Annotated in this window: 56 protein-coding genes and 1 pseudogene (1 of these 57 running past the window's edge); 34 read left to right on the forward strand and 23 right to left on the reverse strand. The window is 60.0% G+C overall.

The window, feature by feature from the left end; all coding sequences use genetic code 11:
* Positions 1 to 253 precede the first annotated feature (253 nt).
* Complete coding sequence (locus tag IB248_RS27025) at positions 254 to 547, forward strand: hypothetical protein (protein ID WP_018857182.1); 294 nt, start codon at positions 254 to 256, stop codon at positions 545 to 547.
* A gap of 55 nt (positions 548 to 602) precedes the next feature.
* On the opposite strand, the gene IB248_RS27030 is transcribed toward IB248_RS27025, so the two are convergent.
* The gene (locus IB248_RS27030; protein ID WP_018857183.1) at positions 603 to 1136 is read right to left on the reverse strand and encodes a dihydrofolate reductase family protein; all 534 of its coding nucleotides are present in this window, start codon (positions 1134 to 1136) and stop codon (positions 603 to 605) included.
* A 252-nt stretch (positions 1137 to 1388) separates the two neighbouring features.
* On the opposite strand from IB248_RS27030, the gene IB248_RS27035 reads away from it, so the two are divergent.
* A complete protein-coding gene (locus IB248_RS27035) occupies positions 1389 to 1709 on the forward strand; it encodes an antibiotic biosynthesis monooxygenase (RefSeq protein ID WP_192241935.1) in 321 nt (106 codons plus the stop codon).
* A gap of 13 nt (positions 1710 to 1722) precedes the next feature.
* On the opposite strand, the gene IB248_RS27040 is transcribed toward IB248_RS27035, so the two are convergent.
* The 3 genes from IB248_RS27040 to IB248_RS27050 all read right to left on the reverse strand — a co-directional run bounded on the left by IB248_RS27040 (position 1723) and on the right by IB248_RS27050 (position 5578).
* On the reverse strand, positions 1723 to 3126 hold the full coding sequence (locus IB248_RS27040) for an MATE family efflux transporter (protein ID WP_062372771.1): 1404 nt from the start codon (positions 3124 to 3126) through the stop codon (positions 1723 to 1725).
* 142 nt (positions 3127 to 3268) lie between these two features.
* Complete coding sequence (locus IB248_RS27045) at positions 3269 to 4516, reverse strand: tetracycline resistance MFS efflux pump (RefSeq protein ID WP_018857186.1); 1248 nt, start codon at positions 4514 to 4516, stop codon at positions 3269 to 3271.
* 156 nt (positions 4517 to 4672) lie between these two features.
* Positions 4673 to 5578 carry a LysR family transcriptional regulator gene (locus tag IB248_RS27050; RefSeq protein ID WP_018857187.1) on the reverse strand — a complete coding sequence of 302 codons (906 nt, stop codon included), beginning with the start codon at positions 5576 to 5578 and terminating at the stop codon, positions 4673 to 4675.
* 109 nt (positions 5579 to 5687) lie between these two features.
* Between IB248_RS27050 and IB248_RS27055 the strand changes: the two genes are divergently transcribed.
* Positions 5688 to 6683: an aldo/keto reductase gene (locus tag IB248_RS27055; protein WP_026371791.1), complete on the forward strand. Its 996-nt coding sequence runs from the start codon at positions 5688 to 5690 to the stop codon at positions 6681 to 6683.
* A gap of 40 nt (positions 6684 to 6723) precedes the next feature.
* Here IB248_RS27055 and IB248_RS27060 read toward each other — a convergent pair whose 3' ends face one another.
* Entirely contained in the window at positions 6724 to 7641 is a 918-nt protein-coding gene (locus IB248_RS27060; RefSeq protein WP_113163495.1) for a neutral zinc metallopeptidase, read from the reverse strand.
* A 159-nt stretch (positions 7642 to 7800) separates the two neighbouring features.
* Between IB248_RS27060 and IB248_RS27065 the strand changes: the two genes are divergently transcribed.
* Positions 7801 to 8829, forward strand: coding sequence for a zinc-dependent alcohol dehydrogenase family protein (locus IB248_RS27065; protein ID WP_169683858.1), 1029 nt, complete (start codon positions 7801 to 7803; stop codon positions 8827 to 8829).
* 171 nt (positions 8830 to 9000) lie between these two features.
* The gene (carB, locus tag IB248_RS27070; RefSeq protein ID WP_018857191.1) at positions 9001 to 12486 is read left to right on the forward strand and encodes a carbamoyl-phosphate synthase large subunit; all 3486 of its coding nucleotides are present in this window, start codon (positions 9001 to 9003) and stop codon (positions 12484 to 12486) included.
* A gap of 57 nt (positions 12487 to 12543) precedes the next feature.
* On the opposite strand, the gene IB248_RS31990 is transcribed toward carB, so the two are convergent.
* Positions 12544 to 12993, reverse strand: coding sequence for a hypothetical protein (locus IB248_RS31990; RefSeq protein WP_246733833.1), 450 nt, complete (start codon positions 12991 to 12993; stop codon positions 12544 to 12546).
* A 771-nt stretch (positions 12994 to 13764) separates the two neighbouring features.
* Between IB248_RS31990 and greA the strand changes: the two genes are divergently transcribed.
* Entirely contained in the window at positions 13765 to 14241 is a 477-nt protein-coding gene (greA, locus tag IB248_RS27080; protein ID WP_018857193.1) for a transcription elongation factor GreA, read from the forward strand.
* Between the two features lie 31 nt (positions 14242 to 14272).
* Entirely contained in the window at positions 14273 to 15322 is a 1050-nt protein-coding gene (locus tag IB248_RS27085; protein WP_162763450.1) for a glycosyltransferase family 4 protein, read from the forward strand.
* 9 nt (positions 15323 to 15331) lie between these two features.
* Here the strand turns inward: IB248_RS27085 and IB248_RS27090 are convergent, their stop codons facing one another.
* The 3 genes from IB248_RS27090 to IB248_RS27100 all read right to left on the reverse strand — a co-directional run bounded on the left by IB248_RS27090 (position 15332) and on the right by IB248_RS27100 (position 17754).
* Positions 15332 to 16357, reverse strand: coding sequence for a glycosyltransferase (locus IB248_RS27090; protein WP_018857195.1), 1026 nt, complete (start codon positions 16355 to 16357; stop codon positions 15332 to 15334).
* A gap of 17 nt (positions 16358 to 16374) precedes the next feature.
* The gene (locus IB248_RS27095; RefSeq protein ID WP_018857196.1) at positions 16375 to 17184 is read right to left on the reverse strand and encodes a glycosyltransferase family 2 protein; all 810 of its coding nucleotides are present in this window, start codon (positions 17182 to 17184) and stop codon (positions 16375 to 16377) included.
* Between the two features lie 102 nt (positions 17185 to 17286).
* Entirely contained in the window at positions 17287 to 17754 is a 468-nt protein-coding gene (locus IB248_RS27100; RefSeq protein ID WP_018857197.1) for an Lrp/AsnC family transcriptional regulator, read from the reverse strand.
* Positions 17755 to 17988: 234 nt separating this feature from the next.
* Here IB248_RS27100 and trxB point away from each other — a divergent pair, with 234 nt between their 5' ends.
* The 5 genes from trxB (at position 17989) to IB248_RS27125 (ending at position 22816) form a co-directional block, all read left to right on the forward strand.
* Positions 17989 to 18963, forward strand: coding sequence for a thioredoxin-disulfide reductase (trxB, locus tag IB248_RS27105; RefSeq protein WP_018857198.1), 975 nt, complete (start codon positions 17989 to 17991; stop codon positions 18961 to 18963).
* Between the two features lie 23 nt (positions 18964 to 18986).
* Positions 18987 to 19883: a LysR family transcriptional regulator VtlR gene (locus IB248_RS27110; protein WP_018857199.1), complete on the forward strand. Its 897-nt coding sequence runs from the start codon at positions 18987 to 18989 to the stop codon at positions 19881 to 19883.
* A gap of 541 nt (positions 19884 to 20424) precedes the next feature.
* Positions 20425 to 20718 carry a metalloregulator ArsR/SmtB family transcription factor gene (locus tag IB248_RS27115; protein ID WP_018857200.1) on the forward strand — a complete coding sequence of 98 codons (294 nt, stop codon included), beginning with the start codon at positions 20425 to 20427 and terminating at the stop codon, positions 20716 to 20718.
* Between the two features lie 97 nt (positions 20719 to 20815).
* Positions 20816 to 21940 (forward strand): alkene reductase, encoded by a 1125-nt coding sequence (locus tag IB248_RS27120; RefSeq protein WP_018857201.1) that lies wholly within the window; start codon positions 20816 to 20818, stop codon positions 21938 to 21940.
* A gap of 72 nt (positions 21941 to 22012) precedes the next feature.
* Entirely contained in the window at positions 22013 to 22816 is an 804-nt protein-coding gene (locus IB248_RS27125) for an aminoglycoside phosphotransferase family protein (RefSeq protein ID WP_169683857.1), read from the forward strand.
* A 40-nt stretch (positions 22817 to 22856) separates the two neighbouring features.
* On the opposite strand, the gene IB248_RS27130 is transcribed toward IB248_RS27125, so the two are convergent.
* Positions 22857 to 23867 (reverse strand): NAD(P)H-binding protein, encoded by a 1011-nt coding sequence (locus tag IB248_RS27130; RefSeq protein WP_062372892.1) that lies wholly within the window; start codon positions 23865 to 23867, stop codon positions 22857 to 22859.
* Between the two features lie 93 nt (positions 23868 to 23960).
* On the opposite strand from IB248_RS27130, the gene IB248_RS27135 reads away from it, so the two are divergent.
* Positions 23961 to 24872, forward strand: a complete 912-nt coding sequence (locus IB248_RS27135; protein ID WP_113471211.1) for a LysR family transcriptional regulator — start codon at positions 23961 to 23963, stop codon at positions 24870 to 24872.
* A gap of 27 nt (positions 24873 to 24899) precedes the next feature.
* On the opposite strand, the gene IB248_RS27140 is transcribed toward IB248_RS27135, so the two are convergent.
* Positions 24900 to 25181: a DUF2188 domain-containing protein gene (locus IB248_RS27140; RefSeq protein WP_007534149.1), complete on the reverse strand. Its 282-nt coding sequence runs from the start codon at positions 25179 to 25181 to the stop codon at positions 24900 to 24902.
* A gap of 230 nt (positions 25182 to 25411) precedes the next feature.
* Here IB248_RS27140 and IB248_RS27145 point away from each other — a divergent pair, with 230 nt between their 5' ends.
* Positions 25412 to 26506 carry a calcium:proton antiporter gene (locus tag IB248_RS27145; RefSeq protein ID WP_026371794.1) on the forward strand — a complete coding sequence of 365 codons (1095 nt, stop codon included), beginning with the start codon at positions 25412 to 25414 and terminating at the stop codon, positions 26504 to 26506.
* Positions 26507 to 26593: 87 nt separating this feature from the next.
* On the opposite strand, the gene IB248_RS27150 is transcribed toward IB248_RS27145, so the two are convergent.
* Positions 26594 to 27796 (reverse strand): pyridoxal phosphate-dependent aminotransferase, encoded by a 1203-nt coding sequence (locus IB248_RS27150; protein ID WP_025661730.1) that lies wholly within the window; start codon positions 27794 to 27796, stop codon positions 26594 to 26596.
* A gap of 126 nt (positions 27797 to 27922) precedes the next feature.
* Positions 27923 to 28153: a hypothetical protein gene (locus IB248_RS27155; protein ID WP_162763449.1), complete on the reverse strand. Its 231-nt coding sequence runs from the start codon at positions 28151 to 28153 to the stop codon at positions 27923 to 27925.
* Between IB248_RS27155 and IB248_RS27160 the strand changes: the two genes are divergently transcribed.
* The 3 genes and pseudogenes from IB248_RS27160 to IB248_RS27170 all read left to right on the forward strand — a co-directional run bounded on the left by IB248_RS27160 (position 28084) and on the right by IB248_RS27170 (position 30177).
* Positions 28084 to 28548, forward strand: a complete 465-nt coding sequence (locus IB248_RS27160) for a hypothetical protein (RefSeq protein WP_348648627.1) — start codon at positions 28084 to 28086, stop codon at positions 28546 to 28548. The genes IB248_RS27155 and IB248_RS27160 overlap by 70 nt on opposite strands.
* Positions 28545 to 28862: pseudogene (locus IB248_RS27165) on the forward strand (class GN sortase); the annotation flags it as partial. The gene IB248_RS27160 and the pseudogene IB248_RS27165, both read left to right, overlap by 4 nt.
* A 166-nt stretch (positions 28863 to 29028) precedes the next feature.
* On the forward strand, positions 29029 to 30177 hold the full coding sequence (locus tag IB248_RS27170) for a PQQ-dependent sugar dehydrogenase (RefSeq protein WP_018857208.1): 1149 nt from the start codon (positions 29029 to 29031) through the stop codon (positions 30175 to 30177).
* A gap of 8 nt (positions 30178 to 30185) precedes the next feature.
* Here the strand turns inward: IB248_RS27170 and IB248_RS27175 are convergent, their stop codons facing one another.
* Positions 30186 to 30671: a hypothetical protein gene (locus IB248_RS27175; protein ID WP_018857209.1), complete on the reverse strand. Its 486-nt coding sequence runs from the start codon at positions 30669 to 30671 to the stop codon at positions 30186 to 30188.
* Positions 30672 to 30773: 102 nt separating this feature from the next.
* Between IB248_RS27175 and IB248_RS27180 the strand changes: the two genes are divergently transcribed.
* The 3 genes from IB248_RS27180 (at position 30774) to IB248_RS27190 (ending at position 32921) form a co-directional block, all read left to right on the forward strand.
* Positions 30774 to 31688 (forward strand): DMT family transporter, encoded by a 915-nt coding sequence (locus IB248_RS27180; protein WP_018857210.1) that lies wholly within the window; start codon positions 30774 to 30776, stop codon positions 31686 to 31688.
* Between the two features lie 465 nt (positions 31689 to 32153).
* Positions 32154 to 32369, forward strand: a complete 216-nt coding sequence (locus IB248_RS27185; protein ID WP_007534130.1) for a cold-shock protein — start codon at positions 32154 to 32156, stop codon at positions 32367 to 32369.
* A 141-nt stretch (positions 32370 to 32510) separates the two neighbouring features.
* The gene (locus IB248_RS27190) at positions 32511 to 32921 is read left to right on the forward strand and encodes a BA14K family protein (RefSeq protein WP_018857211.1); all 411 of its coding nucleotides are present in this window, start codon (positions 32511 to 32513) and stop codon (positions 32919 to 32921) included.
* A gap of 62 nt (positions 32922 to 32983) precedes the next feature.
* Here IB248_RS27190 and IB248_RS27195 read toward each other — a convergent pair whose 3' ends face one another.
* Positions 32984 to 33631: an MBL fold metallo-hydrolase gene (locus IB248_RS27195; protein WP_018857212.1), complete on the reverse strand. Its 648-nt coding sequence runs from the start codon at positions 33629 to 33631 to the stop codon at positions 32984 to 32986.
* Between the two features lie 217 nt (positions 33632 to 33848).
* Between IB248_RS27195 and IB248_RS27200 the strand changes: the two genes are divergently transcribed.
* From IB248_RS27200 to IB248_RS27225, 6 genes are all read left to right on the forward strand, one after another.
* Positions 33849 to 34457 carry a DUF1236 domain-containing protein gene (locus IB248_RS27200; protein ID WP_018857213.1) on the forward strand — a complete coding sequence of 203 codons (609 nt, stop codon included), beginning with the start codon at positions 33849 to 33851 and terminating at the stop codon, positions 34455 to 34457.
* A 238-nt stretch (positions 34458 to 34695) separates the two neighbouring features.
* A complete protein-coding gene (locus tag IB248_RS27205) occupies positions 34696 to 34962 on the forward strand; it encodes a hypothetical protein (RefSeq protein WP_018857214.1) in 267 nt (88 codons plus the stop codon).
* 523 nt (positions 34963 to 35485) lie between these two features.
* Entirely contained in the window at positions 35486 to 35983 is a 498-nt protein-coding gene (locus IB248_RS27210; protein ID WP_018857215.1) for a MarR family transcriptional regulator, read from the forward strand.
* Entirely contained in the window at positions 35984 to 36685 is a 702-nt protein-coding gene (locus IB248_RS27215; protein ID WP_018857216.1) for a response regulator transcription factor, read from the forward strand.
* 28 nt (positions 36686 to 36713) lie between these two features.
* Positions 36714 to 38093, forward strand: a complete 1380-nt coding sequence (locus IB248_RS27220) for an ATP-binding protein (protein WP_018857217.1) — start codon at positions 36714 to 36716, stop codon at positions 38091 to 38093.
* Positions 38094 to 38100: 7 nt separating this feature from the next.
* A complete protein-coding gene (locus IB248_RS27225) occupies positions 38101 to 38682 on the forward strand; it encodes a DUF1349 domain-containing protein (protein WP_169683855.1) in 582 nt (193 codons plus the stop codon).
* Here IB248_RS27225 and IB248_RS27230 read toward each other — a convergent pair whose 3' ends face one another.
* The 4 genes from IB248_RS27230 to IB248_RS27245 form a co-directional block, all read right to left on the reverse strand.
* On the reverse strand, positions 38683 to 39024 hold the full coding sequence (locus tag IB248_RS27230) for a tRNA-binding protein (protein ID WP_018857219.1): 342 nt from the start codon (positions 39022 to 39024) through the stop codon (positions 38683 to 38685).
* Positions 39025 to 39035: 11 nt separating this feature from the next.
* Positions 39036 to 39854 carry a pyrroline-5-carboxylate reductase gene (gene proC / locus IB248_RS27235; protein ID WP_018857220.1) on the reverse strand — a complete coding sequence of 273 codons (819 nt, stop codon included), beginning with the start codon at positions 39852 to 39854 and terminating at the stop codon, positions 39036 to 39038.
* Positions 39855 to 40355, reverse strand: a complete 501-nt coding sequence (locus IB248_RS27240; protein WP_018857221.1) for a YbjN domain-containing protein — start codon at positions 40353 to 40355, stop codon at positions 39855 to 39857.
* Positions 40356 to 40747: 392 nt separating this feature from the next.
* Positions 40748 to 41008: an accessory factor UbiK family protein gene (locus tag IB248_RS27245; RefSeq protein ID WP_007534115.1), complete on the reverse strand. Its 261-nt coding sequence runs from the start codon at positions 41006 to 41008 to the stop codon at positions 40748 to 40750.
* A 280-nt stretch (positions 41009 to 41288) separates the two neighbouring features.
* Here IB248_RS27245 and lgt point away from each other — a divergent pair, with 280 nt between their 5' ends.
* From lgt to IB248_RS27280, 7 genes are all read left to right on the forward strand, one after another.
* A complete protein-coding gene (lgt, locus tag IB248_RS27250) occupies positions 41289 to 42170 on the forward strand; it encodes a prolipoprotein diacylglyceryl transferase (protein WP_192241936.1) in 882 nt (293 codons plus the stop codon).
* A gap of 25 nt (positions 42171 to 42195) precedes the next feature.
* Positions 42196 to 43296 carry a class I SAM-dependent methyltransferase gene (locus IB248_RS27255; RefSeq protein WP_018857224.1) on the forward strand — a complete coding sequence of 367 codons (1101 nt, stop codon included), beginning with the start codon at positions 42196 to 42198 and terminating at the stop codon, positions 43294 to 43296.
* Positions 43297 to 43391: 95 nt separating this feature from the next.
* Positions 43392 to 44186 (forward strand): peptidoglycan editing factor PgeF, encoded by a 795-nt coding sequence (gene pgeF, locus IB248_RS27260; RefSeq protein WP_018857225.1) that lies wholly within the window; start codon positions 43392 to 43394, stop codon positions 44184 to 44186.
* 5 nt (positions 44187 to 44191) lie between these two features.
* Positions 44192 to 45343, forward strand: coding sequence for a Xaa-Pro peptidase family protein (locus tag IB248_RS27265; RefSeq protein WP_113471216.1), 1152 nt, complete (start codon positions 44192 to 44194; stop codon positions 45341 to 45343).
* A gap of 82 nt (positions 45344 to 45425) precedes the next feature.
* Positions 45426 to 46256, forward strand: a complete 831-nt coding sequence (locus tag IB248_RS27270; protein ID WP_113471217.1) for a hypothetical protein — start codon at positions 45426 to 45428, stop codon at positions 46254 to 46256.
* Between the two features lie 106 nt (positions 46257 to 46362).
* Positions 46363 to 47295, forward strand: a complete 933-nt coding sequence (locus tag IB248_RS27275; protein ID WP_018857228.1) for a ribose-phosphate pyrophosphokinase — start codon at positions 46363 to 46365, stop codon at positions 47293 to 47295.
* Positions 47296 to 47393: 98 nt separating this feature from the next.
* Positions 47394 to 47993, forward strand: coding sequence for a Kazal-type serine protease inhibitor domain-containing protein (locus IB248_RS27280; protein WP_082728609.1), 600 nt, complete (start codon positions 47394 to 47396; stop codon positions 47991 to 47993).
* Positions 47994 to 48099: 106 nt separating this feature from the next.
* On the opposite strand, the gene IB248_RS27285 is transcribed toward IB248_RS27280, so the two are convergent.
* The 4 genes from IB248_RS27285 to IB248_RS27300 form a co-directional block, all read right to left on the reverse strand.
* Positions 48100 to 48777: a peroxiredoxin-like family protein gene (locus tag IB248_RS27285; RefSeq protein WP_018857229.1), complete on the reverse strand. Its 678-nt coding sequence runs from the start codon at positions 48775 to 48777 to the stop codon at positions 48100 to 48102.
* Between the two features lie 87 nt (positions 48778 to 48864).
* A complete protein-coding gene (locus tag IB248_RS27290) occupies positions 48865 to 52122 on the reverse strand; it encodes an adenylate/guanylate cyclase domain-containing protein (RefSeq protein ID WP_169683853.1) in 3258 nt (1085 codons plus the stop codon).
* Between the two features lie 122 nt (positions 52123 to 52244).
* Positions 52245 to 53696: a hypothetical protein gene (locus IB248_RS27295; protein WP_018857231.1), complete on the reverse strand. Its 1452-nt coding sequence runs from the start codon at positions 53694 to 53696 to the stop codon at positions 52245 to 52247.
* 83 nt (positions 53697 to 53779) lie between these two features.
* Positions 53780 to 55858, reverse strand: coding sequence for an EAL domain-containing protein (locus tag IB248_RS27300; RefSeq protein WP_169683852.1), 2079 nt, complete (start codon positions 55856 to 55858; stop codon positions 53780 to 53782).
* 337 nt (positions 55859 to 56195) lie between these two features.
* On the opposite strand from IB248_RS27300, the gene IB248_RS27305 reads away from it, so the two are divergent.
* Positions 56196 to 56693 carry the 5' portion of a 50S ribosomal protein L25/general stress protein Ctc gene (locus tag IB248_RS27305; RefSeq protein ID WP_018857233.1) on the forward strand. 117 nt of this gene lie beyond the right edge of the window, so only the first 498 of its 615 coding nucleotides appear in the window; it begins with the start codon at positions 56196 to 56198; its stop codon lies off the right edge, out of view.

The raw sequence follows: 56693 nt of genomic DNA on the forward strand, positions 1-56693 counted from the left end.
CCCAGACCAGCCATGGCATGAGGGCCAGAGGCCGCCAACTTCGCCCCGCCTCAGAACCCAACTAAAACAACCAACGTCCAAAAAACAAACCCGCCGAAAATATCGACGGGTTTGTCAGCAGTCTGAGCCCGCTTCCCAGCGGGCTTTTCTCGTTTTAGCTATTGCGCGCATCCGCGGCTGCCGCCACGCGATATCCGTTTGAATAGCGTCGAGAGTGCTGATTTACTGAGTTTCGGTCAGGAGGCCGCCAGCCATGAGATGCTTGGTTCTAGTCGTTGCGTGCTTGCTCCCGACGGTATCCTTTGCCGCCGGGCCTGTGAAGGTCGATGCGAAAGACTACAGCTGCGCACAGCTCGCGCAGATTATCCGCCAATCCAAGAAGGTCTATGTCCGCCTCGGCTTCGGAGGCCGCAACTTTCGCTATCCGCCAGCTCAATGCGGCCCAGGCGACAAGCTGAGCACCGCTAGCTTGCGTGACCGTACGGGCAAGCAGTGCCTCCTGGACTACGCCTGCATCAACGATCCAATGTCGATGTACAATTACTAGGTCGCAGATTATAAGCGCGCGGCCACCGCCGGACTGAGGCGGGTCGGTCGCGCGACTATGCCAGAACGTATGTCAACCTGATCACGTCCCCGCCAATTCGATCGCTCGCCACGAGGCGCAGCGGCGGCCGCGGGCCGGCGAAGAACGGCTTGCCGCGACCAAGCACGACGGGATGGAGATACATTCGATATTCATCGACCAGACCGAGGTCACCAAGACTTCGCGCCAGTTCAGGTCCGGAAACTTCAATCACTCCGTCCAGCTGAGCCTTCAACCCGCGGATGGTCGCTTCGATGTCGTCCGCGACAAGCGTGGCGTTCGGGCCGACTGATTGCAGCGAGCGCGACACGACCCATTTCGGTTGGCGCCGCCACGCCGCTGCGTAGTCGCACTCCGCCTCGTCCCATTCGGCATGGTCTTCGTCCCAATACCGCATCGCCTCGTACATGCGGCGACCGTATACGCTTCCGGCAAGGCCGCGCACGTCGTCGATGAAATGACGAAAGAGCACGGGATCGGGCGGCCCAAATTCTAAATGGTCGACATAACCATCCAGGGACTGGTTCAAAGCGAACACGAGCTTGGACATGCTGCAGGACCTCCTCCCAAGTTCCTCACAACGGTCTGACCGATGCTACGCAGAAATGAATTTGCTTACAATCTGACGTCGCTTGGTTGGTGCGACCAAATTAGAGCTCCCTTCCAACCTCTACGCACAAGGCAGACCGGCCCTAACCACCCACGGGTCACCTACAGTGGCCATTTGTGTCGACCTATTGACCTCAACTTAACTTGAGGAATTACACCCGCGCTTGTGACATCCAAAGCAAAGGAGACAGGGATGAACGGAGCGTTTTACCGGATCGACAAGTTTGCTGTTCCGGAGGCTGCGCGGGAGGAATTCCTCATGAACGTGCTGAAGACGCACGAGGTCTTGCAGGCGCGGGAGGGCTTCATCAGCCATCAGGTGCTGGAGCAGGTTTCAGGGCCTGGCGAGTTCAACTTCGTGACGATCGCGCAATGGGAAAGTGCCGAGGTGATCGACCGGGTCAAAGCGGTGGTGCAGGCAGCCCATCGCGCCAGAAACTTCGATCCGCAGGCGCTGTTCGAACGCCTAGGCATTCGCGCCGACATTGCCAACTACAAGCCGATCGCGGCTTGATCCGAATGGCCGGCTAGACGCCGGCCATGTTCTTTTCGCGGCGGACAAGCAGGTAGAAGCGTCCGCAAAGCATCACGGCTGCCGCCGCCAGCCCGACCAAGAAGCCGAACCAGATGCCGATTCCACCGAAGCCAAGCGGGAACGCAAAGGCCCAGGCGAGGAAGAAGCCAATCGGCCAATAGGCGATCAGCGCCAGGATCATCGGTACGCGCGCATCCTTCAAGCCGCGCAGCAGGCCATTGGCGATTGCCTGCAAGCCATCGACCAACTGGAAGAGCCCTGCCACAACGATCAGCGGCCCAGCATAGGCAAGCACCTGAGGTGCCTCCGGCAGGGTCGTATCAAGGAACCAGCTTCCCAGGAACTCGGGAACGGCAGCAAACAGAATGCTGCCGGCCGCCGCGATCAGGCAGGCGATGACGACGACAGCGATCGAAGCCCGAACGACTGCGGTGTAGTCGCCCTGCCCGTGCGCGACGCCGACCCGAACGGTGGCCGCCTGCGACAGGCCAAGCGGGATCATGAAGGCAATCGACGCCCATTGCAGCGCGATGCCGTGAGCGGCGAGCTCGATCGTTCCGATTTGCCCCATCAGCAGCGAGGCAACGGTAAAGAGGCTCACTTCGGCGAGGATCGTCACGCTGATCGGCAGGCCGAGACGCACGACTTCCCAGAAGGCCTTCCAGTCGGGACGCCAGAACCGGACGAATATCTCGTAGCGCCGCGTCTCCGCCCTGCTCTGCACATAGCCAATGATAAACAGGAAGCCGGCGGCCTGCACGACGACCGAAACGATCGCCGCTCCCTCTAGGCCCATTGCCGGGAAGCCGAAATGGCCGAGCACCAGCGCATATGCGAAGAAGGCGTTCAGCACCAGCATCGCGATCGTCACGTTGAGAATGACCGCCGCGCGGCCGATCGCGCTGACCAGCGCACGCATGACATTGTAAAGCAGCCCCGGCAGCACGCCGAATTGACCGATCAATATGTAGCCATGCGCGAGTGCAGCCACTTCGGGCTTCTGTCCAGCGGCAAGCAGGATCCGCTCGGAATTGAAGAACGCTGGCAGCATGATCACCCAATAGGCCAGCACGACCCAAAGGCCCATGCGTAGCGACCGGCGCACGCTGACGACGTCGCCCTTCCCGTAGGCCTGCGCAACCATCGGTATGACCGCGATGGCGAAACCCGAGCCGAAAACGAGGATCGTGAACAGGAACTGCGCCGATAGCACCATGGCAGCGAGGTTTTCAGCACCGAGACGGCCGACAATCATCACGTCGGTCGTGTTGATGCCGAGCTGGGCCAGCTGCGCGCCAATCAACGGGACTCCGAGCGCCAGCGTGGCGCGGAAATGCGCAGCCCAATGGTTATCGTTTTTCGGCGCTAGCTTGCGCGCGTCGATCGGCGTGTCCATGACACCAGTCCTGTGATTGAATCGCTGACGGCCGCAAGTTGCGGCAAAACATCAAGAGGAATTAGATCAAAGCTCCGCAAAGAGCCATTCAAAACTAGGCAAATGATGAAAAATTCATCATCGCATCACGAATTCTGATGGCTCACTCGGCCGGCTGCTCGACGGCTTCTGCGACCTTGACCGTGCGTACCTTCGTCAAGAACACAATGGCCGCGATCAGGATGATGATGGCCGACAGCAGGTATGGCGCCCCAGCGAAACGCACCGGCGCCTCGGGTCCAGTGAAGTAGCCGAACAGCTGCGTAAAGATCAGCGGCCCGACGATCGTGGTGATGCTGCTGAGGCTGGTGAGCGCCCCTTGCAATTCTCCCTGAGCAGAGGGGGGCACCTTGGCGACTGCTATGCTTCGCAGCGGCGGATCGGCGACATTTTCCATCACCGTCAGCACGATGATCGTGTAGACCATCCAGCCCTCCCAGGCGAAGGCGTAACCCGTCAGTCCGACGACGGAAAAACACAAGCCCAGCACTGCTGTCTTCCACTCGCCGAGTACCGGCACGATCTTCGGCAGAATGACGCCCATGACAAAGGCTGCGCCGATGCCGTAGATGCCGAGAGACAGGCCGATCTGGCCCTCGCTCCAGCCATAACGGAAAGTCGATACGAAGGCCCAGACCGCCGGATAGACGGCATGCGCCAGCCAGAAAAGGAACATGACCGCACAGATTGACCCAATACCGGGGTAGTTTCGCATCTGCTTCAGCGCGCCAAGAGGATTGGCACGCTTCCACTCAAACGTCCGACGATTCTTTGCCTCCAATGTCTCGGGAAGCATGAAATAGGCGGCAACGAAATTGAGGAACGAGAGCGCCGCTGCCCCAAAAAACGGTACTCGGGGGCCGAACTCGCCGAGGAAGCCGCCGATGACAGGGCCGATCGTGAAACCGACGCCAAACGCAATGCCGATCAGGCCGAAATTCTTGGCCCGATTGTCATCATTGCTGATGTCGGCGATGTAGGCGGAACAGGTCGCAAAGCTGCCGCCGCTGAAGCCAGCCAGCGCACGACCGATAAAAAGCATCCAGAAGCTCGTCGCCACTGCGCAGATGAAGTTGTCGATCGCAAAGGTCAGCACCGACAGAAGCAGAATGGGGCGCCGCCCGAAGCGGTCGCTGAGATTGCCCAGGAACGGCGCAAACAGGAACTGCATGACCGCATAGACGACAAGCAGCCAGCCACCATCGAGAGCTGCATCGCTCACGGACCCACCGGTCAATTGCTCAAGATAAGCGGGCAGCACAGGCATGATGATCGCGATCCCGATCACGTCGAGAAACAGGATCATGAAGACAAGGAACAAGCCGCGACGAACGAATTTCGGATCAAGCATGAGGCATCTCTACAGCAGGCTATTTCTGAAAAGACGATCTCGTCGCCGGCATTTGTTACATAGCTCACGTATATTAGCGAAACAATCCGTGAACATTTCAAATCTTTTGATAGGCTCACGAGTTAAGTTGATCGAGAACCGGAACAAACGGGGATTCTACCCCTCTTTCCGCGGTTCGCCTTTGACGAAGTCGACGAACGCCCGAAGCGCAGGCGGCATGTGTTTACGGCTCGCATAGTAGAGAAACGGACCTGAGAATTCCGTCACCCAATCATCGAGGATCGGCACCAATTCTCCCCTCTCGATGGCGGGCATCAGAACCTCCTCGAAGGTCCTGATGATGCCGAGCCCGGTGACCGCAGCCGAGACTTGCATTTCGATCGTGTTGGCGATGATCGGCCCCTTCGGCGTAATCACTAGAGTCTCGTCTGCCCGCTCGAACTCCCAGGGCAACGCAGCTCCGCTGAGGAAACGATGCCTGACACACTCATGCTCGAGCAGGTCGCGCGGGTGACCAGGGATACCGCGGCGCTCGAGGTAGTCAGGCGCGGCCGCCGTGACATATCTTTGACGGCGCGGCCCGATCGGCACTGCGATCATGTCGCGCTCAAGCCGCTCGTCATAGCGGATGCCGGCGTCATACCCGGCTGCGAGCACATCGACGAACGTATCCTCTCCGACGATCTCGAGCGAGATCCGCGGGTAACGCTTCAGAAAACGGCTGGCGAGATCAGGCAGGAAAAGCCGCGTGGCGATGATCGGCACGTTGAGGCGGAGGGTTCCGCTCGGGCTATCACGGAAAACGTCGAGTTGCTGGAGCGCCAAGGAGATTTCGCTAAGCGCAGGTGTCAGGCGTTGGAGCAGCCGCTCCCCAGCCTCCGTCGGCGTGACGCTGCGGGTCGTCCGGTTGAGCAGGCGAACACCGACATGCTCCTCCAGCCGCCGCAGCGAGTCGCTCAGTGAAGAAGCGGAGACACCGCGCTTGCGGGCAGCGGCGCGAAAGCTGCGCTCCCTTGCAATGGCCGTGAAGGCATCCAGATCATTGAGAGGAAGGTCTTCCATTGTGCATTTCCCCGTACAGCTCGTTCGCATTCATATGGATTATCGCACGAGGCCGGGCGCGATAAAACTATTCCCGGCGATCAACATCGGCGTGACGAAGGAGAACGAAATGGAAAAGCATCGTTTGGGAGAAACCGGCCCAATGGTATCGGCCATCGGCCTCGGCTGCATGGGCATGTCCGGCATGTACGGGCCATCCGACCGCAGCGAGAGCATTGCCACGATTCATGCTGCTCTCGACGTCGGCATCAACCTGCTCGACACCGGCGACTTCTACGGCATGGGCCACAACGAGATGCTGATCGGCGAAGCGTTGAAGGGCCGCAAGCGGGACGACGTCGTCATCAGCGTCAAGTTCGGCGCCCTGCGCGATCCAGCCGGCAACTGGAGCGGCTACGACTCCCGGCCCGCCGCGATCAAGAACTTCCTCGCCTACACGCTGAAGCGTCTCGACGTCGACTACATCGACATCTACCGCCCCGCCCGCCTGGATCCCAACGTTCCCATCGAGGAAACGGTGGGCACGATCGGTGACATGATCAAGGCAGGGTACGTCAGGCATGTCGGCCTTTCGGAAGTCGGCGCAGATACCATACGCCGCGCAGCCAGCGCCCATCCGATTTGCGATCTGCAGATCGAGTATTCACTGATCTCGCGCGGCATCGAGAACCAGATCCTGCCAACCTGCCGTGAGCTCGGGATTTCAATCACCGCCTACGGTGTTCTCTCCCGCGGCCTGATCAGCGGACATTGGCATAAGGGACAGGCAACCGGCTCCGGTGATTTCCGCGGCATGAGCCCGCGCTTCCAGGACAGCAACATCGATCAGAACCTCGCGCTCGTCGAGGAACTGCGAAAGATCGCGGACGAGAAGCGGGTATCTGTCGCTCAGATCGCCATCGCCTGGGTGGCGGCCCGCGGGCAGGACATCGTGCCCCTCGTCGGCGCGCGCCGACGTGACCAGCTTACCGAAGCGCTCGGTTCGCGCGCTGTGCAATTGTCCACCGAGGATATGGCGGCCATCGAACGCGCCGTGCCGAAGGACGCCGCGGCGGGTGCACGCTACCCTGACGCACAGATCAGACATATGGACAGTGAAAAGTGATGCTGGCCAGCCTCTCCACATAAGGAGAGGCTGTCTCAAATCACACGGGGCCTGAGAAGGTATCGCAGGCCGACAACTGCCCGCTGTCGAAGCCACGCTTGAACCAACGCGCCCGCTGCTCCGAAGTGCCGTGGTTGAAACTCTCGGGCACGACGTAGCCCTGGCTGCGCTTCTGCAGCCTGTCGTCGCCAATCTGCTGGGCTGCGTTCAGCGCCTCCTCCAGATCGCCGGCTTCGAGAATGCCCTTCTGATCGGTAAATTTGCCCCAGATGCCGGCGAAGCAGTCGGCCTGCAGTTCAACGCGGACGGACATCTTGTTGGCCTCCGCCTCGCTCATCCGCTGACGCGCCTCGTTGAATTTCGGCAGGATGCCCAGCAAGTTCTGAACATGATGGCCGACTTCATGCGCAACGACGTAGGCTTCGGCGAAATCGCCGGAGGCGCCGAACTGGCGGCTGAGCTGGTTGAAGAAGGCCGTGTCGAGATAGACCTTGTGGTCGCTCGGGCAGTAGAAAGGACCGGTCGCCGCTGAGGCAAAGCCGCAGGCAGACTGCGTCTGTCCGGAAAAGAGAACGAGGCGAGGCTCTTCGTACTGACGACCAAGGGACTGGAAGATCCCGTTCCACGTGTCCTCGGTCTCGGCAAGAACGGTACGAACGAATGCGGTCATTTCATCGTTGGCAGGTGTCTGACTTCCCGATTCGCTTTGCTCATAGCCGGGGCCGTTGGTCGTCATGCCGCCATCCATAACCTGCAGCAGGTCTATGCCCATGGCCTTGAGGATAAAATAGATGACAACAAGAAAGATGATGGTGCCGATGCTCAGGCCGCCGCCGCGCCGGCCCATGCCGCCGCCGGTAGGAAAGCCGAAGCCTCCACCTCTGCCCAATCCGCCCATGGAAGGATCGCCACGACGATCCTCGATGTTGTCGGACTGACGCCGGCCTTTCCACTCCATGACGGTTCCCCTGGGCTAAACCTTCGATCGGTAGGTATATATCTCGATGATCGGGAAATTCCAGTTAACCTGAGAGAACCCGTACACCACTGTGGACCAGCTTGACGAGACATCGACATTCGGGCCTCCTTGCGAGAAAGAAGTCTGAGGAGGAGAGACATGAAGGCACTTCGGCTCGAAGCGACGGGCAAGCTGGCTCTGCGCGAGGTAGAGCGTCCCGACCCGGGTGTTGGCGAGTTGCTGGTTCGTGTGGAGGCTTGTGGCATTTGCGGCACCGACCGGCATCTGTTCCTCGGAGAGTTTCCTTCCAAGCCGCCCGTTACGCTCGGCCATGAGTTCTGCGGCATCATCGAAAGAGTGGGCGATGGCGTGAGCGGCTTTCGCGAAGGCATGCGCGTCACCGGCGATCCGAATATCGCATGCGGTCAGTGTCCAGAATGCCAGCGCGGCCGCGTCAATCTCTGCCATAACCTGCAGGCGACCGGCATCCATCGCGACGGTGGCTTTGCGGAATATGTCTGCATCCCGCAGCAGCAGGCTTTCGAGCTGCCCTTGGCACTGCCGCCTCTGCATGGCGCCTTCTGCGAACCTCTCGCCTGCTGCATCCACGGTGTCGACCTTGCGGAAATCCGAACGGGCTCGTCGGTTGTCGTCCTTGGCGGCGGCGTGATCGGCTTGCTGGTCGTCCAGTTGGCCCGCCTGGCGGGAGCGACAAAGGTTGTTCTCGTTACCCGCAGCGAAGAGAAGCGGAGGGTCGCCGAAAGGCTGGGAGCGACCGCGAATGCGGATCCCTCGGTCGGCGATATCGTGTCCCGCTTGACCGCGCACGACGGTTTGTTGCCGGGAGGCGCCGATGTCGTCATCGAATGCGCGGGCGTAGCGGAAACGATCGAACAGGCACCTGGGCTTGCGCGGCGCGGCGGCACGGTCGTGATCCTCGGAGTCATGCCGCAGGGTGTGAAGGTCGCAATCGAGCCGTTCGATCTCCTCTTCCGAGAGATCAAGCTGGTAAGCTCATTTATCAACCCGTTCACTCACCTGCGGGCGGCCGAACTGATCGCGTCGGGAACGATCCAAGTCGAGCCACTAATCTCCCGCCGGATCGGTTTCAAGGAGGGCGTGGAAGCGATCTCCAATCCCGCCCGGAAAGGCGAGATCCGGGCACTTGTCGTACCGGGCATCGACTAGGCTCTCACAAGAGCTGCCAATTCCTGTCGATTCCGCAAATTATGGGGTTCCGTTTACAAATACATTTGCCTATAAGCCGCTTCTAGCCTGAAAAGACCATCATATGCGCGACCCGGCCGGTGCCTCCCACCCTGGCCGGCTTTCTGCGCAGCTAGGAAACGGAAAACGCCCATGCCGAAGCGCCAAGATATCAAATCGATCCTCATCATCGGCGCAGGACCGATCGTCATTGGCCAGGCTTGCGAATTCGACTACTCCGGCACCCAGGCCTGCAAGGCGCTGAAGGAGGAAGGCTACCGCGTCATCCTCGTCAACTCCAACCCGGCAACGATCATGACCGACCCGGGCCTCGCCGACGCCACCTACGTCGAGCCGATCACCCCCGAAGTCGTCGCCAAGATCATCGCCAAGGAGCGCCCCGACGCGCTGCTGCCGACCATGGGCGGCCAGACCGCGCTCAACACCGCGCTTTCCCTGAAGAGAATGGGCGTCCTGGACCGCTACAATGTCGAAATGATCGGCGCCAAGCCCGCCGCTATCGACAAGGCCGAAGACCGCGCCCTGTTCCGCGAGGCGATGGAAAAGATCGGCCTCGAAACCCCGCGCTCGATGCTCGCCAACGCCACCGACATCAAGGATGCCGACCGCAAGACGCATGAAGCCGAGCGCAACAAGCTGAAGGAAAGCCTCTCCGGCGCCGAACTCGACAAGGCGCTCGACGAACTGGAAAACCAGTGGAACCTCGGCGAGACCGACCGCAAGCAGCGCTACATCAGCCACGCCATGGCGATTGCCGCCCAGGCGATCGACGTCGTCGGCCTGCCCGCCATCATCCGCCCCTCCTTCACTATGGGCGGCACCGGCGGCGGCATTGCCTACAACCGCTCGGAGTTCTTCGAAATCATCGGCGGTGGCCTCGATGCCTCCCCGACGACCGAAGTTCTGATCGAGGAATCGGTTCTCGGCTGGAAGGAATACGAAATGGAAGTCGTCCGCGACAAGGCGGACAACTGCATCATCATCTGCTCGATCGAAAACATCGACCCGATGGGCGTCCACACGGGCGACTCGATCACCGTCGCGCCGGCTTTGACGCTGACCGACAAGGAATACCAGATGATGCGCAACGCCTCGATCGCGGTCCTGCGCGAGATTGGCGTGGAAACCGGCGGCTCGAACGTCCAGTTCGCCGTCAACCCGAAGGACGGCCGCCTCGTCGTCATCGAAATGAACCCGCGCGTCTCGCGTTCGTCGGCGCTTGCCTCGAAGGCCACCGGCTTCCCGATTGCCAAGGTCGCCGCCAAGCTCGCCATCGGCTACACGCTCGACGAGCTCGACAACGACATCACCGGCGGCGCGACGCCCGCCTCCTTCGAACCGTCGATCGACTACGTCGTCACCAAGATCCCGCGTTTCGCCTTCGAGAAGTTCCCGGGCGCCTCGCCGGTTCTCACCACCGCCATGAAGTCGGTCGGTGAAGTCATGGCGATCGGCCGCACCTTCGCCGAATCGTTGCAGAAGGCGCTGCGCGGCCTCGAAACCGGCCTGACCGGCCTCGATGAAATCGAAATCCCCGGTGTTGAAGAAGGCGAATCCAGCCAGAACGCCATCCGCGCCGCGATCGGCACACCGACGCCGGATCGCCTGCGCATGGTGGCCCAGGCGCTTCGCCAGGGCATGAGCCCCGAAGAGGTTCACGAGGGCTGCAAGATCGACCCGTGGTTCATCGCCCAGTTCAAGGCGATCGTCGATATGGAAGCCCGCATCCGCGAGCATGGCCTGCCGACAGACGCCACGAACCTGCGCACGCTGAAGGCAATGGGCTTCTCCGACGCCCGCCTCGCCACGCTGACGGGCAAGCGCCCGAAGGAAGTCGCCGAGCTGCGCAACAGCCTGAACGTCCGCCCGGTCTTCAAGCGCATCGATACCTGCGCTGCCGAGTTCGCCTCGCCGACCGCCTACATGTACTCGACCTACGAAAGGCCTTTTGTCGGTGAACTGCGCTCTGAAGCCGAAGTCTCGGCCGCCAAGAAGGTCGTCATCCTCGGCGGTGGTCCGAACCGTATCGGCCAGGGCATCGAGTTTGACTACTGCTGCTGCCATGCCGCCTTCGCGCTGCGTGACGCCGGCTACGAAGCTATCATGATCAACTGCAACCCGGAAACGGTCTCGACCGACTACGATACGTCGGATCGCCTCTATTTCGAGCCGCTCACGGCTGAAGACGTGATCGAGATCCTCCGCGCGGAGCAGGAAAAGGGCGAAGTCGTCGGCGTCATCGTCCAGTTCGGCGGCCAGACCCCGCTGAAGCTTGCGGAAGCGCTTGAGAAGAACGGCATCCCGATCCTCGGCACTGCGCCCGACATGATCGACCTTGCCGAAGACCGCGACCGCTTCCAGAAGCTCCTGATCAAGCTCGACCTGACCCAGCCGAACAACGGCATCGCCTACTCGGTCGAACAGGCTCGCCTGGTCGCCACCGAGATCGGCTTCCCGCTGGTCGTGCGCCCGTCCTACGTTCTCGGCGGCCGCGCCATGCAGATCCTGCATTCGGAAGGCCAGCTGCAGACCTACCTGCTCGACACCGTGCCGGAACTGGTGCCCGAAGACATCAAGCAGCGCTACCCGAACGACAAGACCGGCCAGATCAACACCCTGCTCGGTAAGAACCCGCTGCTGTTTGACAGCTATCTCTCGAACGCCATCGAAGTCGACGTCGACTGCCTCTCCGACGGCAACGACGCCTTCATCGCCGGCATCATGGAACACATCGAGGAAGCTGGCATCCATTCGGGCGATAGCGCCTGCTCACTGCCGCCGCGCACCCTTTCGAACGAGATGATCGACGAGCTCGAGCGTCAGGCAAAGTCGATGGCCAAGGCGCTGAACGTCGTTGGTCTGATGAACGTACAGTTCGCCATCAAGGACGGCACCGTCTACGTGCTGGAAGTGAACCCGCGCGCCTCACGTACCGTTCCCTTCGTCGCCAAGACCATCGGCGCCCCAATCGCCAAGATCGCCGCCCGCGCCATGGCCGGCGAGAAGCTCGACGCGCTGTTCTCGACCTACGGCCAGAAGCCGGATCCGCGCAACCTCAAGCATATCGCCGTCAAGGAAGCCGTCTTCCCGTTTGCCCGCTTCCCCGGCGTCGACACGCTGCTCGGCCCGGAAATGCGCTCGACCGGCGAAGTCATCGGCCTCGACACCGATTTCGCGCTGGCGTTTGCGAAGTCGCAGCTCGGCGCCGGCGTTGAACTGCCGCGTGACGGAACGGTCTTCGTATCGGTCCGCGACGAGGACAAGCCGCGCGTGCTGCCGGCCATCCGCGTTCTCGTCGGCGAAGGCTTCAAGGTTCTGGCAACCGGGGGCACGCAGCGCTTCCTGGCTGAGAACGGCATCGCGGCTACGAAGATCAACAAGGTCCTGGAAGGTCGCCCACACATCGAAGATGCGATCCGCAACCGCCAGGTCCAGCTCGTGATCAATACGACGGACGGCAACAAGGCGATCTCCGACTCCAAGTCGCTGCGCCGCGCAACGCTGATGCAGAAGGTCCCCTACTACACCACGATGGCCGGCGCCGAGGCGGCCGCCCAGGCGATCAAGGCGCTGCGGGCTGGCAACCTCGAAGTTCGTCCGCTGCAAAGCTACTTCTAATAAAGAATTGGACCGGCGCGCCATCCGCGCCGGTCCGCTCTCGAGGCGTCGGAGCCGTTAGATTCGCGCCCTTGCATCCTGCGCGTCCGCCTTGACGTTCCAGGCATTCTGAAAGGCCGGTCGCCGCCGATCCTGCAAAATCAGCTTTCCGCCTTCTTCACGCCGCGTCGGAATGGCGTGACGATCGATAGCGCCTTCCAGAGTCATCGCAAGGTCGTGGGCGAAAACCCGATTGCCGATATGCCATGAGTGGGTCCATGAACCAATCTGGGGCTGCGAAGCTGGATCGACCGTATTGAAATACTCACCGCAATTGACGTCGACCGCTTTAGCGTTGACCAACGCCGGCAGCCCAACGCGACCGACACGCGGCGCAACGCCGAGCCTCTTCGCGTTGGATACGGCAAGGACGGAATCGAAAGGATTGGAGTAGTTGGTGAGCCGCATGATCCGGCGGAACATCGGCTGATTCCAGTCGCTCGCAAGCGACAGGCTATCCGTGGACACATCGCCGCCAATGAACGCAACTGCCTGATGCGCTTTAGAACGGTCGGAATGTCATTGTTGTAGCCATGCACAAAAATAAGCACATCGCCCCGCGGACCGATCGAATTCGGATTCTCGTCGCCATCCGCGAGCCCCTGCACCTCGGCGACCCAATCCTTCGCACTGGATACTGCCTGGCGCGCATCGTAGCTGTCGAGCACATCAGGCACCTTCAGGAACTTGATCGGCCCGGGTTCCGCGATCAATGCATCACCCGTTCGCTTTCTGGCACTGATGATGTAGTTGTCGCCCATCTTCCCCTCCTGCGCCAACAAGCCCTACGCCCAAGACGATCGTACAGCTTACAGATTCAACCCAAAGACGCCAATGCAGCGCCGATGCGGGCAGTATCTCGGCCGGCGTTCTTCCTGACGGCGATAGAGCCAACAAAGACGCCTCAGCCCATTGGAGCCTGTACCAACGGTCGAATCACGCTTTGCGATCCCGAGGGAACGGCGAAATATGCATCATTTTTTGCGCCATCGAGAGAATTGCCAGTCAGTCCTTCAGAGGCGTTCTCAGCGAACCGTCCACCTCAAAGTCAATATTGCTCAGGTTTGCGGTCGTAACGGAGCGCCTCCGGGTAGCGATACGAATTTTATGGAAATCAGCGGTGGCGATCTGCTATAACCACAACAGTTAGGATTGTTACACGGTTCCGAAGTTCCCCTTCGGGACCTGTTTTCTTTTGTGTCTGCGGCTAAGCGGACACGGGGAGTGAAGGACAGAAAAATGGTTGATAAGGTACCGATGACGCAGGGTGGTTTCGTCAAGCTGCAGGAAGAACTGCGCTGGCGTCAGCAGGAGGAGCGCCCCCGCATCATCGAGGCAATCGCCGAAGCCCGTGCCCATGGTGACCTCTCGGAAAACGCCGAATACCATGCGGCCAAGGAAGCGCAGAGCCACAACGAAGGCCGCATCAGCGAGCTTGAAGACCTGACCGCACGCGCGGAGGTCATCGACCTGTCGAAGATGTCCGGTGACAAGATCAAGTTCGGCGCGAAGGTGAAGCTCGTCGACGAGGACACCGAAGAAGAAAAGACCTATCAGATCGTCGGCGATCAGGAAGCCGATGTTAAGGCCGGCCGGATCTCCATCTCGTCGCCGATCGCTCGCGCGCTGATCGGCAAGGAAGTCGGCGACTCGATCGAAGTCAACGCACCCGGCGGCTCCAAGGCCTACGAAGTCCTTTCCATTTCCTGGGGCTGATTGATCCGTGGAAGGTCGCGGCCAACCGGCTATCGTCAATGTTAGTGACGTCGAGATTATTGCGCCGAACTTCAAAAAACGGCTCTCCGGCGTCACCTCCACCATCATTCAGCTGATCCCGGTCCAGCGCGTACTCGGCGAGAAGATTGCGACCCTCGGCCCGGGCCTTCCAGCATCTCTGCCGCACATTCGCTTTCGCGACCTGCCGAAGCTTTGGCGCGCGCCGCGCTGTCGGCCCTTCCGCATATGGCACGCCCGCCGCAACATCGAGATGCTGCCGGCCATTCTCATGCGCGATGTCCTGCGCATGCCCCTGAAGATTGTCTTCACGTCGGCCTCTCAGCGCCGCCACACCGGCTGGACGAAATGGCTGATCTCCAGAATGGACGCCGTGATCGCGACCAGCGGCAAGACGGCAAACTATCTGGAAGTGCCGAACACCGTTGTTCTGCACGGAATAGACACGGCCCGCTTCTCTCCGGCGGAAGACAAGGCGACAGCCAAACAGCTGCTTGGTCTTGACGCCACGAAGAGGATCGCCGGCTGTTTCGGTCGCGTTCGTCACCAGAAGGGCACGGATCTTTTTGTCGACAGCATGATCCGCCTGCTGCCGACCCGACCGGACTGGATCGCCGTTATTGCCGGACGTGCAACATCCCAGCACGTCGAGTTCGAGAAGGAGCTGAAGGCGCGCGCTGCAGCCGCAGGCCTGGCCGATCGCATTCTATTCGTCGGCGAGCACACCAATATCAATGACTGGTATCGGACGCTCGACCTCTTCATTGCTCCACAGCGCTGGGAAGGCTTTGGTCTGACACCGCTCGAAGCGATGGCAACGGCGGTCCCCGTGGTCGCTACCGACGTCGGTGCGTTTCCTGAACTGCTGGTAACGGGCGCCAACGAAACCGGCCTCATCGTCCCGCGCGACGATCTCGGTACAATGGTTCAAGCGTCCAGTCTCTTCATGGATGACGAAAGCCGCCGACAGCAGGCATCGGCCCGCTCCCGAACTCATGCGATGAATACCTTCAGTATCGAAGGCGAAGCACGGAAGCTTGGCGCCATTTATCGGTCGCTTTAAGCGACGACATCAAGGCTTGCGCTTGAAAAGCTCGAGATAGGCGTTGGCAACTGCGTCTTCGGAGAACTGCTTCATCAGCGTCTCCCGCCCCCCCGCAGCAACCTTCGCGGCCAGTACCGGATCGTTGATCAGCCGTTCGATGGCGTGCGAGAAACCATCGGCATCGCCGATGTCAACCAGTAGCCCATTGTCACAGTCACGCATGAACCACGAGGGTCCCTCGGAGCGGCTGGAGACAACAGGCTTGCCCTGCGCCCAGGCCTCTAGAATGACATTGCCAAGCGGCTCGTGCTTTGACGGCATCACGAAAATATCGGCAGCGGCGACGAACGGCCGCGTATCCTTCTGCCAACCGAGAAAACGTACGCGGTCCATAACGCCAAGGTCCGCTGCGACCTTCTTGACGTTCTCCAATTCTTCGCCTTCGCCCGCAAGCCACAAATAGACATCAGGCAGCTTCGCCACCGCCGCCGTCAGCAAGGCAAATTCCTTGCGTGGTACGAAACGGCCCATCGACATCACGACGGGCGCATCAACCGGCGTGTTCAGCGACGCGCGATCGACGGGCGCCACTTGTTCAGTATTCGTGAAGTTCGAGATCACCTCGACGCCGCGTGTCCAGCCCAGCTTATTACGCACATGCTCGCCGATACCAGGCGTATTGCAAACGAGAATGTCGGAGTTTTTAAAGTAGCTGAGGTTTGTCGGGTAATCCCCAAGACGGGAGAGCTTGATACATCCCTTATAGTTCGGCATCAGTCGGCTGCCACGGGTCGCCCAAGAAAACAGCGCATCGGGCTTCTCCATACGCGCCATGTGTTTGACCCGCAAAGGCAATAGGATCCTGTCGGGTGAGAGATTTCGAAACTTGCTTTCGATGATGCGCGACGACTGCTCGATGTCCTTCCGCCATAGCCGGTTCGGACGGATGACCGCGGTTTGCTCGACGCCCCGGCGTGCCAGGGCGTTGACCAGATGAACAAAGAAACGCTCAGCACCGCCATCCTTGCCGAAATGATAATGCATCACTTTCATGATTGAACCTTTGGACCTTAGTGCCTTCCCGCATCATCAAAATTCGGATGCCGCTCGGCTGCCTTACGCTGATACAGCTTCGCCTGCGTCAGAAAGGCGTACACAGCACCTGTCATAGCTTCTATGAAGCCCGACGGCCCGCAACGCCATAGACCGTTATGAAAATAAAGGCGCCAGAAATAGAGCACCGGGCTGAAAATCAGTCTGAGGAAGGTCGTCCCCTCGCCTAAGGCGAAGTGCTGATCGGCCTTCAGGGTCGAATACTTGTTTTCCTTGAGGATCTGATCATCGATGATCAGTGGCCGGTAATGAAGAAGGCTGCCGGACTTTGCGTCCTCGACACGCCCCGTCGGCACTATGCCTTCATGAACAGCTTGCGTGAGATCATATGCGCCCCTGCCCTTGCGGATCAGCCGCAGGTTCCTGCGCTCGTGCACATGCACAGGGGTGTAGCCGTAACCGACCAGATAGGGGCGACGCGCCAGCCGCCACCCGACAATATCCTCGGAAGCGGCAATGAGCTCCGGCAAAAGCTTCCGCAGGGGTGCATCGAGCCGTTCATCGGAATCGATATTCAAGCGCCAAGGCTGCGTACACTGATCGAGTGCGAATTGCTTCTGCCCTGCGTAACCGCGCCAATTCTCGTGAAACACCCGGATCGGCCAGCCATTCTCGATATAGGACTCCAGCAGAGCAATCGTCCCGTCCGTCGAACCGGAGTCAACGACCACAATCTCCGCGCACTTATCCAGGCTCTCGATGCAATTGCCGAGATACGCTTCTTCGTTCAAGCAAATGATGAACGCGGAAATGGGCAATTTGGTCATTGGAATGATCTTCGTGTCTTTTTCCGCGGCAGAGCTAGCAAAGCGCCTTCACTACGGCATAAGCCGTTTCATTCATAGAGCAATGCTGCTTCTCTTGGCCGCTCAGACTTCGACCAGGCCCACCCGCTTGACCTGTCGGATCGTCAGCATCGTCCGCACGGTATCCACATGCTCATTCGCCGTCAGTACCTCGATAACGAAATCCTGGAAGCGCGTCAGGTTCTCTGCAACACAGTGCAGAAGGAAATCGCTATCCCCGGAAACCATCCAGGCCTGCCGCACGAGAGGCCACTGCGTAGTGGCGGCGGCAAAAGCCTTGAGGTTGGCTTCCGACTGATGCTTGAGGCCGACCATGCAGAAGGCGACAAGGTCGAAGCCGAGCTTCGGGCTGTTCAACATCGCGTGATAGCCTTCGATGACGCCAGTCTCTTCGAGCTTCCGCACGCGACGCAGGCACGGGGGCGCCGAAATCCCGACGCGGTCGGCGAGCTCGACATTGGTCATACGTCCGTCTGCCTGCAGCTCACGCAGTATCTTTATATCGATGGCATCGAGTTCGGCGCGAAGCACAATCCTGCCCTTCCTTTAATTCCTGGTCGCCAGCTTCTATATAAAGCGACGGAATTCGCAAGAAAGTTTCAACACGGCGATGGATTGTTGCACAGCGCGCCGAGAAAGCCTTGTTGGTAACGCAGGGCTGCCCTTGAATAAAAGCACTGGACGTTCATAAATGGCGAATGGATCGCGAAACGGCCTCATTCGCCTCTTAGCCGCCGCTCTCCCGACAGTCGAAAGGAAATACCCATGTCCGCCCGCCACACCAAGGTGCTCATTATCGGCTCCGGCCCTGCCGGCTACACGGCTGCCGTCTATGCAGCCCGTGCAATGCTGAAGCCAGTGCTGATCGCCGGCATGGAGCAAGGCGGACAGCTGATGATCACCACGGATGTGGAGAATTATCCGGGCTTTGCCGATCCCATCCAGGGACCTTGGCTGATGGATCAGATGCTGCAGCAGGCAAAGCATGTCGGCGCCGAAATCGTCAACGACATCGTCACCGAAGTCGAGATGAACCAGCGCCCGTTCGTGGCCCGCACCGACAGCGGCCAAGTCTGGACCGCCGATACCCTGATCATCGCGACCGGCGCCAAGGCAAAGTGGCTGGGCATCGAGAGCGAGCAGCATTTCCAGGGCTTCGGCGTCTCGGCCTGCGCGACCTGCGACGGTTTCTTCTACCGAAACAAGGACGTCATCGTCGTCGGCGGCGGCAACAGTGCCGTGGAGGAAGCGCTATACCTCTCCAACATCGCGAAGTCGGTGACGGTCGTTCACCGCCGCGACAGCTTCCGTTCGGAGAAAATCCTCGAGGAACGGCTGTTCTCGAAGGAGAACATCAAGGTCCTCTGGAACACCGAGGTCGCTGAAATCACCGGCACGCCGGCCAAGCCGCCGATGCCGCCGTCCGTTACGGGCGCTCGCCTGCGCGACACGCGCACGGGTGCGATCACCGAGGTTGCGGTCGACGGCGTCTTTGTTGCTATTGGACACGCCCCGGCAACCGAGCTCTTCAAGGGCAAGCTGAAGCTGAAGGATAATGGCTATCTCTGGACCGCACCGGATTCGACGGCGACCAGCCTCGAAGGCGTTTATGCCGCTGGTGACGTGACCGACGACACGTTCCGCCAGGCGATCACCGCCGCCGGCTTGGGATGCATGGCAGCTCTCGAAGCCGAACGATATCTGACGGGCCATATGCCCGTCGCCGTGGCCGCAGAGTAGGACCGGCTATGAGGGGTGGGGGAATGCCATTGGATTGGGACAAGCTGCGTATCTTTCACGCAGCTGCCGAAGCGGGTTCGTTCACGCATGCGGCGGATAAACTGCATCTGTCCCAGTCCGCGATCAGCCGTCAGGTCAGCGCACTCGAGCAGGATGTCGGCACAAAGCTCTTTCACCGCCATGCGCGCGGTCTGATTCTGACGGAACAGGGCGAACTGCTTTATCGCACCGCCCACGACGTGCTCCTGAAGCTCGAAACCGTGAAGATGCAGCTAACCGAGACGACGGAAACGCCGACCGGAAAGCTGCGCGTAACGACGACGGTCGGCCTTGGCCAGGGTTGGCTGACCGACAAGATCCAGGAGTTCATGCAGCTCTACCCGGATGTCCAGATCCAGTTGATCCTCGACAACGAGGAAGTGGATGTGAACATGCGCTACGCGGATTGCGCCATCCGCCTGCGCCAGCCGGTGCAATCCGACTTGATCCAGCGCAAGCTGTTCACCGTTCACATGCACGTCTATGCGGCCCCCTCCTACATCAACCGCCATGGCGAGCCGCAGACGGTCGAGGACCTCGACAACCATCGTATCATTACCTTTGGCGAGCCCGCGCCGAGCTACCTGCTCGATGTCAACTGGCTTGAGGTCGCTGGACGCTCGTCCGACAACAAGCGCATCCCGCATCTGCAGATCAACAGCCAGACCTCGATCAAGCGCGCATGCCTGCTCGGCATGGGCGTTGCCTGTATGCCCGACTACATCGTCGGACGAGATCCTGGCCTCATCCAGCTGCCGATTAACGCTGACGTTCCGTCGTTTGATACGTACTTCTGCTATCCTGACGAAATGAAAAATGCCGCCAAGCTGAAGGCTTTCCGCGACTTCATCGTCAGCAAGGCACGCAACTGGAACTTCTAGTTGCTCACCCTAGAAATACAAGCTGTGCAATATGCGCATGTCTGGCATGCATAAACTGGGGTTGCCGTTTGCTCATTAAAGCACCATATCGCACACAGCTGATGCACACGGTGGCTTTTCCTCCCAGTTCCACCGCATTAGCTGTTCCCCTCTGGAGGTTTTGACCTTCACACCTATAAGGGCCCCGATCTTTCGGCGGCCCTCTTTTTTTGCCCGATTTTTTCGCATTGCAGCAGAAAATTGTGCAGCGCATAGCAGGCATGCGCAAACATGCATTGCAATCTGCCTCTTGAAGCAGCATATCCCACTCAGCTGATGCATTTCGTGGCTTCTCTCCCAGTGCCACCGCGTTAGCTGTTCCCCTCTGGAGGTTTATTGACCTTCACACCTTTAAAGGGCCCCGATTTTTCGGCGGCCCTCTTTTTTTGCCCAGAATTTAGCCAGATCCGAAAGAGCAGCAAATCACGCCGTCGTGTCTTGCATATCGAGTGTTGCCGATCCATATATCGTCTACGGACGATTTATAATTCGAAGAACGACGATGGAAAAAGACGAGATCCTGAAGGCGATCGCCCATCCGACCCGGATGGAAATTCTGAACTGGCTGAAGAAACCTGAGGAGCATTTCTCCACACAGGAACATCCGTTTGAGATGGGCGTCTGCGCCAGCCAGTTTGAGCGCTGCGGCCTGTCTCAGTCGACCGTATCAGCGCATCTCGCGACCCTGAACAGAGCAGGGCTTGTGACGACGAGACGCGTTGGCCAGTGGATCTTCTACAAGCGCAATGAGGAGACCATCGCGGCTTTCCTCAAGCAACTTTCGAAGGATCTGTAGCGTATGCGGCTGCGGCCCTAATTGGGCTCGCATCGTAACCTCCTCCCCCATCTTCGGCCTCGGCCGAGTGATCCTCCCGCACCAAGAAAGGACTCTCATGAGCAAGCTTTTCGAACCGACAAAGGTTGGCGACATTGCCATCAAGAACCATATCGTGATGGCGCCGCTGACGCGCAACCGCTCGCCGGGTGCCGTTCCGAACGACCTGAACGTCGAATACTACCGCCAGCGTGCGACGGCCGGCCTCATCATCACCGAGGCAACGGCCATCACACATCAGGGTCAGGGTTACGCGGACGTTCCCGGGCTTTACAAGAAGGAAGCGCTCGACGGCTGGAAGCGAGTGACGGATGCCGTCCACGCAGCAGGAGGCAAGATCGTCGTGCAGATGTGGCATGTCGGCCGTATCTCGCATACGACGCTGCAGCCGAACGGCGGCAAGCCCGTCTCTTCGACGAACCGCATCGCCAAGGCCAAGACGTACCTCGTCAATGACGATGGCACTGGCGCCTTTGCCGATACCTCCGAGCCGCGCGCCCTTCAAACCTCGGAAATCCCGGGCATCATCGAGGATTACCGCAAAGCTGCGCGCGCCGCGATCGACGCTGGCTTTGACGGTGTGGAAATTCACGGTGCAAATGGCTACCTGCTCGACCAGTTCCTGCGCGACGGCGTCAACGACCGCACCGATCAGTATGGTGGCTCGATCGAAAACCGCGCCCGCTTCACTTTCGAAGTGGTAGACGCCGTGACCAAGGAAATCGGCGCAGGCCGTACAGCCATTCGCATTTCGCCTGTCACGCCTTCGGGCGAGAGCTACGACTCCAACCCGCAAGCGCTCTTCACCCATGTCATCGAAGGCCTGGCGAAATATGATCTTGCCTATATTCACGTCATCGAAGGCCAGACCGGCGGCGACCGCGACTTCAAGCAGGGCACCAACGCCGCCTTCGACTATAAGGCTCTGCGCCAGGCCTATGAAAAGGCTGGCGGCAAGGCGAAGTGGATGGTCAACAACGGCTACGACCGGGACCTGGCGATTGATGCCGTCGAGAGCGGCCGCGCCGATCTCGTCGCTTTCGGAAAGCCATTCATCGCCAATCCGGATCTCGTGGGACGTCTGGAAAAGAACCTGCCACTGAATACGCCCGTGCAGGCCACCTTCTACGGCGGCGGACCAAAGGGTTACATCGACTATCCCGTGATCGAAAAGGCCGCCTGAACCATCAAGTGCCAACGGAATCCCGCCATTCGGCGGGATTTTCTTCTTCTAGCGCCTAGCTAACATGGCGCCATGTTCGAGTCGTACATCAAGCGCTGGCGACTGACCGTCGACGGCGAACCGATCATCACTCATTCCAGCCACCTCCTGCCCGTTCTCCGGGACGGCAAACCCGCCATGTTGAAAATCTCCAATGACGAGGCCGAGCAGGCTGGCGGCGCTTTGATGCAATGGTGGGGTGGCATCGGGGCAGCGAAAGTCTACGCCCACGACAACGAGGCAGTTCTGCTCGAGCGTGCAATGGGCCATCGCTCGCTGTTGGGAATGGCAATGGACGGCGCGGACGATACGGCGACCCGCATCATGTGCCGCACCGTCGCAGAACTTCACGCCCCACGCGAACAGCCTTTGCCGGACCTCATTCCACTGGCCCGCTGGTTTCGTGACCTGGAGCCGGCAGCACGTGCCCATGACGGCATTCTGGCCGAGTGCAACCACATCGCTGGAATACTGCTTGGAAATATCAGCGATCCCGTGGTCCTGCACGGCGACATTCACCACAGCAACATCCTCGATTTCGGCGAGGACTGCTGGCTGGCAATCGACCCCAAAGGCCTCATCGGCGAGCGTGGCTTCGACTACGCCAACATCTTCGCCAACCCAGATCTTCCGACAGTCACTTCCCCGGGCCGTCTGCAGAGGCAACTCCGGATCGTCGCGACCGAAACTGGCCTAGAGCCGAAACGGCTGCTGCAATGGATAGTCGCCTATTCCGGCTTGTCGGCGGCCTGGTTTCTGGGCGGCGGATCGACGGAACTGGCCCAAAGCCCCCTCGCAGTCGCGCGCATTGCGCTTGCCGAACTACAGCAGGGATAGGCACGCCGTAGGAGCCTCGCCGAGGCAGGCAAAAACAACACTAATACACCGCCTGCGCGGACGCGCGAGCCTCGAGTTCGTTCGGCTCAGCCGCCAGACACCCGAGTGCGACCAGGGAGCTACGAACAGCGTCGTCGATCGGGGTATGAGGCTCGCTGCCGAGTTCGGCAACCAACCGTTCGTTCGACATCCGCAGCGGCTCGCGCCAAAGGTACCGCATTTCCTTCAACTCGCGCATGAAGGTGACGAACGGGGCGGCCAGAGGCACGATCCACCACGGGAAGGCCCGCGTCTTTATCCTACTGCCGACAACCCGCTTGATTGCAGCGGCCATCTGGCTGCCATCGGCATCCCAGAAGCCATCCATGTGATACACGGCGAAGGGCGGAAGGCGATCACCACGCTCGACCAGACGGATCATCGTCTCAGCAACATCGGGCAGGTACGCCCACTGGTGTCCGACACCCGGCCGGGCCGGGTTCTTGACGGCCTCGACCGACTTTCCCGGCGTGACCATGCCTTGCGAAAACCAGCTGTTGGCAGCCCCCGGCCCGAAGTAGTCGCCGGCCCGAACGATGATGACGCGCGCGCCACTGCGCGAGGCAATCTCCAGTCGCCGTTCCATTTCGGCGCGGATCGCTCCCTTCATCGTCACGGGCTGCTGTGGACTATCCTCCCGAAGAACCGGAAAGGCATCCGGTCCGAAATTATAGACCGTGCCCGGCAGAACGATGCGCGCACCAACCGAATGTGCAGCGGCGATGGTGTTGTCGAGCATCGGGAGAACGAGCTTTTCCCAATCGCGGTAGCCCGGCGGATTGACAGCATGAATGATAAGGCTGACGCCGCGCGCCCCGGTCACGAGATCCTCGGCGTTCATCGCGTCGCCTTGGACCCACTCGAAGTCGGGCGCTTTCGCGCGAGCCTTCGCTGCATCGCGGTTCAGCGCCCTCACATGCCAACCGCACGCGGCGAGCTTCCGAGCGACCTCCCCTCCGATCCCGCCTGTTGCACCCAGTACCAGAGCAACCTGTCCGTTCTGCCCAGTCATGATGATCTCCGTCAATTTGAACTGAGCCAATCATGCGGGCATTTTCGGATAAACGAAATTGACGAATCTCGTGTCGCAGATATACATAAATGCATGAAGAGAGAACCGGACTGGCATTTCTACCGGACGCTATTGGCTGTGCTGGAACACGGGTCGCTTTCTGCGGCGGCACGTGACCTCGGCCTGACGCAGCCGACCGTCGGACGGCACATCGATGCGCTCGAGAATTCAATCGGCTCGCAACTCTTCGTCCGCTCGCCGAACGGTCTGTTGCCAACCGATGCAGCCCTTGAACTGAAACCCTATGCCCAAACGCTCGCAGCGACATCCGCCGCCCTGCTGCGAACTGCCTCGGGACATCGAGAGCAGGTTGCCGGCACCGTCCGGATAAGCGCCAGCGAGGTCATCGGCGTCGAGGTACTGCCTCCCATCCTTGCACCGCTGATGGCTGCCCATCCCGATCTCAACATCGAGCTTTCGGCGTCCGACGCGATCGAGGACCTTCTCAATCGGGAGGCGGATATTGCCGTCCGGATGGCAGAGCCGACCCAGGATCAACTTATCGGCCGCCGCATCGGAGAGATACCGCTCGGCTTTCACGCCCACCGGCGCTACCTGGCGCAACACGGCGCACCACTGGGGATGGCCGACCTCGCACGACATCGCCTCGTCGGCTTCGACCGGCAGACAGCCTATATCAGGACCATGATGGCGCGCTTTCCATTGCCAGACAATCTCGTCTTTGCGTTCAAGAGCGACAACCCGCTCGCGCAAATCTCGGCCATTCGTGCGGGTCTGGGGATTGGAATCTGCCAGATGGGCATCGCCGCGCAGGACCCAGATCTGTTGCCGGTTCTGCCCGAACTTTTCCGGATACCCCTCGACACGTGGGTCGTCATGCACGAAGGGATCAAAACGGCACGCCGCTACCGCGTCACGTTCGACGCGCTGGTAGACGGCCTGTTGAATTACACCAAGGGAACTGCGCATAAACGCCGGGGTTGATCATCACATGGATGATGACCCCTGTGCTCATGCGCGCGGCGAGGCTTCGCTGGAATGGCTTTTCCAGGTGCCGTCGACAACCTCAGTCTCCGGCCGGTCTCCGCCTTCGGCATACTCCTCATGCCATTTACCTTTGTCATCCTGCCAGCTGATCTCGGCGGAATCACCGCCAACCTGCTGTTCAGCTGCAACGATACGGGCTGCCTCAAGCGCTTCGGAGTGTGTCGGGAATGCTTCGGAGTAGACACCGCCCAACCGGTAGGCCCAGCCTCCGTCGTGAGGAACGACCTCGTAGACCACCTTGACCATGCCTCTCACTCCTCTTCTTCTTGTTTCGCGCTCGAATACTGACCGGATGGCATCCAGTGCGCGGGCCGCGTTGGAGGAAACGAGAGGGCGCCGCGATATGCTTCCGGCTGACCGATGCGTTAGTATTCCATTAAATTCTCAAGACTGCAAACTTACTCCCTCCGCTCACTAGCTTGCCATGCAAAATCATCGTTTTAGACTTGTCGGATGAATCGAACTCGGAGCTTTCCGTGAAAATCGCGTCGCGGCTGAAAGACGAAACGTTCCTGGTGTTGGCGATAGGCGTCGCGGCTATCGCCTATGTGTCGGAACATGCATTTCTTGAAATGGGGCGTGAGATATCGCTGATCGCCGCTGCTGGGCTCGTCGCCACCATCGTCCTTGCCTCAATCCGTGTCGCCCACCATGCGGAGATTCTCGCGATCAAGGTCGGCGACCCCTACGGCACGATGATCCTGACGCTGTCGGCAGTTGCAGTGGAAGTGATCATCCTCGCGATCATGATGACCGGCGAAAGCTCTCCGACGCTCGTGCGCGACACGATCTATTCAGCCCTGATGCTCGACATCAACGGCATACTCGGCCTCGCCGCGCTGCTCGGCGGCTTGAAGCACGGCGAGCAGCCGTACAACGACAACTCGGGCAAGACCTACGGCGTGATGATCCTGACCGCCATGGGTATCTCGATGATCGTTCCGGAATTCGTGCCGGCGGAAAAGTGGCACTACTACTCCGCCTTCACCATCCTGGCGATGATCGCCCTCTACGCACTCTTCCTGCGCATGCAGGTCGGTCAGCACAGTTACTTCTTCAGCTACGCCTATCCTCGCAGCGAGCGGAAAGGCGATCCGGATGAGCACTCGATCGAAGACTCCACGACCGCGTCGATCACCACCATCCTGGTTGGGGTCGTCATCATCGGCCTGCTCGCGGAATTCATGTCGACCTTCATGACGGAAGGCCTGCGGAATTCTGGCGCTCCCGTTGTCCTGACCGCCATCGTTGTCGCAGCGATCTCGGCGTCGCCCGAGATCTTGACGGCCCTTCGCGCGGCGCTGCGAAACCGCATGCAAGCGACCGTGAACATCGCCATGGGCGCGTCGCTATCGACCGTCATCCTCACGGTTCCGGTCATGGAGGCCATTGCCCTTTACACCGGCCAACCGTTCATCATGGCGATGACGCCGGTGCAGACCGTGATGGTGGCGATTACGCTGATTGCGGCGGCCATCAACCTCAACGACGGTGAGACCAACGCCATCGAAGGCATGACGCACTTCATCCTTTTTGTAACGTTCCTGATGCTGTCGGCGCTGGATCTCTGACACCGCCAACTCCAATCCTGCAAACAAAAAGCCCGCCGTCTCCGGCGCCGCCGTCTCCGGCGGGCTTTTGTTTCGAGATAGTTCTGACTATTTGCAGGCGCCGCAGAAGCGCTGGATGCGCTTGCAGGCTTCCTCGAGCAACGCTTCCGACGTCGCGTAGGAGATGCGGAAGTTCGGGCCGAGGCCGAATGCCGAGCCATGAACGACGGCAACGCCTTCGCTCTCCAACAGTTCAGAAACGAAGTCTTCGTCGGTCTCGATCACCTTGCCCGACGGCGCGGTCTTGCCGATCAGGCCGGCGCAGGACGGATAGACGTAGAAGGCGCCTTCCGGCGACGGGCACGTGATGCCCTTTGCCTGGTTCAGCATCGACACGACGAGGTCGCGGCGGCCTTCGAAGATCTTCTTGTTCGCGGGAATGAAATCCTGCGTACCGTTCAGCGCTTCGACGGCAGCCCACTGGGCGATCGAGGTCGCACCTGAGGTCTGCTGGCCCTGAATCATATCCATGGCCTTGATCAGCTGGATCGGGCCTGCTGCGTAGCCGATACGCCAGCCGGTCATCGCGTAAGCCTTCGAAACACCGTTCATGGTCAGCGTGCGGTCGTAGAGCTTCGGCTCGACTTCGACAGGCGTGACGAACTTGAAGTCGCCATAGGTCAGGTGCTCGTACATGTCGTCCGTCAGCACCCAGACATGCGGATGCTTCAGCAGCACGTCCGTCAGGGCCTTCAGTTCGTCATGCGTATAGGCAGCACCCGACGGGTTGGACGGCGAGTTGAAGATGAACCACTTCGTCTTCGGCGTGATCGCCTTGTCGAGGTCGGCGGCCTGGAGCTTGAAGTTGTTTTCCTGCGTCGCCGAAACGATGACGGGCGTACCGCCGCACAGCGAGACCATTTCCGGATAGGATACCCAGTACGGCGCCGGGATGACGACTTCATCACCCGGGTTCAGCGTCGCCATGAAGGCGTTGAAAAGGATCTGCTTGCCGCCGGTGCCGACGATCGTCTGCTCCCACGAATATTCCAGGCCGTTCTCGCGCTTGAACTTCGCGGCGATCGCCTTGCGGAGTTCAGGGATACCGGAGACCGGCGTGTACTTCGTCTCGCCGCGGTTGATCGCGTCGATGGCAGCCTTCTTGATATTATCAGGCGTATCGAAATCCGGCTCGCCGGCGCCGAGGCCGATCACATCGCGTCCTTTTGCTTTCAGCTCGCGCGCTTTCTGGGAAACGGCGATGGTGGCTGAAGGCTTCACACGGGAAAGAGCATCGGCAAGAAAGGCCATGATATCGGTCCTATACGGTTGATTTGGGCAGAAAAGCCGGGACCGGAATTCTGCGCTAAGCTCTATGTCCAATGTAGGCAGGCATTTCAAGCGCAAAGGCGTGATGGTGCCAATGATTCTTCGTGATCAATCGCCTGACCCAGCGTCCTGATTCGCGAGCTCGCGCGTTTGGCTGGCTGAATCATTTTGCGAAGTGCTTGAATCAGTTTCTGAAGAGAGTTGCGATTTACGCCCGGAAATCAAAATCCTCGGCACTTTTGGCCCTTGCCACGAATTGGTCGCAACAAATGCCGCGGCCTGCCGCAATTCGGTCGCGAGCACGCCGAGATCGAAGCCCCATTTTGTTGCATCCGGCATTGGTTATTGAGGGCATACCCATGTTTCTGGAAGACGAGTTTGTCATCAGGCGCCTTCGCGCCCGTCGCGTATCCATCTCACTACTGGTTGCAGTTGTGGCTTTCGCTGCGTCGATCCTTATGACCTTCGGGCTGGTAACGACGGTCTACGCCGAAGAAAGCCAGCAGGTGTCCGCACAGTCAGCCACATCGCAAATGGCAGCCGCGCCAACGGTAAAGGCAGTGGGGCTTGGCGCACAGAACTCCGTGTCGGTAAAGCTGCCGCAAAGGGCGACAGGCGCTGACGAACGGATCACCCGCGGCAGCCTTATGCTTCTAGCCGCACTGGTCGCGACATGCGGGCTGGCCATCTGGCGCCGGCGACTACACGGCGTCTTTGCCGGAGCCAGCCAATGACGCCCGTGAATTCGGGACCCAGAGTTCGAAACCACGAGGCGGACGAATTCGGCCCGCTTCCGACCTATATCGAGCTCGCCATGGCGACGGCGGCGGCAACCGCTTACGACGCGAATACAGCGCAGGAAAACCGTATGCGCCTGCCCCGTCTCTCCGTCATCGAGAAGGCAATTGTCGTTAGCATCGCCGCTCTTGCGCTTTACGGAACGGTGCTGATCGCCGGCGGGCTCTATATCAAGGCCAAGGCCGAACTGTCGCAAATTCTCTCGCAGCACTCCTTTGCCGCCGAACTTCGTAGCGAAGACACCAGGCCTTGACCGTGGGCGGATCTCGCCACCGAAGCAGAGGTCCCCACTCGTCTACCCGCGACCGATCGTCGCCTCGCCATCGGCAAACACAAAGCCGTTATCCCACGCGAATGAGGTTGAAGCCGGTGGACGACGCTCCACGTTGACCAGACGACAGGCATTGGGACAGACCATGACGACACTTGCACGGCTTCCATTCGGCTTCTTTCTCGCAACCGCGGCATTGGCCGCCTCCCCAAGCTTTTCTGCCGACATCGTCAAGACGAAGACGGTCGAGGTTCAAGTCGACACCATTGCAACAGGCCTCGAGCACCCCTGGGCCGTGGAGGTGCTCCCTGATGGTTCCTATCTCGTTACCGAACGACCGGGACGGCTGCGCATCATACGCGACGGCAAGCTCTCTGCCCCCATCGCCGGCGTCCCTGAAGTCAGCGCCCGGGGGCAAGGTGGTCTGATGGACGTTGCGATCGCGCCTGATTTTGCAACAAGCCGCCAGATATTCCTCACGGCCGCGACCAGGGCCAGGGGCGGCTCCGGCACCGAGGTATTCAGCGCCACGCTGTCAAATGACGGAACAAGGCTGAACGACGTCAAATCCATCTTCACGATGAAGCGCTTCACCGGCGGCAACATCCAGTACGGCTCCCGCATAGCGTTCGGCAAGGACGGCTCGCTGTTCATCAGTGTCGGTGACCGTGGTGACAGGGATCGTGCCCAGGATTGGAAGGACGATGCCGGCTCCATCATCCACATCAACGCCGATGGCAGCATTCCCACCGACAATCCCTTCAAGGACGGCGGCAAGGCGCTTCCGGAGGTCTGGTCGAAGGGCCATCGCAATCCGCAGGGCATCGCCTTCGATGCCGCAGACGGCAAGCTCTACACGGCGGAGCACGGCGCCCGCGGCGGTGACGAAATCAACTACATCGAGCCCGGCAAAAACTACGGCTGGCCGATCATAACCTACGGACGCGACTATTCGGGCGCCGAGATCGGCGAAGGCACAGCCAAGGAAGGGCTTGAGCAACCGCTTTATTATTGGGACCCGTCGATCGCGCCGGGAGCATTGGCCATTTATCGCGGCAAGATGTTTCCCGAATGGGACGGCAACTTTCTCGTTGCTGCGCTGAAGTTCCAGCTGCTGTCGCGAATGCAGCGCGATGAAGGCGGAGCTTTCGTCGCCGAGGAGCGGATTTTCGACGGCTCCTATGGCCGCATGCGTGATGTGATCGTCGCACCCGACGGCGCCCTGCTGCTCCTCACGGATGAAGACGATGGTGCCTTGCTAAGAGTGTCGCGGGCGCCGGTAAACAATGGTTGACACTAAGCCTAGAGGCCGGCGCGCAGTTCCTTTCGAAACATAAACTTCAGGGCGGACCATGTCTCATCGACAGCGCAGACTTTGACGTCAACCAGCCCCAAAGGCACGAATATCGATCGCAGAACGTCTTCGGTGACTGTGGTCGGCACCCGCGCCGCCTTCTTGGGCCAGGAAATCCAAAGCATCCCGTCGGGCTTGAGAGCGCCCGATACAGCCCGGGCAATACCTTCCAGGACTACCCGGCGGGCTTCGAAAACATGCACGTAGTCGAAGCGACGCTCAATCATTGATGGCAAAGCTTTCGTAACGGAGGAGAAATGCTCAAAGGATTGTATCTCGGCGATCTCGGGTACACCGATCAGCAGCGCCGCCTGCCCTTCCCTCAGGCCGAGCTTTCGCGTGAGCGAGTTGCCGCAATACCCCGCTGGCGCATCATGGCGCTGTTGTCGCGGCGCAGCCTTTTCGTCCGCCGATGAAACCGTTTTCGTTGCCATCCGTTTGCTCTCAGGCGCTTACCCAGTGGCGACATTCTTCACCCTTGCCCAAACCAAAGGCAACTGCTAACGCTCGCCCATACTCTCCGCACCGAGGACGACATGACGCGCATTCAGGCGAACCTCCTTCTATTGCTTGCAGCTGCCATCTGGGGCGGCGGCTTTGTCGCGCAGTCGACGGCAATGAAGGCAATCGGTCCGTTCTGGTTCATTGGCCTGCGCTTCGTGATTGCCGCAGTCGCGGTCCTGCCGTTCATGCTCTTCGAAGCCCGCAAGGCGCGGGTAAAGACCGCGCCGCGCCATCTCAAGCTCTATCTGCTGACGGGTCTTGCGCTATTCGGTGGCGCCGCCACCCAGCAGATCGGCCTGCAGACGACGACCGTGACGAATTCGAGCTTCATCACCGGCCTCTACGTCGTGATCGTCCCCCTGATCGCTGTCGTCTTCCTGCGCCGCTCCCCGCACTGGATCATCTGGCCCGGCGCGATCATGGCCGTTTCCGGCATCTACATGTTGTCCGGTGGCCAACTCTCGGCACTGACGACCGGTGATCTGCTCACGGTCGTCTGCGCGGTCTTCTGGGCCGGGCAGATCACCCTGGCCGGCATCACAGTGTCCGAAACCGGGCGCCCGCTTACCCTTTCGACCGCCCAGTTTGCGGTGACCGGGGCCTGCGCGCTCGTCGTTGCCATCGTCGCGGAACCGATCAGTTGGGCAGCGGTCTGGGCGGCAGCCCCCGAGATCCTCTACGTCGGGATATTCTCGTCCGGTGTCGCCTTCTCGCTGCAGGTCATCGGCCAGCGCTACACGACCTCGTCGCAGGCAGCGATCTTCCTGTCATCTGAAGCACTCTTCGGCGCCTCGCTCGGCGCTCTGCTGCTGGGCGAAACCATGCCGCCGCTCGGCTACGCCGGCTGCGCGCTAATGTTCACCGCCATGCTTCTGGTTGAGGTGGTGCCCGAAATTACGCGCCGTCGAGCTTCGGAGAGGTTGAAACCGAGCCCAAACTTGGGTTGAACGCCCGGAAAAGAAAAAAACTTTAGCCTTTGCGTAGTCGCGTTAGCGTTGCATTTTTGGCAAAATCTGCTCCCAAACTATATTGCCAACGATATAAAGCGTTGCTCGGCGGCGGCTAACGACCAAAATTTTGCTCTGGGCGTGCAAAAATGCCTCCTATAGGTGCCTTTCAGCACAGACGCGTTAAAAAACTTTTGCTTGCCAAAATTTAATAATCGCAGCACTCTCACCGTGTTCGGGCATTTTGCGAGCATGGGAAGTCCTTGAGAATGTGCGCGCCGGAGACGCTAAAATTCCGGTCAACCAATTCCGAGAAAGCGGGCGTCAGTCCCGTGGTGAGTTTGGTTGTGCTAGAGGGGACCTTTTTCTCACATTTCAATAATTGCCTGCTAACGTCTCCGTGAGGAGGCAATATCAGTGATGCTGCCCGTGTGGATGGCGGGCAGAGATAAAAGGACCTGACGCATGGCCGAGACTGGCACAGTAAAATTCTTCAACACCGACAAAGGTTTTGGCTTTATCAAGCCGGACAAGGGCGGCGCGGACATCTTTGTACACATTTCTGCCGTTCAGGCTTCTGGCTTGGCCGGACTGACGGAGAATCAGAAGGTTAGCTTCGACACGGAGCCGGACCGCCGCGGCAAGGGCCCCAAGGCTGTCAACCTGCAGATCGCAGGCTGAGCCTCTAGCCAACGCTGTCAATTCGAGTTGAAGCCCGGCAGCGATGCCGGGTTTTGTCATTCAGCCTGCATTCAGATCGCGGCCCTTACCTTGCCATCATCAAGGTGCAGAACCGGTATCGGTTAAAACAGGGAAATACAAATGAACAGGCTTGCGAAGACGCTCCTTATGACGGCAACCGCTGCTGCCCTCGCAGTATCATCGATCGGGGTCGCGTCGGCTGGTGACTGGCACCGTCACCACCATGGCGATGATGCGCTTGTCGGTGGCGCCGTCGGCCTTGCAACGGGTCTGATTGTGGGTTCAGCCATTGCAAGCGCGCCGCGTTATGATGAGCCGCGCTACATCGACCCGCCCTACGACCCGGAATACGAAGCCGTTCCGGTCTATCGCGCTCCCCCGCCCCGCTACTATCGTCCGGTTGCCGCCGACATCGAGCCCTGGACTCCGCAGTGGGAACGCTACTGCTCCTATCGCTACCGGTCGTTTGACCCGCGCAGCGGCACATTTATCGGCAACGATGGCCGCAGCCACTTCTGCAACGCCGGCTAATCGCCTGAACGCGCAATCAAACACGAAGCGCCGCCTCTCAGCGGCGCTTTTGTTTTGGGTGCTCAGATCCCTTGCAGGAAGGGATTGCTCCGTCGCTCGTCGCCGATCCGGCTGCCCGGCCCGTGTCCGCAAATGAAGCCGACGTCATCGCCCAGCGGCAAGACCTTGTCGCGGATCGAATCGAGCAGTTGCTGGTGATTGCCCCCGGGTAGATCCGTCCGACCGATCGAGCCGTTGAAAAGCACATCGCCCAGATGGGCAAAATTCTGTGCGCGATTGAAGTAGATGACATGGCCGGGCGCGTGGCCTGGTGTGTGGTACACCTCGAACTCGTGCGTGCCAAACGAGACCTTGTCGCCATCCTTCAGCCAACGATCCGGAACGACATTCTGCATGCCCGACGGGATGCCATACTTTTGCGCCTGGGTCTCGATCCGCTGCAGCAAGGGAAGATCGTCCTCGTGCGGACCGACGATATCGATGTTAAGGGCTTCCTTGAGCTCCCTAGCTCCACCTGCGTGGTCGAGATGGCCATGTGTCAGCCAGATTTCCTTGATGTCGAACCCGTTCGCCGTGATGGCCTCGAGGATCGCCGGGACATCGCCGCCGGGATCGACAACGACGCCTTCCTTGGTCTCCGGGTCGAAGAGGATCGTGCAGTTCTGCTGAAATGGTGTCACCGGAATAATGCCGGCCTGGAGCATGCCCATGAGTGCCTCGCTTGTCTTTGTCCCGGGTTCCTATAGTCCGAAATCACACCGTGCGCAGCCCGCGATTTAGTGAACACAGTCTGGCTTCAGGGTTCGATCACCAGCCACGTTCGAATTTAACACGTCGATACAATCGTTTACCGGCGAAAGCGAAGGCGGCGGAACATCGTCTGCACCCCAAACGTTACTTGCCTGTATTAAGACAAGGAGAAACGAGATGACCTTGAAGCGAAATCTGTTCCTGGCTGGCGCGATCGTCGTGGGAAGCGCCGGTCTTGCCCAGGCGGACATGGTTGCCACGGCCATCAACGATCTGAACGTTCGCGCAGGCCCCGGTCCGCAATATCCCTCAATCGGAATCGCGACGCGCGGCTCGCAGGCAATGCTGGATGGTTGCATCCAGGGAAGCCGCTGGTGCCGTGTTGACGTCAACGGCGTGCGTGGCTGGGTCTATGCTCAGTATCTGCAGGTCGAACAGGGTGGCAGCACCGTCGTCGTCGAGCAGCACCAGTCCGATCTAGGCGTTCCCGTCGTGACCTATGAGACGACGGCAAGCGTCGCTCCTGAGCCGGCACCGGGCGACGAGTTGCTTGGACCGGTTGGCTCCGTCGACGCCGTTACCCCACCTGAAACCGTCACGACCTATGTCCAGACCAATCCGGCACAGACCGTGCGCCTCGGTGGCGATGTCGTCGTGGGTGCTTCCGTGCCGGCTGATGTGACGTTCCAGGAAATTCCGGACTATCAGTATCGGTATGTCCGAATCAACGATCGACCGGTCCTTGTGGACCCCGGCAGCCGCCGCATCGTTTACGTCTACAACTGATTGTAACGCACAACATGGAAAAGGCGCCCCGCGGGCGCCTTTTTTTGCGCAGACAGCGTGGAAAACTTTCACGCGTGGGTTGCTCTCCATTCCACTAAATATTCAATCATGATAAAATACTGAAATTCAGACGATATCCCCTGCTCCCGGTCGGAGGTCGGATCGCCTGTAGGGCTGGCTATCCTTTCGGATCGCGCAGCCGGCAGTGGCGTTTGAGGAAACGCGAAGGAGGGAAATCGTGGAAGCCTTATTGCCCATCATCACACAGGTAATAGCGGGTGCAGTCGGCGGCAATGTCGCAAGCGGCGCGTTGAAGCAGGTTGCAATCAATACCGTCGCCCGGACGATCGCCGGCGCGATCGGTGGCATCGGCGGTGGCATGCTGCTCAGCATGGTCGGCGGCGAAGCTGCAATGACCGGTTTGATTGCCGACGGTATCGGCGGCCTGATCGGCGGCGGCATCCTGTCGACGATCGTAGGAGCGGTAGCCGCCCGCGCACGATAGATAGCCCATCGAGAAGCGGCCGAGGCTCCCTGGGAACCCGGTCGCTGTCCTTTGCTGGAGGATAGTCGGCGGCAGCGGCCACGCGATCTATCTCTCTTACATAGTCGCTCATCAGTGTTTCGCTGATCGTCGCCGGCATAAACCGGTGTGGCCCGATTTCCGTCACAGCCCAGCCGTGTTCTCCCATGAACACCAGGTTTGCGGCGTGAAACCCATAGGTCGACACGTGGATCTTTGCGTTTTTCCACTGAACGAACGCACCGCAGCCGTTCGCTCTCCTCCGCTGCCCGTACGCCATTGTTGTTGATTGTTATCCCCGATACGTTTTATCCACTGACAAAGGGGAAAATTACGCATTGTGGTGAAGTTTGCGAAGTGGGGCCAAATTTCCGGTGGAAACGGCATCCCCTTCCGGCTTCGCGACGCGTGGGGGAAGCAAGCAACGGCGCAAAGATACGTCAAATGCTGGCATATTTTTATCTGAGCTTCCCGCGAGGTGCGCAACAAGAAAGGAAATGCCAAATTGGCACGCCAGACGAGCCCAAAGGCGGGCAAGCCCGAACTGCTGAAAATGCCGATGGAAAACACAGAAACCATCGATTTTGAGATCATCGAGCTTCTGTTCTTCTCCTATCGTGACTTCGTTTCGGATCCTGACGCCATCCTGGCAGAGATCGGCTTCGGGCGCGCGCACCACCGTGTCGTTCACTTTGTTAACCGCAACCCGGGCATGACGGTTGCCGATCTGCTGGATACGTTGAAGATAACCAAGCAGAGTCTTGCAAGAGTGCTCAAACAACTCATTGATTCGGGGTATATTCGACAGATTGCGGGGCCTGAAGACAGGCGGCAGCGCAAGCTCTATCCTACCAAGATGGGGCGCGAGCTTGCTCTTGCTCTGGCGGAGCCGCAATCGCGCCGTATTGAGAGAGCATTCGACGGGGCTTCTCCGGAGGTACGGGAAGGCATAAAGGCCTTCCTCAGAGGTATGCGGAATAGACCAAACTCGAGAGCGGATTGAATGGCGACAAAGACAGTGATTTCGGACGACGCTGCGCACTTGCTTGTTGTGGATGACGACACGCGTATCCGCGCCCTGCTCAACCGCTATTTGACCGAGAACGGCTTCCGGGTGACCGTGGCCGCGGATGGCGCGGAAGCTCAACGCAAGCTTGCCGGCTTGGATTTCGACCTCATCATCATGGACGTCATGATGCCGGGTGAGTCCGGGATCGAAGTGACCAGGGGTCTGCGCACGATCAAGAACGTGCCAATCATCATGCTCACGGCGCTGGCGGAGTCAGGCAGCCGCATTGAGGGCCTCGAGGCAGGCGCCGACGATTATCTGGCCAAGCCCTTCGACCCACGCGAGCTCGTGCTGCGCGTCAACAACATCCTGCGCCGCAATGTCTCGAACGATGCGCCGAAAATCGAACAGGTGATGTTCGGACCATATACCTTCTCGCTCACACGCAAGGAGCTGAAGAAGGCGTCCGAAGTCGTCCGGCTGACGGATCGCGAGCAGGAAATCATGCTGCTGTTCGCCAAACGCGCCGGCGATACCATTCCGCGACACGAGCTTATCGGCAACGATGTTGATGTCGGTGAGCGCACCATCGATGTGCAGATCAATCGCCTGAGACGCAAGATCGAGGACGATCCCGCAAATCCGGTCTGGCTGCAGACGGTTCGTGGTATAGGATACCGATTGAGCATCGATTGACAGTCGCAACCCCAGGACCAGCGGCCAAATGGTGACATTCGACTCTCTTCGGCGCGACGACCGCTCGCCCGCCCGCGGCTGGCGGTGGATGCTGCGCAGATTTCGGCTCTATCTGCCGACGGGCCTGTACGTCCGCTCGCTGCTGATCATCATTATCCCCATGGTGCTCCTGCAGTCTGTTGTCGCCGCCGTATTCATGGAGCGCCACTGGCAGATGGTGACCCAACGCCTTTCAGCTGCCGTCACGCGCGACATAGCGGCCATCATCCAGATCATCGAGACTTATCCGCAAGATACGGACTTTAGCGAAGTCACCCGTATCGCACGCGATCAGATGAACTTGCAGATCTCGATCGAACCGGACGGCGATCTGCCATCGCCACGCACAAAGCCCTTCTTCTCCATCCTGGACGGTATCCTGAGCGACGAGATCAGCGATCAGATCAAGCGCCCCTTCTGGATCGACACGCTCGGCGACTCCAGCCTCGTCGAGATCCGCATCAAGCTGGAAGACAAGATCCTTCGCGTATTGGCACGGCGCAGCTCGACCTATGCCTCCAACACTCACATCTTCATTGTGTGGATGGTTGGCGCCTCGCTGGTCCTGATTGGCATATCGATCCTCTTCCTGCGCGGGCAGATCCGCCCGATCCTAGCGCTGGCCAACGCCGCCGAAAACTTCGGCAAGGGGCAGAAGGCCGACAACTTCCACCCGCGTGGCGCAGATGAGGTTCGTCGTGCGGGCCTTGCCTTCATTCTGATGCGCGAGCGCATCGAGCGACAGATCGAGCAACGCACGGCGATGCTGACCGGAGTGAGCCACGATCTGCGCACGATCCTGACCCGCTTCAAGCTGCAGCTGGCACTGGCCGGCGAAAATCCGGAGCTTCACGGCCTGAACGACGACGTCAACGATATGCAGTCGATGCTCGAGGCCTACATGGCGTTTGCCCGAAGCGAGGTCGAAGAGGACGTTGGCGACCTGAAGCTCAGCGAGCTCTTCGCACGAGTGGCGGCAGACTTCGAACTTCACGACGGCAAGAAGCTTACATACTCGATCGACGGAGACGACGAGATCTTGGTGCGCCCGAACGCCTTCACGCGCCTTGTGACCAACCTAGCCTCAAATGCCCGCCGCTACGCCAACACGCTCGACATCAACGCCAGGCACAGCGCCAAGTGGCTGACGATCACCTTTGACGATGACGGCCCGGGGATTCCAGAAAGGAACCGCGAGGACGTCTTCAAGCCGTTCTTCCGGCTCGACGAAGCCCGAAATCTCGATGCCTCGGGCACCGGCCTGGGCCTCGCAATCGCTCGCGACATCGCACGAAGCCACGGCGGCAACGTCACGCTTGGCGACAGCCCTCTGGGTGGCCTTCGGGCGACCGTCCGCCTGCCCGCGTGAGGAAAAGATGACGATGGACACGAGCTCAATGACATGGCTGAACCCGCCGCCTCGCTTCGAGATGCGCGGCGGGGATTTGCATGTCTGGTCGGGACCCAAGACCGATTTCTGGCAGGGGACATATTACGGCTTCCACCGCGACGACGGACATTTCCTGCACCGGTCGCGACAAGGCGACTTCACCGCCGAGGTTTCCTTCTCGGGACGCTACCAGGAACTCTACGATCAGGCTGGCCTCATGGTACGGGCTAATGCCACGCATTGGATGAAATGCGGGATCGAATATACCGATGGCGCCATGCATTTCAGCGTCGTCGTGACCAACGGCAATTCCGATTGGTCAGCCTTTCGGCTCGACCACACATTCGAGCGCATGGGCGTGCGGGTGACACGCAATGGCGATGCGCTGTTCATTCAATACAGAACGGACCGCATGGAAGATTGGCGCATGGCACGCCTTGCGTGGTTCGATCCGGCGTATGCAGAGGTTGCCGTCGGGCCGGTATTCTGCTCGCCGCAACGCGCCGGCTTCGAAGCCGTATTCCACGATTTCTCGCTGACCGATCCGCTGTCGCGCGAGATCCACTGATCACATCAGCTTCTTGCCGTTCGGTACGGGCTTGTCGGTTCCTGCAAGAACGATCGCTCCCGCCTCATCCTCGAAGCCCAAGGTCAGGACTTCCGAGCGGACCGGGCCGATCTGCCGTGGCGGAAAGTTCACCACGCCGAGAACCTGCCGACCGACAAGGCTCTCGGGCGTATAGTGAACCGTAATCTGTGCCGACGACTTCTTGAGACCGATCTCTGGCCCGAAGTCGATCAGCAGCTTGAAGGCCGGCTTTCGCGCCTCCGGAAACGGACTTGCCTCGACGATCGTACCGACACGAATGTCGACACGCTCGAAGTCGGCATAGGTGATTTCGTCAGCCATACAGGTTGTCCTCAGCCGGCAAGCTCTTCGGCGCGCCTGCGCGCTGCCGCGAGGGCCTTGTCGAAAAGAGGCTGCATCGCGTCCTCGGCCATCAGGACCGAAAGCGCGGCGGCGGTCGTGCCGCCCGGCGATGTCACGTTCTGCCGCAGCCGCGAGGCGTCGTCGGGGGACTGGTGCAAAAGCTCACCAGCCCCCGCGACCGTTTCCCGTGCAAGACGCATGGCAAGGTCCGCCTGCAAGCCAAGTTTACGGCCTGCCTCTGCCATACACTCGACGAGATAAAACACATAAGCCGGTCCGCTTCCCGACAGCGCCGTAACGGCATCGATGTCGGCTTCGGTTGGAACCCATTCTACCGGACCGGATACACGCAAGAGAGAATGGACGTGCTCACGCTGCGCATCGGTGACGCGGGCATTGGCAAACGCACCCGTAACACCACGACCGACCATGGCCGGGGTGTTCGGCATAGCGCGCACCATCGCAGCCTCACCGAGATGCTTTTCAAGAAACAACAGCGTCTTTCCGGCGGCGACCGACACAACGACGGTTTCTGATCCCACCGTTCCCTTGACCGGAGGCAGCACGGCATCCATCACCTGTGGCTTGACCGCCAGAAAGAGAACGCCTGCCGTCAGCCCGGCAGGAGCCGAGGTAACGTGCGTTACGCCGGCATCGTTGATTGTTTTCATCATCTGCTCGGACGGACCGGGATCGATGACGACGATGGAAGAACCGGCCACTCCGCTCTTCAGCCAGCCAGAGAGCATTGCGCCCCCCATATTGCCGGCACCGATAAGAACGATAGGACCTGAAGATGCGGATGACATTTACGCCTCGCCGACGGTTTCGAAGAGAACCGCTTCCATGGCGCGGTTCGCCTCCATGCCCGACCAGATCACGAACTGGAACGCTTGATAGTACGCCTCACAGGTATCGAGCGCACTAGCGAGCAAAACCTCGACCTGTCGATTGGTCGGCTCCGCACCGCCGGCAAGCAGCAGCGACTGACGGAAGATGATGACATCTTCCTGGCGCCAAAGATCGAAGTGTCCCATCAGGACCTGGCCGTTGATCGCGGCCAAGAGCTTGGTGACCTCGTTAACGCGCTGTTCGGGAACCTTGACGTCGAAGGCGCAGCCAAGGTGCAGCGCCTCGAACTCTTCCATCCAGGAAAAGGAAACGTGGTAGTCGGCCCACTTCCCTTCAACCGTCATCGCAATTTCGTCGTCACCCGACCGCTCGAAAGACCAGTCGTTATTGGCGGCGACGTACTCGATCATATCGACCGGGTTCGACTGACGCTCGACTTCCAATTCCATGAGGCTCATGCAGCACCTTCTTGACCGGAGTGAATGCGAACCAACTTCGTCAACGAGACACAAGGAGAACACACGCAACAGCCGGAACCACCAACCGTGATGACCGTTGAACCACTACCAGACTTAACGCAGTCAAACCTGCCTGGAGCTTACCAACCGCTTCGAATCATCATTTAAAATCAGTGTATAACGGGCTCGGCGACACGCCAGCCCCTGAAGGCCGTTTTAGGGAACGGCACTGTGGAAAGCTTTTCGGGTTTAGATTCAGAAGGAGGGTTTAAATGACTCTGCCCATTGATCTTTTTGGCAGTGTCCACAGGTGGATAACCGCACCTGGTTTTTAGGCCGCAGCCGCGGTGTGTCTCATAAAGGTCACACCACGGCCTGTCTCACAACGGGAATTACTTGCCCTTGGCCGCAAGCTTCTCTTCAAGGGCGGCGATCCGCGCAAGCAGCGCATCATTTTCATCGCGCGCCTTGATCGCCATTTCGCGTACGACCTCGAATTCCTCGCGCTTCACGATGTCGAGCGTATTGAGCCAGCGCTCCGCCTGCGCATTGAAGGCTGTCTCGATTTCCTTGCGCACACCCTGGGCAGCGCCGGCCGCATCTGTCATCAGCTTGGCGAACTCGTCCATGATGCGGTTTGCTCCAGTCGTCATGGCGATTTTCTCCCTTTGCTATAGACCAGTTAGGGCCACTTCGGCCCCTCAAGAATGAGGTAGGGCTTCGCCGCGGAGGATGCAAGCGGTTTGCTCTGGATAAGCCAGCCGGCGGCCTCCGATCGCCAACAATCGACTTGACCGCTCTTGATCGCAGCGCCATCTTCCGCCCACATCAAGCTTGGCGCGCCTTCAGAAAGTCGCAAAGGACGCCTTGAACTGAACCGCGTCAGACGCCCGATTCCATATTCCGGGCTTTGCGCCACCGAATGGGACAACCTTGCCGACAGCAGCCAATTTCATGGCGATCATGCCGTTCCCCGAGATCGACCCGATCGCCTTTTCGCTCGGCCCCCTCTCAATTCACTGGTACGGACTTGCCTATGTCGCCGGCATCATGCTCGGCTGGTACTATGCGCGTCAGATCGCCGGGAACAACAAGCTGTGGCCGGGCGACGTGTCCCCGATCACCAAGGTGCAACTGGACGATTTCATCATCTGGGTCGCGCTCGGCATCGTCCTCGGCGGCCGCATCGGCTACATCCTCTTCTACGACATGCCTGCTGTCATCGAGAGCCCGATCCGGGCGATACAGATATGGAATGGCGGCATGTCCTTCCACGGCGGCCTGACGGGCACCACCATCGCGATGATCGTCTTCGCGCGGCGCAACAGCATACCGATCTGGAGCCTGTTCGATATTGTCGCAGCAGTCGTCCCGATCGGCCTGTTCTGCGGCCGCGTCGCCAACTTCATCAATGGTGAGCTTTGGGGGCGCTTGACCGATGTGCCTTGGGGCATGGTTTTCTGTAACCAATATATCGAGCGGGCCGACGGTTACTGCCCCGGCGGCGACTTTGTTCGCCACCCCAGCCAGCTCTACGAGGCAGGTCTGGAGGGCATCGTGCTCCTCCTGGTTCTCGCCATGCTGATCTACGGCTTCCGCGCACTGAAGACCCCTGGCTTCGTCACCGGCGTTTTCGTCTGCGGCTACGCGCTTTCCCGCATTTTCGTCGAATTCTTCCGCGAACCGGATGCCCAGCTGGGCTACCTGCTGGGCACCAATTGGCTCACCATGGGCATGGTGCTTTCCACGCCGATGGTATTGCTGGGAATCTGGGCCATGCTTCGCGCTCGCCGTCAGGCTGCCCTGCAGCACTGATCGCAGCCTGACAGGAGGGGCATTCATGAGCACCGCGCTCGGTGAGAAGATCAAGGCTATCATTCAGGCGAACGGCCCGATCAGCGTCACGGACTTTTTTTCGCTGTGCCTCGCCGACCCCGAACATGGCTACTACAGGACCCGCGAGCCTTTTGGCCGCACAGGTGACTTCGTGACTGCACCCGAGGTAAGCCAGCTTTTTGGCGAGATGATCGGCGTCTTCATCGTCCATGCCTGGCAGCGACACGGGACGCCCAAAGGTGTCCGTCTCATCGAAATCGGTCCCGGTCGCGGCACGATGATGTCGGATATGCTGCGCGTCATTTCCCGTATCGCGCCGCCGCTTTTCGGAGACATGACCGTGCACCTCGTCGAGACAAGCGAGCGGCTGCGCGACATCCAGCAGGAGACGCTGGCGTCCCACGGCGACAAGGTCAGCTGGCATCAGGGCTTCGATGAAGTCCCGCCGGGATTCTCGCTCGTCGCGGCAAATGAGTTGTTCGATGCGATTCCGATCCGTCAGTTCGTGCGGACGCCGGCGGGCTTCCGCGAGCGGATGGTGGGCGTCGACGCAGCAGGCGAACTGACATTCGGCGCCGGCGTGGCCGGGATCGATTCAAGCCTCCTCCCCTGGCCGGAAGAGGACGTACTCCCGGGAACGATCTTCGAAGTCTCGCCGGCGCGCCAGTCGGTGATGCTATCGATCTGCGATCGCCTGAAAGAACATGGCGGGACGCTTGTCGCCATTGACTATGGGCACGTTGTGAGTGGCTACGGCGACACGCTGCAGGCGGTGCGCATGCATGAGTATGATCCGCCTCTGGCGCATCCCGGTGAAGCGGACCTGACGAGCCACGTCGATTTCCAGGCATTGGCACAGACCGCCACTGCGGCCGGGGTCCACGTCAACGGCATGCTTCACCAAGGCGATTTTCTCGTCGGCCTCGGCATTCTCGATCGCGCTGCCGTGCTTGGCCGGGATCGAGCACCACATACGCAGCAAATCATCCAGACCGCAGTCGACCGACTGGCCGCCGAAGGTGAAGGGCGTATGGGCGAACTCTTCAAGGTGCTGGCGGTCTCGCACCCGACGGTGGATTTGATGCCCTTCCGTTCGGTGGATTGACAGCGCGAGCGCCGCTGGGCCAACATCCGCGGCAATCGACCAGGCATTGCCATCCAGTAAGGCGCACAAGCATTCAAGCAATTTTGGAAGTTCTAATGACGCAAGCAGCATCTCCGGCACCGATCCAAAGCGCGCTGCTGAAAGAGGCAACCGGTGACGCAATTCTCCATGGCTACTTCACCCGGCAAGGCGGCGTTTCGGACGGCATTTATCGCGGCCTGAATGTCGGCCTCGGCTCGCACGATGAGCGCGAGAAGGTTCAGGAGAATCGCCGCCGCGTGGCTAGCTGGTTTGAATTGCCTGTCGAGCGTCTCGCTACTGTGCACCAGGTACACTCTCCCGATGTGGTCGTCGTCGACAGGAACTATAACGGCTCCCGCCCCTCAGCGGATGCGTTGGTAACGGCAACTCCGGGCATAGCGCTCGGGGTGCTGGCTGCCGATTGTGGGCCAATCCTCTTCGCCGATTCGGAAAACGGTGTCATTGGCGCCGCTCATGCAGGTTGGAAGGGTGCCCTCACCGGTGTTTTGGAAAACACGATCGACACGATGGTCCAGCTTGGCGCGAAGCGCGAAGCCATCGTTGCCTGCCTCGGCCCATCGATCAGCCAGGCGAGCTACGAGGTTGGGCCGGAATTTGTGGAACGCTTTGTCGCTCAGGATCCATCTTACGAGCGCTATTTCGTGCCATCAGGAAAGCCTGAACACGCGATGTTCGACCTCCCTGCCCTGACGATCGACCGGCTGCGCGCCGCCGGCATCCGCGCAGAAAGCCTTGGGCTCTGCACCTATCCCGATGCCGAGCGTTTCTTCTCGTACCGCCGGACCACACATAACAAAGAGCCGGACTACGGTCGGCAGATTTCTGCAATCGCAATCAGGGAGATTTGAGCGGTATGGCCTTGCACTTCGACCGACCCGAATTCGCCGTCCGCCTCGCGCGTCTGACAGACAAGATGCGCGAAGAGAAGCTGGATGCCCTGCTGCTGTTTGCCCAGGAAAGCATGTACTGGCTGACCGGCTACGACACCTTCGGCTACTGCTTCTTCCAAACGCTTGTCGTCAAGGCCGACGGGACGATGGCGCTGATCACACGCTCTGCCGACCTGCGTCAGGCGAAACACACCTCCATTCTGGAAAACGTGCAAGTCTGGGTCGACCGCGTAAATGCCGATCCGACCGTCGACCTTCGGAACCTGCTGGTCGAGATGGATCTGCTCGGAGCCAGGATCGGCGTCGAATACGACACCCATGGCATGACGGGCCGCGTAGCCCGGATGCTCGACGCGCAGTTGACGTCCTTCGGCCAGATCGTCGACGCGTCCTATCTCGTCAGCCGCCTGAGACTGATCAAGAGCCCAGCCGAAGTCGCCTATGTTGAACGCGCTGCTGTATTGGCCGACGATGCGCTTGATGCGGCACTCGCGCTGACCAATCCCGGCGCAGACGAAGCGGATATTCTGGCCGCGATGCAGGGCGCCGTTTTTGCCGGTGGTGGCGACTATTCCGCGAACGAATTCATCATCGGCTCTGCCGAGGACGCCCTGCTTTGCCGCTACAAGGCCGGCCGCCGCAAGCTCGATACCAACGACCAGTTGACGCTCGAATGGGCAGGCGCTTACGCGCACTACCATGCGGGAATGATGCGTACCGTCGTCATCGGCGAACCGAGCTATCGCCATCGCGAACTCTACAACGCCTGCTTCGAAACCATCCAGGCAATCGAAACGGTATTGAGGCCGGGCCACAGCTTCGGCGACGTCTTCGATATGCATGCGAAAATCATGGACGAGCGCGGCCTGTCGCGCCATCGCCTCAATGCCTGCGGCTACTCGCTGGGCGCCCGTTTCTCGCCATCCTGGATGGAGCATCAGATGTTCCATGTCGGTAATCCGCAAGCAATCGAACCGAACATGTCGCTCTTCGTGCACATGATCATCATGGATTCCGACACGGGAACTGCGATGACCCTCGGGCAGACTTATCTCACGACGGACAACACACCCCGCGCGCTTTCCCGCCACTCTCTGGATTTCATCAACGTCTGAGACAAGAATCCGGAATTGACACAGACCCGCACCGGCCTTCATAAAGTGCATGGGGCCGGCACTGGGAAGGATGTAACGAGGGATGACGCGAGTCGCGACTGCGCCAGTGCTCCTTGCCTGCTTTGCCCTAACCGCCTGCAACACCACCGACGCCTTGGTCCCGCTGGTCGACATCGGCGATTCCTCACCAAACATGCGCTCATCGCCGGTAACGCAGGGCGACGTGGAACGCATGGCAGGAACCCAGCCCCGCCAGCAGGCCTTTGCCGCTCAGCAGCGGTCGAACGGATATCATCCCGCCTATAGCCAGGCGAGCTATCGTCAAGGTTCAGGCGCACCGCCTACCACGATGGAAGCCCAGGCGATGGCCTTGGAAAGCGATATGCGCTCGCCGGCAGCCTCCGTGCCAATCAAGGCGCAGACCCTGCCGGAGCCAATATCCAACGCCCAGGCCGAGGAAGAAGACATGGTGGAAGCGCCCGCTCGCGAACCGCCTAGACAGCAAACCCAGACTGCCATGCTGAATACGAGTTCGTCCTCGGCAGGTGGGACGACCGTCCGCTTCCTTCCGATCATCGGGGCACCGGTTCAGGCGGTTACACCGCTTTCGCGCCAACTCGGAGCGGAGGCCCGCTCGCACGGCCTTTCCATCAAGAGCTCGAACGACAGCTCAAGCGCCTACATTCTGAAGGGATACCTCTCCGCCTTTTCCGACAGCGGCAAGGTCACCGTGGTCTATGTCTGGGATATTCTCGATGGCAGCGGCGCGCGCCTGCACCGCATCCAGGGACAGGAAAGCGTACCCTCGGAGGCGCTGGATCCCTGGGCCGGCGTTCCCGCCTCGGTTATGCAGCAAATCGCCTCGAAAACCATCACCGACTTCTCAACGTGGCGCGATGCTCGCGGCGGTTAAGCCACAAGGTTTTTAGAAATATGAGCGCAGATGACGCCTTAGCCCTTGCATTCAGGAGCAAGCTGGCTAAAAAGCGCGGCTATCAGCAGGAAATAGGCGGACCAAGATGAAGGTTTTCGCAGGCAATTCGAACCGGCATCTCGCCGAAGCGATCTGCAGCTATCTCAATGTGCCTTTGGGCAAAGCCAGCGTCAGAAGATTTGCCGATCAGGAAATCTTCGTGGAAATTCAGGAAAACGTTCGCGGTGAAGACGTGTTCGTCGTCCAGTCCACGTCTTTTCCGACGAACGACCATCTCATGGAACTGCTCATCATGATCGATGCGATGCGCCGCTCGTCCGCGCGCCGCATAACTGCGGTTCTTCCCTATTTCGGCTATGCCCGCCAGGATCGCCGTGCCTCGGGGCGCACGCCGATCTCCGCCAAGCTCGTCGCCAACCTCATAACGGAAGCCGGCGCCGATCGCGTGCTAACCCTCGATCTGCATGCAGGCCAGATCCAGGGCTTCTTCGATATTCCGACGGACAATCTCTACGCCATCCCGGTCCTGACCCGTGATATCAAGGCCAACTACGACATCAGCAACGTCATGGTGGTTTCGCCTGATGTCGGCGGCGTTGTTCGTGCCCGCGCGCTCGCCAAACGTCTCGACTGTCTGCTGGCGATCGTGGACAAGCGCCGCGACCGCCCGGGTGAATCCGAAGTCATGAACATCATCGGCGAAGTTGAAGGCAAGGACTGCCTGCTGATCGACGACATCGTCGATTCCGGCGGCACGCTCTGCAACGCAGCCGATGCGCTGCTTGCCAAAGGGGCGGCAAGCGTCACCGCCTATATTACCCACGGCGTTCTCTCGGGGGGCGCGGTCACCCGCATCACTTCGTCGAAGCTTCGCGAGCTCGTCATCACCGACTCGATCCAGCCGACGACGGCTGTCCAGTCAGCTCACAACATCCGCGTTGTGAGCACGGCGAGCTTGATCGGTGAAGCGATCAACCGCACCAGCCAGGAAGAGTCGGTTTCCAGCCTGTTCGACTGAAGCGTTTCAAAACTTTCAACACCGCAGACGTTTGATCTTCCCCGGAAATGCAACTTGAGCTAGGATTTGAAAAGAAATCTAGCTGCAGGGGAAGAGTCATGACGCTCGCCGGTTTCCTGTTGCCTCGGAAGATCGCCCTGTTTGGGCTCATTTCGCTTCTGTCTGCCTGCACTGCCGACGTAGGACCCAATTATTGGCGCCCGCCACCTCGCGCGCCCAGTCCGCAGATATGCACTCTGGAATACAATCCCGTCTGTGGCCAACGCGGCGGACGTGTCCAGACCTTCGCCAATGCATGCCAGGCGCGTGCAAATAACTTTACAATCATCAGCCGTGGCCAGTGCCGCCGGCCGCCTCCGATGACATCGCGTCCGACACCTCTTCCGTCGAGGCCGCAGGTGTGTACCATGGAGTACGCTCCGGTCTGCGGCCAACGCAGCGGACGTGTTCAGACCTTCTCTAACGCGTGCCAGGCTCAAGCAGCCAACTTTACGGTCATCAGCCGCGGCCAGTGCCGCCGCCAGCCCGGCATAACAGTGCGCCCGCAGCGTCCGCCACCGCCGCGGCCCGGTGGCATATGCACGCGTGAGTACCGCCCAGTCTGCGGCCAACGAGGTTCACAACTGCGCACCTTCTCGAATACCTGTGAAGCTAACAACAGCGGCTTCCGCATCATACGCCAGGGCGCATGCAGGTAATGAAGTGGCGACCCTGACAAGTCGGCTTCCGCTTATGCGGGAGCCGAACTCCGTTTTTCGAAAACGAGTAAAAGCGCGACAAGCGGATCTGACTGACCGCAGTCGCTTAGGCAGCAATGTTTGACGCGGCCGACATGACCTCCTCGGGAGCCGGTACGCCGAACATACGTCGGCCATCGTCGGCCACCTCGGTAAAGCACCATCTGACGACGCCGTCGCGGTCAAGAAGGAACTCGCCGACCAGTTGGCCCTCACCCGTCGCAATCATCCGCTTGTCGTCGTCCGTGAACTCGTAACCATCGGCATTGTCGAGGTATTCAACAGCCGCCAGCGGGGCCATCGGCTCAGGCAGGTCAGGCATATCGACGCGCATCGACGTTAGCGTGTCGAGGCTAACCTTGTAGGGCCACGCTGTTTCCGATTGCGTGAACTCGATGTTGGGAAGCCCGAAGGCGCGATGCGATACCCTGTCGGGATCGGAGGCCGCCAGCAGATTGGGCAAGGGATGATACCGGAAATAGAGGCGTGCCCGATCGATAGGCGTATTGACCACCGTCAGACTTTCGATGCCCTTTTGCTGGAGGTCGCCCGCCAGGCTCGCCATCGCGGCGATTTGCCGCCTGCAGAATGGACAGTGGAGCCCGCGAAACAGGCCGACCAAAACCGGCTTCTGTCCTCGGAAGTCATCGATCGATATCTTGCCCTGACGCGTGATCGCATCGAGAATGACGTTCGGCGCGCGGTCACCGGGCTGCAGCGGTCTCTCGCTTTGATTTTCGGGCATGGCACCCTCCTTCATTTGCGCGTCGGCGAGCAAGCCGAGCAGAAGAAAAAATAGCGAAAACTCAGCACCTTACCTGCCGGCATTGAATCAATCCAGGAAGGGCAGCACGACGAGCGCGTCGGGATCCAGCCCATGCCTGACGCAAACATCCTGCGCGAGCGAAAAGTAGCGCTCCGCCTCGGCCATATCGTCCTTTTCCAAGTTCAACGTCGCAAGCCCATCATAGCATGGAAAGAGAAGCTGTGGCTCGCCGATTTCACGCGCGAGCTGAAGCGCTTCCTCGTAGTAGTTCCGAGCCAGGTCCGGTTCCCCGTGACACTGATGGATCTGTCCGAGCACGATGAGGGGCACCGCCAGGTGATCGCGCTGATCCAGCGCCCGGTCGATCTCGATCGCTCTTTCAGCCGCCGGCACTCCCTCCTTGGCACAGTTGTCGGTGAAGGTGCAGCAGGCGACCGCGAGGTTGGCGAAAAGCCGGGCTTGAAAACCGAGGTCGGAGATGCGCTTGGCAACATCGAGGCCCTGGCGACACACATCGATGGCACGCCGCGGATCGACGATCGTATAGAGAACGCCGAGATTGGAATAGGCGCGACAGGCCGCGCCGAGAAGCCCCGCCGTTTCGGCAACCTCCAGACTTCGCTCGACTTCGCGCACCGCCTCGCGGTGCCGCCCCAGCCGCGCCAGCGCCACCCCCTTTGTATTCAGCGCCTCCGCTCGCACCTGCGCAGCCTCCGAGGCCACGGAGCCTTCCCCATCCAATGTTGCAGTGTTGAGGCAGGACAGTGCATCATCGGCCCAACGCGCGGCAGCGGTCTGATCGCCCTTGCGGAAGGCGAGATGCCCACGCTCCTGAAGCAGATGGGCAAGTTCGATGGGTGCATTGCTCACGCTCAACAGCGAGGCGGCCTGCGCATAGTCGGCGTCCGCAAGATCACTTCTGCCCGCAGCAAGATTGAGGCGGCCGAGCTTGCGCAGGATCCGCGCCGCACCCGGCTGATCACCAGCTTCCTTTAAGGTCGTCAGTGCGCGGCCATAGTGTTCGCGGGCCGTCTCCCGCTCTCCCGCCGGCCCGCAGAGATCAGCGAACCGTTCATAGAGAGCAAGCAACTCCGAACCGGCTTGCGGGTTATCCGAAATTGCCGCAAGCGCCTCGCGGTAGAGGCGCATCGCATCGTCGTTTGCGTAGGTCTTGCGGGCCAAATCACCCGCGGCCATGAGGTATCGGACGCCCTTGCTCACCTCGTCGGCCCGGCAGTAGTGACGGCCGAGTTGTGCGATATCCTCGAGTCGAGCGGGTATGCCGTAATGTATTCTCTCGATCGCGGCCCCGATACGCGCATGCAGCTCCTTGCGGCGCTGTAGCAAGAGATTGCCATAGATGGCATCGTGCAATAGCTGCTGCGGGAAGCAATAAGAGATCGCCTTTGCCGAAGCAGCACCAGGCGTTTCCTCAACGACCTCGGCCTCGCAGAGAAAATCCAGCCCACGCTCGACACACTCTGCATCCGATGCGACGGCGCGAAGCAATGCCAGATCGAAGCGTGGACCTATAACGGCAGCTTCCTGCGCCAAACGCTTGACGTCGGGCGGCAGGCGGTCGACGCGCGCCAGCAGCATCGCCTGCAGGCTCATCGGCACCTCGGTTCCCATTTCGCCACCCGCCATGCGCCAGCATCCGTTCTCGAAATGAAGTGCCTCGGTCTCGATCAGCGCCCGTACGATCTCCTCGATAAACAGCGGATTGCCGCCCGCTCGCGCGAGAATTCGTGAGCGCGTCTTCGCAGGCACGGAACTGTCCACGCCAAAGAATTGCGTCAGCAGAGCCTCGCCATCCTTACTCGAAAGCGGCGCGAGCCGCATGACGGTGCGGTTGATCCGGCTTGACTCCAGGCCTTCGCCCTCGGCAACCGACCGTCCTGTCGTCAGCATCATCAGGCGCGTACGTTCGAGCCGGTCCAGGACGAAGCGTAGCGCCTCGATCGAAGCGGCATCCGCCCAATGGAGATCCTCCACCACCAGCAGCAGTGGGCTTAGCGACAGCCGCCGTTCAAAGATCGTACGCGTGGCGTAAAAGATCTGCCGCCGCAACTGCTCTGGCTCGACATACCGCAGCGCTCCATCCGGATCGCCGAGGCCCAAGACATGAGAAAGGAGCGGCGTCAGACCCGCGACCTCGCTCTCGCTAAAACCAAGGTCGACCAATCCCGTTGCCAGCAGTTCGGCCGTCCGGGCTGCGGTTTCCCGCTCAGCTATCCCGTAGGCGCTGCGTAGAACCGATGCTAGCGTCCCATAAGATTGCTCCCCGAGGGGTGAGCAGACGGCACGCCGTACCACCACCTGCCCGAACCGCTCGGCTTCGGCGACGTTCTGCAGAAACTCCTTGACCAATCTTGACTTGCCGATGCCAGCCTCACCGACGAGCTGGACGAGTTGCGCATTGCCGCCACTGGCGCGATCCAGGCAATTGGACATCCGCGACAGTTCCGAGTCACGCCCGATGAGTTCGGCGTGCAGGCCTAGGCTTTCCAAACCGCGCGCGGCGTGAGGCGTCTCCATCCGTCCGAGGAGACGATGTACCTGTACATTTCCCGTCTTCCCGCGAAGGGCAAGCGAACCGAGATTGTCGAACGCGAACGCATGCCGCGTCAGACGGTAGGTTACCGGGCCTACCAGTATCTCGCCTGGACCCGCCATCGTTTGCAGTCGTTGGGCCGTATTCACTGTATCGCCGGTCACCGAGTAGGATCGCGCAGCCGCCGCTCCGAAACCACCGCTGACCACCGGCCCTGTGTTGATGCCGACATGCAGCTGCAGCGGATCTCCACCGGCCAGATCCAGCCATTTGGCGCCAAGGCGGTCAGCACCCGCAATCATGTCGAGTGCTGCGCAAAGGGCACGATCGGGATCGTCCTCATGTGCTGTCGGGGCCCCGAACAGCGCAAGCAACGCGTCACCGACAAACTTGTCAACATAGCCGCCATAAGCCTCCACGGCCCGCGTCAACTCCTCGAACAGTTCGTTCTGCAGCGAGCGCATCAGTTCCGGGTCAGTTCTCTCGCTGAGCGCAGTAAAGCCGCAGAGATCGGCAAACAGAACGGTCAGCGGACGCCGGTCGGCGGCATCGTCAGGCATGGATGTAGGCGGGACTGCACGCGGCGGCGGTTCGGCAGGAACTGCACGACCTTCGGCCGGGCCAAGAGGTGTTCCACATTTTGGGCAAAACGCAAAATCGGGCTGGCATGTCTCGCCACAGGAGGCGCAGACGATCGGTTGTCTTGCGCCGCACTTCGGGCAGAACGCAAAACGACTTTCGATCGCAAAACCACAGGCGGCACAATTCATCGGCCTGCCTCTCTGAGCGCGCCGGCCTCACCTAGAGAGCTGACACTGGCAACACAGCATGGACCTGCCGGGGGCGCCCCGCAAGGCCCCTCGCCTTGAGCTGCAAGGCTAACGTAGCAGGCTCAATCCGCGCCCTTGATGACCTGGCCGTTGATCGTGACGGAGCCGTTTTGCGCGACGCTGATATCCCAGCGTTGACGCCCGTCGGGATCAGTCTTCGCAAAGCCCTTGGCCATCATCAGGCCGAACGACACCTGATTGAGCTCGGCGTTGGTCTTCGCAAGCTCCTGAACGGCGGCGATCGTCTTGTCGAGATCACGCGCCAGAACCGTCGCTTCCATGGAATAATCCTTGGAAGTATCGACCCGTCCGCGGACCTTTGCGGAAATCTCGGCATCGTAAACGCTCGAGACCGCGCTGATCTTCGGGAACTCCATGACCAATTCGCCGCCCTTGAAGAGCCGCTCGACCGCCTTCTTGCCGCTGTCTTCTGACGATGCGCCGCTGAAATCGACCTTGAGAAACTCATCGCCGAACGCCGCAAAATCCATGTTGGGTATCGCCAACTGCAGCTGCAATTGCCGGGGCACGAAGTCTGAATAGGCCGCAGGAACGATCGCGCTCGCGAAACTGATTTGATCCGCCGTCACACCCACTCCAAAGCGCGTCGCGTCGGTCGCGCCGTCGAGTGCAACCTCATAATTGAGGTTCTTGGCGCCACCGTTACCCGCGGCACTCGACACTGTGAGATTGTTGAAGTCGATCGTTTCGTTGAAGCTCGTCAGCAACGGAAACGCGTCACGAAGCATTTCCTTCAACTTCTCGCCGTCCGCCACAGCAAGTTTCTTCTCGTCGGCGTGGTCGGCCACGAACATGATGATGTCGCGAACCTTGTTCACGGGCAGGCCGTTTACCGCCGCTGCGAAATCGATTGTGTCAGCGCGGATTTCGACCGGAGGCACTTCGCGACTGCTGATCTTCTCTAGGAATCCCGCGGCCGAGCCGCTGGTGGCAAAATTCGTCGTGCCGGCCGCAGCACCCTCCGACGACGTCAGTTTGTATTTCATGCTATCAAAGCCGGCGCTTACTTCCTCGGCTTCGGTCTTGGATGAGAAATTCACGGCCTTCGTAGAGAAGTCGCCCGAGCGGAGATAGCTGATCGCCGGGTCGAAAACGCCACTGAAAATGAAGGTCTCGATGATGTAGGCAAATTCCGTCTTTGGCTGTCCCGACGCCTTGAAGCTGCCAGACACATTGAGGGAATTGTTCCCCTCCACGCTCCACAGACCGGTATCCAATCGCGTTGCGAACATCGACCACGGCGTCAAGCCGGTGACTGTAAAGCTGCCCGGATCGATGCTCTTCAGAAGCTTCGCAAAATCATAGATGATCTCGTAGCGTGTCCCAGCCGGATTGACGGTCACGAAACCGTCTTTCGCCACTCTCTTCGGCAGCAGTCTCGTCAGGCTTTCTTGAACCTGCCTGGCCCCAGCCTGGTTGATGTCAGCGGCATAGGCCGCAGATGCCAAGGCGAGCGCGATCGTACTCGTTGCCGCAATAAGATTGAGCCGCATATCCGAACTCCTCCGCCGCTTGTGTTTTGCGAGCATGTGAGGTTTCCGCGCGGCGGATGTCAAGCCGTGTTGCAGTGCGGTGGTCAGGCCGCCGCATCGGCCCTCGAAGCAACGACCTGGCGATCTGTCGCGCCTGTTCCATCGCCATTGACGAGGGCCTCGATGTCTGGACGTGGCATCGGCTTTCCGAAGAGGAAGCCCTGCACCTGAAGGCAACCTTCGCGGCGGAGGAAATCGACGTGCTCTTCGCGTTCTACGCCTTCGGCGAGAACCGGAATATCAAGGCTCTGCGCAAGAATGAGCGTTGAGCGAACGATCGCTGCCGACTGCTTGTTGGTGACGACGCCATCGACAAAAGCACGGTCGATCTTGATCTTGTCGAACGGGAAGCTTTGCAGCGTGGAGAGAGACGAATAGCCGGTGCCGTAGTCGTCCATTGCCACCTTGACGCCGAGCTCCTTCAGCCGGCGGATGGCGTTCAACGCGTGCCCGTGGTCGGCAATGATGCCGGTCTCCGTAATCTCGAGTTCGAGGCGTGGCGGTACCAGACCCGTTTCGGCGAGAATCTGCTGTACAATCTGCGGCAGGCGGCTGTCTGCGAGCTGTTGGGCCGCGACATTAACCGCTATGCTCAAGGGGTTCTTCCAGCTGGCCGCTTCCACGCAGGCGTTACGCAACACCCATTCGCCGAGCTCCATGATGAAACCCGTTTTCTCGGCGATCGGGATGAATTCGACCGGCGAGATGTAGCCGCGCGTCGGGTGTTTCCAGCGCAGCAACACCTCGAAACCCAACACCGCACGCGTCATGGTATCGTTCTGCTGCTGATAAAAGAGTTCGAATTCGCCCCTCTTCAGCCCTTCGCGCATCTCGATCGCCAGCGCACTTCGTTCCCGCGCTGCTTCGTCCATCGAGGGATCGTAGAAGCAGATACTGCTCCCCGCCGTCGTCTTGGCACGATACATGGCAACGTCAGCCTGCGAAAGCAGGTCATCGACGGTGCGCGCCTTGTCCGGAAAGCTGGAGATGCCGATGCTGGACCCGACGCTAAGCGACTGGCCATTCCACTCGACCGGTCGCTCGATCTCGTCGAGCAGGCGCTGCGCAACACTTCTGGCCTCGGAGCGGCCAACGTGATCGCGCATGACGACCACAAATTCATCGCCGCCGATCCGGGCCACGAACTGTCCCTTTTGCATGACCTTCACCAGCCGCTCGCCGATCGCCCGCAGCACGGCGTCGCCAGCCGCGTGACCATGCACATCGTTGATCTCCTTGAACCGATCGAGGTCGAAGCAGAGAGCGGCGACATTCCAGCCGATTTCATGGGTCCGTTTGGTCACGGTGGCGAGATGTTCGTTCAGCGCCGCGCGGTTTGCGAGGTTCGTCAGTGGATCGTGAAGCGAGAGATGACGATAGCGAGCGACGGCCGCTTCCGTCGACTGCATGTCGATAATGTAGGTGGATGCGCCGAGGAGCAGGATGATGACCATGACGGTACCGACCAAGCTGGTCATCACGCCCACCGAGAGAATTTCGCGAGGAACTGCGACCGTCACATCCGGGACGATCGTCATGCCCGCCATGCCGAGGAAATGCGTGGAAACGATCGCAAGGATCAGCGGCAAGGCCGCCCCAACCGGGCTGAAGCGCGCCGTCGGCCGCACAACCCGGCGCGCCATGAGCGCGCCAAAACCGGCCGCCGCAATCAGCGAGGTAACGACATAGGCAGTATTCCATTGGACCTCGCCGGCCACCTTGTAGCCGGCAATACCGACGTAATGCATCGCTGCGACACCAAGGCCGACGATTGCGCCCCCGGCCTCGACAAGCGCGTCCTGGCTTCGCATCGAGGCGACCGAAAAGCCGATCATGGCGGAGGCGATGCCGATGAAAAGCGACAGCAGCGTCAGATCCGACTCATAACCGCTGAGCGTCGGCGCTCGGAAGCCAAGCATGGCGATGAAATGGGTCGTCCAAATTGTCGCGCCGCCGACGAACCCTGACAGGAACAGCCAATTGAATTTCTGGAACCCATGGGTGCGCCGAACCCGCGAAAAAAGCCGTACCGTGAGTAGCGAGCCAAGCAGGCAGATCACGGTTGCAAAGGTCAGGTGCGGCCAGTTGTGTTCGGCTGCAATGCAGGTAAGGAGACGTGGCATCGGAGAGACCAGGTTGCGTTTTGGCCTTCATAACCGCGCCGACATTTTGTATTACTTAATCTCTGGGGGAAATCCGGCCGTATAGTTAAGCCTTCGCGATCCGCTTCAACTTCCGCAACCGTTGCCTGGTGCCACTCGCCAAGTGCTTGTCCCGCACCATGATCCCCGCCACCTGTAAGGCACCAGCTTGCGTTTCCGTCACATCTATACTATAGCGCACGCGTCCGCGCAGACACCCTTGGAGGCAACGCGGATGAGGATGGGGTAACCCGCCTCCAGTTCCGCGGCAAGCATAGGCCTCCGCGGGGCTCTCCAAATAACCTCGGAAGGAAAAGTCATGAGCCACGAAAGCTACGAGCTCAAGGCCGAGGCGCGCGAACGGGTTGGTAAGGGGTCCGCCCGTGAACTTCGCCGCAACGGTTTGATTCCCGCTGTCATCTATGGTGACAAGCAGGCCCCCATTTCTATCGCTCTCAACACCAATGAGGTGACGAAGCGCATTCATGCCGGTGGTTTCATGACCACGATCGCGACCATCGAGGTCGACGGCAAGAAGTACAAGGTTCTGCCGAAGGACTACCAGCTGGATCCCGTCCGTGACTTCACGATGCACGTGGACTTCCTGCGCGTTTCCGGCAACACCCAGGTCACGGTTGAAATCCCGGTTCACTTCATCAACGAAGAGAAGTCCCAGGGTCTCAAGGCTGGCGGCGTTCTGAACATCGTTCGTCACGAAATCGAAGTTCACTGCCCGGCTGATGCGATCCCGGAATTCTTCAACGTTGACCTGAACGGCAAGAAGATCGGCGACAGCATCCACATTTCCGACCTTACC

This window comes from Rhizobium sp. RHZ01, assembly GCF_014851595.1.
Taxonomy (GTDB): domain Bacteria; phylum Pseudomonadota; class Alphaproteobacteria; order Rhizobiales; family Rhizobiaceae; genus Rhizobium; species Rhizobium altiplani.

Excerpts from the sequence above, each read along its gene's own strand:
- IB248_RS27190 (WP_018857211.1), top strand. The coding sequence starts at position 32,511 with ATGAACAGGCTTGCGAAGACGCTCCTTATGACGGCAACCGCTGCTGCC.
- IB248_RS27060 (WP_113163495.1), bottom strand. The coding sequence starts at position 7,641 with ATGGAGTGGAAAGGCCGGCGTCAGTCCGACAACATCGAGGATCGTCGT.
- IB248_RS27220 (WP_018857217.1), top strand. The coding sequence starts at position 36,714 with ATGGTGACATTCGACTCTCTTCGGCGCGACGACCGCTCGCCCGCCCGC.
- IB248_RS27275 (WP_018857228.1), top strand. The coding sequence starts at position 46,363 with ATGAAGGTTTTCGCAGGCAATTCGAACCGGCATCTCGCCGAAGCGATC.
- IB248_RS27265 (WP_113471216.1), top strand. The coding sequence starts at position 44,192 with ATGGCCTTGCACTTCGACCGACCCGAATTCGCCGTCCGCCTCGCGCGT.
- greA (WP_018857193.1), top strand. The coding sequence starts at position 13,765 with ATGGTTGATAAGGTACCGATGACGCAGGGTGGTTTCGTCAAGCTGCAG.
- IB248_RS27195 (WP_018857212.1), bottom strand. The coding sequence starts at position 33,631 with ATGGGCATGCTCCAGGCCGGCATTATTCCGGTGACACCATTTCAGCAG.
- IB248_RS27270 (WP_113471217.1), top strand. The coding sequence starts at position 45,426 with ATGACGCGAGTCGCGACTGCGCCAGTGCTCCTTGCCTGCTTTGCCCTA.
- IB248_RS27180 (WP_018857210.1), top strand. The coding sequence starts at position 30,774 with ATGACGCGCATTCAGGCGAACCTCCTTCTATTGCTTGCAGCTGCCATC.
- IB248_RS27140 (WP_007534149.1), bottom strand. The coding sequence starts at position 25,181 with ATGGTCAAGGTGGTCTACGAGGTCGTTCCTCACGACGGAGGCTGGGCC.
- IB248_RS27300 (WP_169683852.1), bottom strand. The coding sequence starts at position 55,858 with ATGCCACGTCTCCTTACCTGCATTGCAGCCGAACACAACTGGCCGCAC.
- IB248_RS27245 (WP_007534115.1), bottom strand. The coding sequence starts at position 41,008 with ATGACGACTGGAGCAAACCGCATCATGGACGAGTTCGCCAAGCTGATG.
- IB248_RS27255 (WP_018857224.1), top strand. The coding sequence starts at position 42,196 with ATGAGCACCGCGCTCGGTGAGAAGATCAAGGCTATCATTCAGGCGAAC.
- IB248_RS27115 (WP_018857200.1), top strand. The coding sequence starts at position 20,425 with ATGGAAAAAGACGAGATCCTGAAGGCGATCGCCCATCCGACCCGGATG.
- IB248_RS27055 (WP_026371791.1), top strand. The coding sequence starts at position 5,688 with ATGGAAAAGCATCGTTTGGGAGAAACCGGCCCAATGGTATCGGCCATC.
- IB248_RS27135 (WP_113471211.1), top strand. The coding sequence starts at position 23,961 with ATGAAGAGAGAACCGGACTGGCATTTCTACCGGACGCTATTGGCTGTG.
- IB248_RS27045 (WP_018857186.1), bottom strand. The coding sequence starts at position 4,516 with ATGCTTGATCCGAAATTCGTTCGTCGCGGCTTGTTCCTTGTCTTCATG.
- IB248_RS27090 (WP_018857195.1), bottom strand. The coding sequence starts at position 16,357 with ATGAAAGTGATGCATTATCATTTCGGCAAGGATGGCGGTGCTGAGCGT.
- IB248_RS27035 (WP_192241935.1), top strand. The coding sequence starts at position 1,389 with ATGAACGGAGCGTTTTACCGGATCGACAAGTTTGCTGTTCCGGAGGCT.
- trxB (WP_018857198.1), top strand. The coding sequence starts at position 17,989 with ATGTCCGCCCGCCACACCAAGGTGCTCATTATCGGCTCCGGCCCTGCC.
- IB248_RS27030 (WP_018857183.1), bottom strand. The coding sequence starts at position 1,136 with ATGTCCAAGCTCGTGTTCGCTTTGAACCAGTCCCTGGATGGTTATGTC.
- IB248_RS27150 (WP_025661730.1), bottom strand. The coding sequence starts at position 27,796 with ATGGCCTTTCTTGCCGATGCTCTTTCCCGTGTGAAGCCTTCAGCCACC.
- IB248_RS27285 (WP_018857229.1), bottom strand. The coding sequence starts at position 48,777 with ATGCCCGAAAATCAAAGCGAGAGACCGCTGCAGCCCGGTGACCGCGCG.
- IB248_RS27025 (WP_018857182.1), top strand. The coding sequence starts at position 254 with ATGAGATGCTTGGTTCTAGTCGTTGCGTGCTTGCTCCCGACGGTATCC.
- IB248_RS27160 (WP_348648627.1), top strand. The coding sequence starts at position 28,084 with ATGCCGCGGCCTGCCGCAATTCGGTCGCGAGCACGCCGAGATCGAAGC.
- IB248_RS27065 (WP_169683858.1), top strand. The coding sequence starts at position 7,801 with ATGAAGGCACTTCGGCTCGAAGCGACGGGCAAGCTGGCTCTGCGCGAG.
- IB248_RS27170 (WP_018857208.1), top strand. The coding sequence starts at position 29,029 with ATGACGACACTTGCACGGCTTCCATTCGGCTTCTTTCTCGCAACCGCG.
- carB (WP_018857191.1), top strand. The coding sequence starts at position 9,001 with ATGCCGAAGCGCCAAGATATCAAATCGATCCTCATCATCGGCGCAGGA.
- IB248_RS27230 (WP_018857219.1), bottom strand. The coding sequence starts at position 39,024 with ATGGCTGACGAAATCACCTATGCCGACTTCGAGCGTGTCGACATTCGT.
- IB248_RS27125 (WP_169683857.1), top strand. The coding sequence starts at position 22,013 with ATGTTCGAGTCGTACATCAAGCGCTGGCGACTGACCGTCGACGGCGAA.
- IB248_RS27240 (WP_018857221.1), bottom strand. The coding sequence starts at position 40,355 with ATGAGCCTCATGGAATTGGAAGTCGAGCGTCAGTCGAACCCGGTCGAT.
- IB248_RS27120 (WP_018857201.1), top strand. The coding sequence starts at position 20,816 with ATGAGCAAGCTTTTCGAACCGACAAAGGTTGGCGACATTGCCATCAAG.
- IB248_RS27130 (WP_062372892.1), bottom strand. The coding sequence starts at position 23,867 with ATGACTGGGCAGAACGGACAGGTTGCTCTGGTACTGGGTGCAACAGGC.
- IB248_RS27040 (WP_062372771.1), bottom strand. The coding sequence starts at position 3,126 with ATGGACACGCCGATCGACGCGCGCAAGCTAGCGCCGAAAAACGATAAC.
- IB248_RS27175 (WP_018857209.1), bottom strand. The coding sequence starts at position 30,671 with ATGGCAACGAAAACGGTTTCATCGGCGGACGAAAAGGCTGCGCCGCGA.
- IB248_RS27225 (WP_169683855.1), top strand. The coding sequence starts at position 38,101 with ATGACGATGGACACGAGCTCAATGACATGGCTGAACCCGCCGCCTCGC.
- IB248_RS27155 (WP_162763449.1), bottom strand. The coding sequence starts at position 28,153 with ATGCCGGATGCAACAAAATGGGGCTTCGATCTCGGCGTGCTCGCGACC.
- IB248_RS27290 (WP_169683853.1), bottom strand. The coding sequence starts at position 52,122 with ATGAATTGTGCCGCCTGTGGTTTTGCGATCGAAAGTCGTTTTGCGTTC.
- proC (WP_018857220.1), bottom strand. The coding sequence starts at position 39,854 with ATGTCATCCGCATCTTCAGGTCCTATCGTTCTTATCGGTGCCGGCAAT.
- IB248_RS27215 (WP_018857216.1), top strand. The coding sequence starts at position 35,984 with ATGGCGACAAAGACAGTGATTTCGGACGACGCTGCGCACTTGCTTGTT.
- pgeF (WP_018857225.1), top strand. The coding sequence starts at position 43,392 with ATGACGCAAGCAGCATCTCCGGCACCGATCCAAAGCGCGCTGCTGAAA.
- IB248_RS27200 (WP_018857213.1), top strand. The coding sequence starts at position 33,849 with ATGACCTTGAAGCGAAATCTGTTCCTGGCTGGCGCGATCGTCGTGGGA.
- IB248_RS27050 (WP_018857187.1), bottom strand. The coding sequence starts at position 5,578 with ATGGAAGACCTTCCTCTCAATGATCTGGATGCCTTCACGGCCATTGCA.
- IB248_RS27280 (WP_082728609.1), top strand. The coding sequence starts at position 47,394 with ATGACGCTCGCCGGTTTCCTGTTGCCTCGGAAGATCGCCCTGTTTGGG.
- IB248_RS27110 (WP_018857199.1), top strand. The coding sequence starts at position 18,987 with ATGCCATTGGATTGGGACAAGCTGCGTATCTTTCACGCAGCTGCCGAA.
- IB248_RS27185 (WP_007534130.1), top strand. The coding sequence starts at position 32,154 with ATGGCCGAGACTGGCACAGTAAAATTCTTCAACACCGACAAAGGTTTT.
- IB248_RS27095 (WP_018857196.1), bottom strand. The coding sequence starts at position 17,184 with ATGACCAAATTGCCCATTTCCGCGTTCATCATTTGCTTGAACGAAGAA.
- IB248_RS27295 (WP_018857231.1), bottom strand. The coding sequence starts at position 53,696 with ATGCGGCTCAATCTTATTGCGGCAACGAGTACGATCGCGCTCGCCTTG.